This is a genomic window from Chroococcidiopsis sp. [FACHB-1243], from assembly GCF_014696895.1.
In the GTDB taxonomy this organism is placed as follows: domain Bacteria; phylum Cyanobacteriota; class Cyanobacteriia; order Cyanobacteriales; family Chroococcidiopsidaceae; genus Chroococcidiopsis.
The window spans coordinates 57,672-104,542 of the sequence record NZ_JACJQX010000026.1 but is presented as its reverse complement, the minus strand read 5'-3'; the positions used below and the strand labels follow the sequence as shown (position 1 = coordinate 104,542).

The following is a 46,871-nucleotide window of genomic DNA, read 5'->3' as shown; positions in this document are numbered from 1 at the left end:
CTCTCCTCAAACAACAAGGGGGAAAATGCTATCACTGTGGACTTCACTTTTTGCCAAGTGACTTGATTGAAACTCATCATCGCGATGGCAATCACTATAATCCCTCTTCTGTCACTCTAGGAAAATTTGACGAAATTACGTGGTTTCAGCCAACGAAAAATCAAGGTTTCAACCCAGTTTGACAGAAGAGGGATAATTCTGGTCGCCACAACTTGGCACTGTTGCATCGTCACTGCCACGACCAGGTACACGCAACAGGACACGAAACTGTAACTGGTACTCCTGACACGGAGCCGAGTTGGAGAGGAGCCGGATGACTTTAACGAGTCGCGTCCGGTTTTGAAGCCAAGTCAGGGAGGCGACTCCCTGGCTTAGGTTAACCAAACTCAGCCACGTCACTAGCCACTTACTCCACGCACCACACACCATTGCTTGCTGACAAGTGTTCAGTCCAGCTTACGTCCTGTGAGTTCGACGAAAATATCTTCGAGGTTGGAGGGTCGTGCCATAATTCCGGTTTTGTTTGGTTGTTGGTTAATGAAAGTGTTGGCATCCTCTAAGGTGGGGAAGAAAAGGTATTCCCAGCGCTCCCCGACTTGCTTCATCACTAACCCTTCACCATACTGCGATCGCAGTTGTGATAAAGTCCCCAAGGAAATCAGTTTGCCACCGTCCATAATTCCGATGCGGTTACACAAATATTCGACTTCCTCCATGTAGTGTGTGGTTAGCAGTATCGTCATTCCCTGCTTGTTGAGATCGAGAATAATTTCCCATAAGCGCCGCCTAGTTTGAGGGTCTAGTCCTACGGTTGGTTCATCTAAAAATAAAATCTGTGGTTGGTGTAACAAAGCTCTGGCAATCTGCAAGCGCCGCTTCATTCCTCCTGAGAGAGTTTTGACTAAACTATCGCGACGGTCTGCTAACTCTACATATTTCAGCCATTGACCGATCTGCTGCTGGCGCTGAGGATTGGGAATGTGATGCAATCGTCCGTGTAGTTCCATATTCTCCCAAACTGAGAGATCGTTATCGACGCTGATTTGCTGCAAGACTACGCCAATGTACTGCTTCACCAGTATGGATTGACGCACGAGATCGAATCCTGCTACTTCAACTTGACCCTGTGTTGGTTTGGTCAGCGTTGTTAACATCCGAATCGTAGTTGACTTACCAGCACCATTGGGTCCGAGTAAACCAAAAATCTCCCCTGGTTGGATAGTAAAAGAAAGGTCGTTGACAACTGAAATGTTGTTGTATGACTTGTAAACGTTTTGCAGCGAGACAGCAGCAGACATGAATTGTTGCAATAAGTTAAGTTAATCCTCTCCTAAGTTAACAGTTATCAGTGGAAAGGGAGCAGGGAGCGCACGAGCAGTGACCAGTGACCAGTGACCAATTACCCATTACCCATTACCACTCTTGTCTAGTTTTATGAACTTGAGTAAGATTTTGTTTACCTTATTTGATATAGATAAATACTAAAGATTCACAATTTACCATAATTGAAAAGCTATGGATACCATCAAGCTGTTTGGTATGCCTGCACAACGGGGTAGATGGCTGCTGATCCCTCTAGGAATTGTCGTACTGCTCTGCCTGGGTACGGTCTATTCTTGGAGTATTTTTAGAAAACCGTTAGAAAAGTTGCTCAATATTGGTGCAACAGAAAGTTTATTGCCATTTACGGTGCTTTTAGTTGTTTTTGCCTTGTTAATGCCGATCGCAGGCTTTCTAATCGATCGCTTTGGTTCTCGTGTTGTCACCGCTGTTGGTGGTGTAGTGATGGGAGTTGGTTATATTCTCACTAGCTTTGCTACCAACGAGCCAATGCTTGTCTTTGCCTACGGATTAGTGGCTGGTGCGGGAATTGGAATTGCCTATGGAGTCCCGTTAGCTGTCTCGGCTAAGTGGTTTCCCGATAAAAAAGGGATAGCTGTAGGCTTGACGGTGATTGGGTTTGGACTATCGCCGTTAATTACCGCACCTTTAGCTAAGAATTTAATCGATGCTTACGGGGTGCGGCAAACTTTTACGATTTTAGGCATTGCCTTTAGTGTTATTGTTGTGGCGATCGCCACGCAATTAAAAATGCCTCCTTCAGGATGGCAACCTACAGTAAGGAATGCAGCATCGGCAAGAGTCACTTCAATTAGAGTAACTACTGAGAAAATCTGGCAGACTCAAAGCTTTTACGGACTGTGGACTTGCTACACGATTGGAACATTTGTAGGACTATCGGCAATTGGTATTTCCAGTCCTGTAGCACAAGAAATGATCGAACTCGACTCTACAACCGCAGCCATGACTGTCTCGCTATTCGCCATCTTTAACGGACTAGGACGACCATTATTTGGCTGGGTAACAGATCGGTTCAATCCTAAAATAGCGGCGATCGCCTCTTACGTGTTAATTCTGATTGCTTCGATCTTGATGCTGAATGCCCGTACTGGCGCTACATTGACATACATAGCGGCTTTTGCTTTATTTTGGCTATCTTTAGGTGGATGGCTGGCGATCGCCCCAACCGCAACTTTAACTCTATTTCGAGCCGAAAACTACGCCAAAAACTATGGGATTGTCTTTACTGCTTACGGTGTTGGAGCATTTTTCGGTACGATCGTTGCTGGCAGAATTCGAGATATTTTCGGCAGCTATACTTATGCCTTTTATCCAATGGCAGGTTTAGCGATCGCGGGGACGATTGTTGCTGTATTTTTCTTGAAGCGTCTGCCTGCTATGTCTGAAATCTTAGAAGAACCTGTTGCTAGAAGCTAGTGCTATTCAAAGGGAGCAGGGAGTAGGGAGTAGGGAAAGAGAAGAGAGTAATGCATGGTGTGGGAAGTGTGGGAAGTGTGGGAAGTGTGGGAGGATACAAGGGAGAATTTGCTCCTCCCTCTCCCTTGTCCCCCTTGTCCCCCTTGTCCCTGCTCCCTGTTCGGTAACTTGTGAGTTTATTGAGGAAATATGGGCAAACTTTCTATATAGAAAGACTAGTGCGGCAACAGTACTTCAGCAGTTGCAAAAAGACTGCGATCTCATCTTGCAAGCATTATTCGCTTCTGCCTTCTGTCTTCTGCTTTTTTGCACTAGTTTCATATATGCTCGAAAATTCTTCACAACCAATGAATAAAGGGACAATTATTTGTGTTGATGACGAACGCAACATACTACTTAGCTTGCACGATAGCCTGAGTCAAATCGCTACCGGATATGCGATCGAGCTAGCAGAAAGCGGAGTAGCAGCCTTGAGCATAATTACTGAACTTAGCCAAAATAAAATTGAAGTCCCTCTGATTATCTACGATCGCGCTATGCCTGAAATGGATGGAGCGACTCTGCTAACCCAGCTGCATCAACAATTTCCTAAAACACCAAAAATTCTCATCGCTGAACTAGCTGAAATCAGTCATGCCATCCAAGCGAGCGATCGCATCCATCTTTACCGCTACATTACCAAACCTTGGGACGAGACAGACTTCAGTTTAACCGTGCGCGAAGCACTACGGAGTTACGAGCAAGCTAAACAAATAGCAGTACAAAACCAGACATTGAAACAAATGCATCTGGAACTCCAGCGTGAGATCGCCAATCGCCGCCGTGCTGAAGCCCTTTTAGTCTATGATGCCCTTCACGATACCTTGACAGGGTTACCTAACCGCACGCTATTGGTAGAACGGATCGAACAAGCAATTAGAACGGTACGATACGACTCAACATATCAATTCGCCGTATTGTTTATCGATCTCGATCGCTTCAAAATTATCAACGATAGTTTGGGACATACAATAGGCGATGAGCTGCTAGTTGCAATTTCAACTCGCTTTCGCCAATGCCTGCGCAACACTGATATCATCGCTCGGCTGGGAGGCGATGAGTTCGCTGTCTTACTCGAAGAAATTCAAGATACTAGCGACGCGATCCAAATAGCACAGCGCTTGTTAGAAAGCCTATGTACGCCATTCAATTTAAAAGGTCATACCGTTGCTGCCAGTGCCAGCATTGGCGTTGTTGTGGGTTCTAGTTCCACTGCCTATGACAGTGCTGCCGATTTGCTGCGAGATGCCGATCTAACCATGTACCATGCAAAGAAAACAGGCAGAGCTGGCTATGCCTTGTTCGATCGCCAACTACACGTTCAGACCCTCAAATTACTAAAAATTCAGAGCGACTTGCATCAAGCTTTAGAGCGGCAAGAATTTATTTTGTGTTATCAACCAATTGTTGCTCTAAGTACGGGCAAACTCATAGGTTTTGAAGCCTTAGTACGCTGGCATCATCCCCAACAAGGTTTGATCTCGCCTGGTGATTTTATTCCCGTTGCCGAAGAAACAGGATTCATTATCTTTCTGGGAGAGTGGGTATTGCGAGAAGCCTGTCGCCAGATGCACCAGTGGCAGTTACAATTTCCTCTGCATTCACCATTAACTATTAGCGTCAATATTTCTGGCAAACAGTTTTCTCAAGTCAATTTCGTGCAGCAGATCGAACAAATTCTTCTAGAAACTGGGTTTGATGCCCATTTGCTCAAACTAGAGATTACCGAAAGCGTACTCATGGAAAATGCCCAGTCTTCAACTAGTATGCTTAGCCAATTACAAGCTTTGGGTATTCGGTTATCTATTGATGATTTTGGTACGGGATACTCATCTTTAAGTTATTTACATCGCCTACGCCTCGATACCTTAAAAATCGATCGCTCCTTCGTGCGCGATGTCGATCGCAGTGTCGAACAAATTGAAATTATCCGTACCATCATTGCCCTAGCTTGGAACTTGGGTATGGATGTCGTTGCCGAAGGCATAGAGACAAAAAAACAACTTTTCCAACTGCGATCGCTCAAATGCGAATACGGACAAGGTTATCTATTTGCTAAACCTTTAGATCGAGCCGCGATCGAAACTCTACTCTCCCAAGATCTGCCACTGCAATACTTAAGTTAGCGAACAGTTATCAGTTATGAGTTATTAGTCTAGAGACGTTACATGTAACGTCTCTACAAGGTTGTTGGAACTCTTAGCTCTTAAATTTTGAATTTTGAATTTTGAATTTTGAATTTTCTCCTACCTCTCCAACGTTGTGCTTGTATTTTTGCAAAATAGAATTGCTGTATTTAGCAATAGAAGGATAGCGATGTAATTTGCCGTCTGTTCCTCTATACCACTGAACTACTTTAGATTTATATAAGTTAGGACTACCGCTATACCAGTGGCTTGCTACTCTTAATACTGCTATCTCTTCATCACCTTGACTTGCAACTAAAGCGTCGTGCCAATATTGCTCTAATTTGTAATGAATAATTTGCTTTTGAACTGTGGGATTGCTGAGAAATTCATCAACAGATATGCTATGACCGAGTGCTTCCTTACTCCAAGCACCAATATTTGCAGGCATAATTTGAGCTAGTCCCAAAGCTTGAGAATGGGGATTCAGCGATTGATGATTATTCGTACTTTCTTGATTAATAATGGCATGGCTGAGCGCATCTACTGGAGAAACCAAAATTGGTGCTGGTTGAGACCGAAAAGTACTTGCTTGAGAAAGCTGAGTTTGTAGCGATAGCAGCCATTTTGATAACAACAAACTGAGAACAACTGTAGGGATTAAAATAACTAACTTGTGCCAGCGATCGCGTCTTAGTCGTCGCTGGCGGCGGCGAGATGGATGTATCCGCGTCTGTTGGGTGGATGGTCGATCTACAAGCGTCTGCTTACGTCTAGTAGGTTTAGAATGTATTGTTCGCTGTCTTTCCGGCTCGATTTGCTGCTGAGTAGCTAGCTCTAAAATAATTTTTTGATGCCTCATTACGCGATCGAAGTCATATATCGTCACGAACAAGGAATTATAGAGGACAAAAATTTTTTTTCTTCGTTTTACAGGTTCTCTTTAGCTTTTGTGCAGCTATTTACAGGGGTAGTTGTCGGTAACTCGCGATCGCAGCGTCGTTCGATCGCAAAGATACTAATACGTCTCTATCCAATCGATCAATTTTGACTTGAGTGAAAAATATCGGTTTTTAAAATAGGAGCATCGGAGTTGAAAATTAGCCTCGTTTTATGATATTGTTTATTCATAATGGGGATATAATTAAAAATTTTATTTAAAGATAGATTTCTATTATTAAGTAAACCATTCGGTAACTAAATATTACCACGAGCGATCGCAACTTTTCTATTAAAAAATAGACAAAAAATAGGGTGGGCAATGCCCACCCTACAAAATTTAAACCATTTCTGACTGTGCCGTAACTGGCGGCTCAATTTGAGGTTGGAATTGGAATAGAGAGTAGACCACATTTCGGCGAATGTTGGTCATCATATCCAAGAACATTTCAAATCCTTCTGTCTTGTATTCGATCAGCGGGTCTTTTTGTCCGTAACCGCGCAAGCCTACAGATTCTCGCAGTCCATCCATTTGTTGCAGATGTTCTCGCCACAAGCTATCAATCTGCTGCAAGATAAAGAAGCGTTCGGCTTGACGCATCAATCCTGGGCGAATTTGCTCGATTTCGGCTTCTTTAATGTCGTAGGCGATTCTGACCTGCTCGTGAAGAAAGGTTTTAATGTCGCTGACCGTCAAATCTTCCATTTGCTCAGGTTCTAAGTCTGCCAGCAAGTAGACAAACTCCTTCACCTTGCTCACCAATTTTGGTATATCCCAATCTTCCGAAGGCAAGTCAGGATTGATGTAGTAATCGACAATTTCGTTCATTGTCTGCTCGCCGTACTTGAGTACCTGCTCTTTTAAGTCTTGACCTTCGAGAACGCGACGGCGTTCGGCGTAAATTGCCCGTCGCTGTTTATTCATCACCTCGTCATACTCAAATACCTGTTTGCGGATGTCGTAGTAGTAGGTTTCTACTTTGCGCTGCGCCCCTTCTAAGCTGCGTGTCAGCAATCCCGATTCAATCGGCATATCTTCTTCCACATTGAAGGCTTGCATCAACCCAGCAACGCGATCGCCACCAAAAATCCGCAATAAGTTATCCTCTAAACTGAGGAAGAACCGTGTCGAGCCAGGGTCGCCTTGCCGTCCGGCACGTCCCCGCAACTGGTTGTCAATCCGGCGCGATTCGTGGCGTTCCGTCCCAATGACGTGTAATCCACCTAACCCTACCACTTCATCGTGTTCTTTAGTGGTAAATTGTTCGTATTCGTGCTTGATCTGGTTGTAAACTTCCCGCAAGCGTTGAATTACCACATCATCTGTAGGGGCTTTTTCAGAAGCAACGGCGACTTTATCTTCGGCTTCGAGTTCCGATAGACTTCTTTCCCCATACTCTTGGGCGGCAACTTCTACTGCTGCTTTGAGCATTTGCTCGGTTTCTCGCAATAACTCGACGGGATAAATTTGGGGCGATGCTTTCCAGGTCTTGACCTTCTTCCCAGGGACAAAACCCTGACCGCTGCTACTACCTGTAGGTAAACCAGCCGCCCGTTGTACGGCAAATACGTCTTCATCCTCTGGCATCACGATCCGCGGCATGAAGTATTCCCGCAGTTTCAGGCGTGCCATATAATCGGCATTACCACCCAAGATGATATCCGTACCTCGTCCTGCCATGTTGGTAGCAATCGTAACAGCCCCTTTTCTACCTGCTTGGGCGATAATCTCCGATTCCCGTTCGACGTTTTCCGGTCTGGCGTTGAGCAGGTTATACGGGATTTCTAACTGGTTGAGCAGCCGACTGAGAACTTCAGAGTTTTCCACGCTAGTCGTACCGACTAGGACAGGGCGACCTTTTTCGTGCATCTCGGCACATTCTTGAGCGATCGCCCGCCACTTACCTGCTTCATTCTTGTAAACTACATCAGATAAGTCTCGGCGTTTTGTCGTTCTATTGGTAGGAATACTTGCAACTTCGAGTTTGTAAATCTTCTCAAACTCTGCCTGTTCTGTTTTTGCCGTCCCTGTCATTCCCGACAGTTTTGGATAGAGCAAAAATAGGTTTTGGTAGGTAATCGTGGCTAAAGTTTGAGTTTCCGGTTGAATTTCTACCCTTTCCTTGGCTTCAATGGCTTGGTGCAATCCGTCACTCCAGCGTCTGCCTGGTAGCACCCGTCCAGTAAACTCGTCTACGATGACGATCTCATCTTCACGAACGATGTAGTTTACGTCCCCGAGGAATAATTCTTTTGCTTTGAGGGCGTTAAAAACGAAATGCGCCCAAGGATCTTCGGGGTTAAATAAATCAGTAACTCCCAACAATTCTTCGGCAGCAGCAAAACCTTCATCTGTTAGCAGCACGTTCCGCGCTTTTTCATCAACTTCGTAATGCTCGTCTTTTTGCAAGGCAGCGGCAATTTGAGAGGCACGGATATATTTTTCTGTCGGTTTTTCTACTTGTCCAGAAATAATTAAGGGCGTGCGTGCTTCGTCAATTAGAATTGAGTCTACTTCGTCAATGACGCAGAAGTTGAAGAGACGCTGCACGACATCATCCATGTGGGTAGCCATGTTGTCGCGCAGGTAGTCAAAACCTACCTCGCTATTGGTGACATAGGTAATATCGCAGGCATAGTTGCGCTTGCGCTCGTCTGGGGTCATGCTTTGTTGAATCAGTCCGACACTCAACCCCAAGAAACGATGCACTTGACCCATCCATTCAGCGTCCCGCTTTGCCAGGTAATCGTTGACGGTGACTACGTGCGCTCCTTTACCAGTCAATGCATTGAGGTAAGATGGCAGGGTAGCTACTAAAGTCTTACCCTCACCCGTTTTCATCTCGGCAATTTGACCTTGGTGGAGGATAATACCACCTAGTAACTGCACGTCAAAGTGCCGCATTCCCAATACTCTGCGTCCCGCCTCGCGCACGACAGCAAATGCTTCTGGCAGAATGTCATCCAAGCTTTCACCTTTTTCGAGGCGCTGTTTAAACTCTGCTGTCTTACCAATTAGTTGCTCGTCAGGGAGAGCTTTAATGTCTTCTTCTAATAAATTAATTTCTGTGACGTAAGGCTGATATTTTTTGAGCTTACGAGCGTTGGGGTCGCCCAGCAAGGTTTTTAGCATGGTAGGTCAGGAGAACTTGAGGATTTCTAGGAAGTTTAATTTATGAGTTTTGATTTTGCCATCAGCTCATACTGGTGGGACGCTAGAACTCAAATACTAGCCTTTTGGATGGACAAAATTGGTCAATTGTACAGTGTTTCGGCTATCGGTCTTGAGATAAACTTTATAGATCGTATCATTTTACCCCAATTCTATAATGGTGCGGATAGGCGATCGCTTTTTGTCGGGAATCGGGAGTGGTAAATGGGGCGTGGGGTATAGGGTTTAATGAGGGTGAGTCAATAAATTCTGGCTCCTGATAACTGATAACTGTTCACTGAGAATTCTTCCATTCTGGCGTGAGGCTGCGGAAGTTGTAGTCTTTGGCACTGGGATGACAGGTGACGCAACTGCTGAGTTGAGTTGGTTTTGGTAATTTGACTTTGGGATGCAAAGCTTTGAAATAACGCGAGTTAGCAATGCGGTATGGTATTTCTTCGTCTTGGTTGAGGGGACGGGAAGCAAATCTCAGATAATTCCACACTAGAATGCGGGGTGGATCGACTAAGGGTTTGATTTGTACGCCGTAGTGTTGAGTATCTTGTAGCAACCGCTGCCAAGTTTGCACGGGTAGGACGGCTGGCGGAACGGCGATGTGGCAAGTAGCGCAGTTTTCTAAATAGAGTTCTTGTCCCAATTGATAGCGTTGGGGAACTGCATCAATGGTGTTAGCTGGTTGGGCGTGAGTCGCCATTGCTAAAATCCAAGCAGCAGCAATACTCCAAGCTAAGATTAACAGCAATAGGATCGGGGTCGATCGCTTGCTTTTTGGGCGATGTGGTTTCGATTTGAGGGCAGGTAACATAGTTGTCATTAGTCATTTGTCATTTGTAAGCAAGTTGGTGACTGATGGCAGTCAAATTTAGAAAATTTTACACTTTGGGTTATTAGTCATTAGTCATTTGTCATTTGTCAGCGAACAACTACCAACTACCAACTACCAACTACCAACTACCAACTACCAATTATCATGAATTATTCTCCTAGCAAATGCGATCGCATTCTACTCAAATTTAATGACAGCTTCAAAAAAAGTCGAACAGATCTTTCAGCAGTACTACTTTTTCCCAAACATCATTTGTGGGTTGGTTCGGATGAAACATCGACTATCGAACGTTTAACTTTTGTAGAACAGCAAAACTGCTTCGCCGAACATCACACATTTCACGTTCAAGATTTTATTGAGCTACCAAAACCGGAAGACGAGGAAATTGATATTGAAGGATTAGCTTACCACGATTATTATCTCTGGTTTATTGGTTCTCATAGTTGGAAGCGCAAAAAGCCAAAACCAGAACATACTGATGTGGAGAATATTGAACGATTAGCTAAGATAAAAACGGAAGAAAATCGTTATATTATTGGACGTATTCCCTTAGTTGATGGCAATTTGCGGCAGTCTTGTCCTCATCCTGAAGATCCAGATGTCACCTTGACTGCGGCAAAAGTTAAACTAACAGAGGGGGGTAATATGCTTACTGAAGCTTTAGCAACAGATCCCCACCTTGGCGATTTTGTCAAGACTAATATTCCCGGTAAAGATAATGGTTTTGATGTAGAAGGAATAGCAATCTATCAACAAAAAGTTTTTCTTGGTTTGCGGGGTCCAGTATTGCGGGGCTGGGCAGCGATCTTAGAGTTAGAGTTAGAAATAGACGATCGAGAAGACACTTTAAAGCTGAAACCAATTGGAGCAAAACAAAATCTTTATAAAAAGCATTTTGTTTATTTGAATGGCTTAGGTATTCGAGATCTACACGTAGATGAAAAAAAATTTTTAGTCCTAGCGGGACCGACGATGGATTTAGATGGTCCAGTCCGAGTTTATCGCTGGCACAATGGTGTAGATATAGCTGAAAATACGCTATCTTACCCAGAGGTTATCTTAGAAATCCCCTTCGGTATTGGAGACGACCACGCAGAAGGAATGATTACGTTTAATGAATATACTCAAACTCCGTCGCTTTTGGTGATTTACGACGCACCAGCCCCAGCAAGATTGGAGGGTGAGGGTGGCGTGTGGGCAGATGTATTCAGTTATCAGTAGAGAGTGACTAGTAGAGCGCGGCAAAAATAAACAGACCATAAACGTGAGAGAATAAATAGCAAGTTTAAAAGCGGTTGTGGCTAAATAGTAAGGAATCAGGTTGTGGCAAGATTCTCGTTGACTGACAAAACTCAAGAACCAAAACTGTAAGATTTGATGGTGAACTCACGCTTTAACTGTTGTTGCATCTGCTTTTTTGAGGCAGAGGCAGGATCGGGATCGACACATCCACGCAAGGAAAAAGTGCAAAACAGTTGCCATCCCTGATGCAAGACACCCTTGAGCCAGTTCCAGCCGATTCTCAGATAGCTGTTGCCACGTGAAGAGCGAACATCAACAAGAGCGACGTTTATCCGTTGCTACCACTTGCTGTCTTTGTACTGTTAGCAGAAGTGTCGCAACCGCCATGACAAAGCAGAGTCGGGAAAGAGCGCTCGTCAGAGCGAATTTCTGAGCGTTCCAGTTGAAAGGGAACTAGAATTGCTTCCTTGTCCCCCTTGTCCTCCTTGTCTCCCTTGTCCCCGACTCCCGACTCCACATCAAAGTTGCGGTTCTGCACCACGATTAGTAGCTGGTAAAGTCATGAGGATTTCTCGAATTGCCTTTTGCGCTACTGGTAAATTTGGTCTAATCGACAAGGCTTGTCGGTAGGCTGCAAGAGCGCCATTGAGATCGCTTTGCTGCTTGAGTAAATCACCAATCTGCAAGTATACTCTAGCGTCTTGAGGTTCAAGTTGAGCAATCTGTCTGAAAGTCATAAGCGCTGCTGGTGTATTGCCTTGAGCAATCCAGACCTTGGCAAGAGCTTGCAGCAGTTTTGGGTTATTAGGTGCTTGCGTTACTGCTTTTTGCAGTGCAGCGCCCGCTGCATCATATTCTCCTTGTTCTAGCAGTAGCAAACCCATTAACTCGTTCGCATAGGCATTATTAGAGTCACGGTTTAAAACTTGTTGATATGCTTCGGCTGCACCGTCGTAGTCTCGCAGACGAAAGGAAATCACACCTAATCCTAAATGGGCATTTAAGTTATTGCGATCGAGTTCGATCGTGCGACGGTAAGCAGATGCGGCTCCAGCATTATCCCGCAATTGCCCTAGACAATAGCCTAAAGCATAATGAAAATCGGCATGATTGGGAGCAACCGCGATCGCGCGACGATAGGAGACAACAGCAGCAGAATAGTTTTTTTGTAATGCTTGAATGTAACCCATAGTAGAGTAGATGCGAGCATTTTTGGGAGATACTTTAGCCGCTTGTTGATATTTAGCGATCGCGGCTGGTAGTTTGCCTGTATCCATCAATCTTTGCCCTTCTTGCAACAACTTCTCCAGCAGTTTGCGTTTTTTGACAGGGCTGCTGGGAAGGGCAGCTTTTGGGCTTTTTTGGGCGATCGTTGTTTTTGCCGTAGTCGGCGCTGGAGCAATGGCAGTCAATCCAGCTAGTAACAATAAATTAATTCCGAATAAAGTTAGTTTTGACACGATTAATCTACTAGGGTATTCAGTCAATTTTGCTAGGTTTGTCAGCTATCAGATTTTCAGCCAGCACATTGTAACAGCTAAAATAGCTGTTGCTTTTATGAGTAGACATTTTGACTTTTGTACGGGCAGGTTCTTTAGAGAGTTCTGTCTCCAAGGGAGATTTTGGGTAACCTTACCCCTACAGCTTTTGGCTTACTGAAATCTTTGCTGTTGCCAGCTATGAATTTTGCTCTATCTAATTAGCACACCTTTTTTGCAATATTGACAAATACTTTAAGCTTCGTTACAAAAGAGATGACCCACGCTAAGTCAAAAAGTATTGCTATATACATAGATCGGCTAGCATAACTCTCCAGTACATTGAGTCACTACTGCTAATTTCTCTATCAGCAGGCAAACTATTGGAGCTAAACGCTAAGATGTGTTTTCGTAGCGCTGGCGTTCCCTTCAATCCTTTCTTTGACGACAGCAGCTATAGAGAAATTAGCCAAGCACGTATCTAGAAAAACAGTATTAATTCTTCTTGCTTGTTAGCTCAGAAAATCCAGTAAAGCTAGCGACAGTTTCAACAATTATCAAAAGTTCTCTTTTCTCAAAGTTTATGACTTGTTTTTACTTCTAAAGACAGATACGTCAACTATTTCTACTGATAGATAGGTAATTTACTAATTTAATCTAAATTAAGCTCAGGGTGAATTAACTAAAAAAAATCTTACAAAAGTACAAAAAGAACAAAGGAGTTAATAGCTATGTCTTATGTCAATCGACCAGTAAATGAAGTCATGACCGAACCAGCGGTTACAGCTAGAGTCGCAGATTACCACGATCGCGTTCGCTGGGGTCCAATTCTATCAGGATTAGTTGTCACATTAGCAACTCAATTGATCTTAAGTGCATTATTTGGTGCAATTGGAGCAGACACGGTAGCTGGTTCGGGCGCGCCTAGAACTAATGCATCAAACGTTGCAGGAAATGTTGGTATCTGGTCGGCTATCGGTTTGTTAATTTCTCTGCTCACAGGCGGTTGGTTTACAGCCCGCGCTTGTGGACCGATGAATCGCTCTACAGCACTACTTAATGGTGCAATTCTCTGGGCAACAACTCTCGCACTTAGCTCTTGGTTGTTGGCAAGTGGAGTCACTGGTGCTTTTGGTCTTGCTACCAATGCGGCTGCAAATGCTGCTGGGACGATATCTAACCAAGTTCAACAAGGAGTCAACTTACCACAAGGTGGGAACCTAACTGCCGAACAAGCAAAAGAAGCTGCTAATGCAACGGCAAGAGGCTTGTGGTGGTTTGTGTTTGGTTCCTTGCTAGGTTTAATTGCATCCCTGATTGGTGCTGCGGCTGGTGCGCGTAAACCTCGTACTAACGGAAACTATACTTAATCAGAACTGCATAGTAGTTTTTGACATACCGAACTAGGTAAACAATTTGCATCAATAGCCTAGTTTACATTTATAAAAAGTACCTGAGAGCGGGTACTTTTTATTTTTGATTTTTGTTTGTCAATACTATGTACTTCCTAATTTAGGAACTATTGTTTCTCTCCCAAAATACCCCACACTCCTGCTTCTCCAGATGCGTTTGCCGGGTTGGGAACGATCGCTTTTCCTGTAGATAGAGTATAGGCGATTGGTAGCAGCCCTACCACAAAAGAACATAAAACCACCAGTAGCACTAGCCTAACTGGATGAGGATGGGGCAGTTCTACCATCCACTCTTGAGCTATAGCTATCCGATTCAGTCTTTCTTCCCGACTTAATCTACTTTTTGTATGCATTGCTAAATATTAGATTCATAAAAAAGTTTGGTTTCATTTAAATCTTACAGTTATTTTCTGTATCCAAAAATACAAAATTTGATTTATTTAGAAAAATTTACAAAATCGGCAGATTCTCCTCTGAGACTCTCAGTCTTCTCCTTTACCTCCTGTCTGCTTACATCGGATAGTTGCGATCGCTGGCTTTAAGCGTTCGAGCATATTGTGATGACCGTAGGTCAGAGTAGCTTTCTATTTAAATTCACCTATCAAAAGAGATATTGATAACTACGCAATCAGGAATAGATTCATATCTAAACAATAATTATTCAAAGCTTCTTGGTAGCTACATCTAAATTAAAATATGCCCAAATTGAATAATAAATAAGCTTGCCAAACTCCCAAAAACCTTGTTACAAAAAGACTTCAAGCATCAAAATCGGATAAATTTTCTGGATTGCTTACAATAAATGAACGTTTAAAAATTAAAAGTCATCAGCGGAACTTAAGTTTATATATCAAGAAATAATAACAATAAAAAATAAATAGTGTACCGATACAGCAGCAATTGTAAAAATCGAATAATTGCGTCAATAAATATTAATAAACCGTAGTATTTTATACTAATAACGTGTTAAAGCTTTTATAACTTAGAACAAGTCAACAACTTGAAAAAACTGAAAATAGTAATGATGTCAGACACAAACAACTAAATTCAAAACACAATCCCGCCTTAATAAGTAGCGATCGATTAGTTATTGGTTACTGATAACTGATGACTGATAACTGATAACTGATAACTAATAACTGTTGTTACGGGAGAATTTGAGATGGCTGGTATATGGTCATTCAACGGACGCTATCGCATTCTACATTTAACATGGCTGGCATTTTTTCTCACGTTTGTTGTCTGGTTTAACTTTGCCCCTTTCGCGCCAACAGTCAAAGCAGAACTCGGTTTAAGCGAAGCCCAATTGAGAACGATCGCCCTTTGTAACGTGGCTTTAACAGTACCAGCACGAATTATTGTAGGGATGATATTGGATCGATTTGGACCGCGAATCACCTATTCTTGTTTGTTAGTATATGCAGCAATTCCGTGTTTAGCATTTGCCTTTGCCCAAAATTTCAGCCAATTGGTTTACAGTCGCTTAGCTTTGAGTATTATCGGTTGTGGATTTGTCATTGGAATTCGCATGGTAGCTGAGTGGTTTCCTCCCAAAGAAATTGGCTTGGCAGAAGGAATTTATGGTGGCTGGGGGAACTTTGGTTCTGCGGGTGCTGCCTTCACTTTACCTTCCATTGCCGCAGCAACAGCTTTTCTTGCCGGAGGACAAATTAACTGGCGCTTAGCGATCGCTTCCACGGGAATTATTGCAGCAATCTTTGGCATCATCTATTTTTTTAACGTCCAAGATACACCACCAGGTAAAGTTTACGAACGTCCGGCTAGTAGTGCCGGAATGGAAGTCACTACTAAGAAAGACTTCTGGTTTTTATTACTAATGAACGTGCCTTTAGTTGGCATTTTGGGCGTACTTGCTTGGCGTTTAAATCAAGTTAAATTTTTCAACGCCACAACAATGTATATCATTTGGTTTCTGCTTCTGTGTCTGTATTTATTTCAGTCTTACAATATTTGGCAAGCAAATAAGCAGTTGATGCAGGGTGAAAAACGCTATCCCCCAGAAGATCGCTATCAATTTTCACAAGTTGCCAGTTTAGAGTTAGCTTACGTTGCCTGTTTCGGTTCGGAATTAGCAGTCGTTTCCATGCTACCGACATTTTTCCAACGCGGCTTTGGCTTAAATGCAACCATAGCAGGGGCAGTTGCCGGAATCTATGCGTTTATGAATCTGTTTGCCCGCCCCGGTGGAGGATTGATTTCTGACAAGGTGAACAGTCGTAAGTGGACGCTTGTTGTCACGCTGGCTGGGACGGGAATTGGCTATCTGATCTTTAGCAGTTTAGGGGGAAATATTCCGCTACCAGTAGTCGCAATCATGACAGCGCTTGCTTCGTTCTTTGTTATGGCAGCAGAAGGGGCAACTTACGCGATCGTACCTTTAATCAAGCGTCGCGTCACCGGACAAATTGCTGGCAACGTGGGAGCTTATGGTAACGTTGGTGCAGTTGCTTTTCTGACTATTTATAGTCTCTTGCCTAACGATCCAACAGGCGATCGCGTTTTCTTCCAGATGTTAGGAGTGGTGGGTTTAATCGTGACTAGTTTGTGTGCTTTCTGCCTCAAGGAACCAACTGGTTCTCATAGTACGGAAGATGTTCCTGAAGCGATTGCCACCAAAGTATCGGTAACAAAGTAGGTAGGCGATCGCCATGATACACGATATGTTCTCATAATGTGATTGTCAGGATGCATAGATATGTACCTGACAATTCTTCAATATGCTGACAAAAACGCAATCATTTTAAGATTTATTCTAATATTCTTAATATTTTTAATAATTACGCGATCGCCCACTCCTACACCTAAGTAAGATTGCGGTAGACCTAGAATTTTTCCATGAGAAAATTACCAAATATATCCGTATATTCTCGTCTATAGCAAGCTATTTCTTCATGCAAACAATATAAGTCGGCGAAACTACTGCAATTTTCTTGATTGGAGTAGATTGCAGCACGACTAAAAAACTGTAGTTTCACTCATGCCATATATATTCAATTTTCTGTACAACCAGTATTAGGGATAAAGTTATTATAAATTCGCTCCGAGTTTTATCGCTATTTTAAAAATTTTTATTAAATTCCGTTTCATAAATATATGAATCTTTAGTCTGTCTCTAGTCTACATATAACTGAAGTCAAGTCTTGCCCCAGAGAAATCTATTGAACACTGCTCTTTTTCGAGATAACTATTTAAGTAATTCTAGCCAGCACTGGCACACTATTTTTTTAAGAAATAGAAAAAATAGGAACCATATTGAGTTCTAACATCGCTCGTGCAAAGATTGAAAAAACATTAAGTATTATCATTATTCCACAAATGATTAAAGAGAGTGAATAGTAAGTAGATTTCACGTAACGCCCCACTCTCAGATCGATCGCAAATGACTAACGATTGACCATCACCACAGCAGAGCTGACAAACCATTGAGGGTTGCTACCACCATTATGCCTATAGGATATCTGATGTCGATTATGAGATTTCATCTCGAATGGCAAGCGAATTTAGATCGAAAGATAGTTCGCTGGGTGTGGTGGTTGCCAGTCTTTTGTCTAGTGGAAGCAGCCGTAACAATTTTTGGCGATCGGACTTGGAATTGGCAAAATGCGATCGTTGGTCTGCTATTTTTCCTAGTCATCTTAGCTGCGAATAAGGTAATAAATTACATTCCTTGGACATTTTTTCGTTCTCAATGGTGGATCGAGCGCTATCAGATAAAAAGCGATCGCCCATTGCGAGATTTTGCTTTACTTCAGTTCAGTATTTTAGTTTTATTAGTCTGTGGTGCTACGGCAGTTGGTTGGTGTTTTCGTCAACTCTTAAGTATTAAATATATTGCCAATAGCAGTGTAATTTTTCTACTTTTATTAGTATTGTTAGCTTTTGTCAGCGTGGCGATCGCCTGTTGGACGACATTACCGCAAGTTGCAGCAATTGACGCAGTGCGCCAACAAGCAGAAAACCTGTTTCTCAACGCCTCAGAGCGATACGATTTAGTCATGCAAGGGGCAAATGAAGGACTGTGGGACTGGAACCTCGAAAATCATGAAATTTACTTTTCTCAGCGCTGGAAAGCCACGCTAGGCTATGCAGATGACGAAATTGCTAACACTTTAGATGAGTGGCGCAATCGGATTCATCCCGATGACAAAGCACAATTTCAACTTGAGTTATCCCGGCATTTAGATGGTACGACTAGCCATTTTGAACGGGAACACCGGATTTTACATAAAGATGGAACATATCGCTGGGTTCTAAGTCGCGGTTTGGCAGTGAGGAACGAACAAGGACAAGCTTACCGCATGGCTGGTTCCCAAACTGATATTACCGATCGCCATCGTGCCGAAGCTCAGTTAAGTCATGATGCTTTACACGATCGACTCACGGGCTTATCCAACAGAATTTTATTTCAAGAGCGCTTAGAACACGTCTTGCAACTGGCGAAACGTCAGAACATTTTCTCTTTTGCGGTGCTATTCGTCGATCTCGATCGGTTTAAAACGATCAACGATAGCCTGGGACATTTGGTAGGCGATCGCCTATTGATTGGTATTGCCCAAAGACTCAAAGCATGTATCCGCAGCAGCGATACATTGGCACGTTTAGGCGGGGATGAGTTTACCATTCTAATTGAAGATGTGGACGACAAAGACGATATTATTCGCCTCGTCGAGCGGATACAGCAAGAATTTAAGTTACCCTTCCACCTCAGGGGACAAGAAGTCTATGCTAATGCAAGTATCGGCGTGTTAATCGATACTGCTAACTATGACTGTGCCGAAGACCTGTTACGAGATGCAGATATAGCCATGTATCGGGCAAAAGAACGGGGACGTGGGTGTTATGAGGTATTTGACATCACTATGCGCGATCGTGCTGTCGCCATGTTGCACTTGGAAACAGACTTGCGCAAGGCAATTATCAACCAAGAATTTCAACTCCACTACCAGCCGATTGTCGCATTACATAATAACCAAATTACCGGATTTGAAGCCTTAGTCCGCTGGCAGCATTCCGACAAAGGCTTGATTCCGCCCATAGAATTTATCGGTGTTGCGGAAGAAACAGGACTGATTTTGCCATTAGGCATATGGGTGTTACAAGAAGCCTGCACTCAAATGCGTGCTTGGCATGAAGAATTTCCTTCCCATCCACCGCTATCAGTCAGCGTCAATGTTTCTGGTAAGCAATTTGCCCAAGTCGATTTAGTGGATAAAATTCGCCAAATTTTAGCAGAAACTAGTTTTGACCCGCATTGTTTAAAGCTCGAAATTACCGAAAGCACGATTATCGAAGATTTAGTATCTGCTAAAGCCAAATTGAGCCAGTTGCAAGAATTGGGCATTCAAGTTTCCATCGATGACTTTGGCACTGGTTATTCTTCTTTATCGTATTTAAGTCGCTTTCCCATCAATTTTTTGAAAATCGATCGCTCCTTCATTCAAGATATAGATACCAGTTCCGAGCGATTAGAAATTATTCGGGCGATCGTTTCCCTAGCCGATAGTTTAAAAATTGATGTCGTCGCCGAAGGAGTAGAAACTGCATCTCAACTTGCTCAACTCTGTTCCCTCCAACCTACATCTGGGCAAGAACACTTTGCTCAAGGCTATTTATTCTCCAAACCACTCAATCGCGATGCTGCCAAAAGTCTGATCGCCTCCGGTCGCGATTGTTATATTTCTAAGTAGCAGGGAGCAGAGGGAGCAATTCACGCATTCACGCATTCACGCATTAATTCCGAATTCCGAATTCCGAATTCCGAATTCATTAAAACCATCCTTCCTGTTCCAAGGTCTCGATCAGTTGCAGTCCTCGCGGATCGCCGACACCGAGAATGGCGGCTCTAGCATCTTCTTTTACGCCTAAATCTTCATCTTCGGCAAAAGCTTGGATTAATGCATCGACTGCCGTAGCATAGACGACGTTAGAAGGGAGTTCGCGACATAATTGACCTACCGACCAAGCGCAATTGCTTCTGACTGCTGCTACGGGGTCTTGCACCAAAGCTTCAATCAGGGGTGGCATGGCTCCGACTACTGCTTCATAACCGATTTCTGCCATTTGTGCTAGAGCACTAGCAGCCCACAACCGCACGGCGGAGATGTCGGTTCTCAAAGCTTCTGCTAAAGGTTTGAGGGAACGGCGATCGCGGCAGTTGCCTAAAGCCCAGACAACTCCTTTACGTACGTAACCGTTCCAATCTCGATTTAATTGTTGAATCAGTGCCTCTACCGCTTCTGGGCTGGGGTTGCGTCCGATCGCATAGGCTGCACTGACTCTGACTAAAGGGCAAGCATCTGTCAATAAGCGAATTAAATGGGGTATTGCCCTCTCATCTTCAATTTCGCAAAAAGCCCGCGCTGCTAGCATCCTCTGCTGAGTTTGAGGATTTTCCAATAAGGCAAGCATTTCCTCTGGGTTAGGTTTGGCAATTTCAGCATCAGCAGTTAAAGCACCCAGATGATCTAGGGGACTATCTAGCTGTACTGCTTCATCTAATATGCTGAGGTCGTCTTCGTCATACATGAGCGATCCGTTCACCGCGTTCTTTTGCCATCAATTGATGTGGCTTGGCGATCCATATAGTTAGCTACAATGATTTTACTCTGCTCGACACCCTACGGCTAACTCCTTTATGTTTTTATCTGCGATTGCACTTGGGTTTGCCACCCAAAGATCGCAACAATGCACCCTATCATCTACCGCAATAAGTCAGAATTTTGATAGAAGATAATTAACGGTAGTTTAGGAATGGATATCAAAAACGGGTTTGTCGGTACTGTAGGCAATACACCCCTGATCCGGCTTAACCGCTTCAGTGAAGAAACTGGGTGCGAAATCCTTGGTAAGGCAGAGTTTCTCAATCCTGGGGGTTCGGTGAAAGACCGCGCTGCACTTTATATTATTAAGGATGCGGAAGAAAAAGGGATTCTTAAACCAGGGGGTACGGTTGTAGAAGGGACAGCGGGAAATACTGGCATCGGACTCGCCCATATTTGTAATGCTAAGGGCTACAAAAGCTTAATCGTGATTCCCGATACCCAATCGCAAGAAAAAATGGATGCGCTGAGGCTATTGGGTGCTGAGGTGCGTCCCGTTCCTGCCGTACCATACAAAGACCCGAATAATTATGTCAGGCTCTCCGGTAGAATTGCCGAGGAGATGGAAAACGCAATTTGGGCAAACCAGTTTGATAACTTAGCAAATAGAAGGGCGCATTACGAAACTACAGGTAAAGAAATCTGGGAACAAACAGACGGCAAAGTTGATGTGTGGGTAACGTCTACAGGTACGGGGGGTACGCTAGCAGGGGTAGCAATGTATCTGAAGGAAAAAAATCCTGCCATCAAGACAGTCTTAGCCGATCCGATGGGTAGTGCGCTTTACAGTTATATCAAAACAGGTGAAACCACAAGTGAAGGCAACTCCATTACAGAAGGTATTGGCAACAGCCGCGTGACTGCGAATATGGAAGGTGTACCGATTGACGATGCAATTCGCGTGACTGACGATGTAGCAGTAAAAATTGTTTACCGTCTGCTGCAAGAAGAGGGATTGTTTCTTGGCGGTTCTACAGGAATTAATGTTGGTGCGGCGATCGCACTAGCCAAGCAATTAGGTCCAGGTCATACAATTGTGACAATTTTATGCGATAGCGGTACGCGCTACCAATCGCGCTTATTTAATCGCACCTGGTTAGCAGAAAAAGGACTGTTGCCAGCTTAGATCTTTTCATTCAGCCGTGTCTCGGAAGATCCCCCCAACCCCCCTCAAAAAGGGGGGGCTATGAGGGATTGGCTCTGGGCAAAAATCTACAGATTGGTATGAGGTTAAAAGAGCGATCGCTAATTGGCACTAGCTTGACTTCTAATCAACTTTTGAACGCTCACTAAAGCACGGTTTAATTCATGATTTTTTTGTTCTGGATGGGCGAGATAGGCTTGCTGTTCTTCTTCAATCATTTGAACATCTTGCAATACTAATCCATCTAATAATTTCTGTGCCGAGCCGAATAAACTATTTTTAACAAATCTCCGAAAGGATATGGGTAATTTATGCAAGCGCCAGAAGGCATTGAGAGAAGTAAAATGAATTAAATAAGCGCGGGTTTTTAATTCGTTGATTGGACTAAATAAACAATAGATTTTAAAATCATTTCCTAATGTGGATACCCAATTAGGATAAATATAACTTACGTCTAATGGTTCGGGACGAAGCCGACGCAAGGTAGGAAAAAACAATTGTGAAATCGACCAAATTTTATCAATTTTGTAATAACTCTGTGCTTGATAATGCGCGTCAACTCGTCCTTTATCTTCATAAATATCTTGCAACACTGGATCTGCCCAAGCTTGCCAACTTTGATGTAAATGTCCATGATACATATCCATCAAATTTTCAATTAAGTAAGAATAGTGGGCGGCACATTCAATAATTGAAATAGTGGCAATATAGTTGAGATGATCCCACTCTGGTAAGCCTAGAGGTTGAAGTTGCGTAGCTAGATTGAGATCGCCAGGAAATAACCAAACAAAACCATCTTGTTCTCGAATTGGATAATGGCGAATTTTGCAATTGGGTAGTTTTTGATTTGCTGCTAAGTAAGGAACGTCAACGCATTCACCATTTTCAGCAATGCGCCAGCCGTGGTAAGCGCATTCTAAATTGTTATCAATAACTCGTCCGTGACTGAGTTTAACTTGACGGTGCGGACATCGATCTTCTAAAGCATAGACTTTCCCATCATTACCACGGTAAATGGCGATCGCTTGATGCCAAAGAGTGACGGCTATAGGGTTAGTTGTAACTTCACTACTACGGGCGACTGCATACCAATGATTCGGATTAATTCCGGTTTGCCGAATATCGCGTTGTTGTGAGGCTAGCGAGGGTGTTTGCATAGCTTTCTATATTTTTGAATCTAATAATTTTGGAATTTTTAGGGTACGTTATTTAACGCACCCTACTGTAATTAAATCTTCAACATTCCCTCTGGATTGACAGAAAAAAGCGATCGCCTTTGCAATCCTTCTCGGTGTAAAATCTCATTTGCTGCTAGCAATCCACTACTTACAGCCCTTTCCATTAACCCACAAGGAAATGGCATTTTGACCCAATCACCTGCAAATATTAAATTAGGAATCTCCGTACTTGTCTCCGGTCGATCGCTATAGCTATTTGGTGGATAGCCAGAGAAATTCTTTTGATTGACTAATTCCCGATGCAACATTTTTGCTTGCTGTAACTGCGGCACAATTTCATATAATTCTTGCTCGAATGTTGTCAATAAAGCTTGCTGGTGGGGAAACTCTTTTTCTTTGTAACAATAGGCGTGTAACTCCACGACGCTACCACCCGTTTTATTTGCCCAATCAATATATGGTTCCTGAATGCGGTGATAAAGCGTAATGCTATCAGTGAGTTGATAGCCAGATAAAGAGGTAAAATTGCTGTGTTGCCAATCAAAATCGCGATCGAACCAGAAGCGACAGACAGCGAAAGGATCGGCTATAGATAACTTTTCGACTTGCGATCGCGCTTGCTGGCTAACGTCTCCCGTAACTAAAGTAAATAATTGTTGTACTCCTGGTACGTCAGTGGCGAAGACGTAGTAATCGGCTTGGAGTCGGGAGTCGGGAGTCGGGAGTCGGGAGTCGGGAGTACTAGTAGCAATAAGTTGCAATCGATCTTCCTGGCGTTGCGTTATTTGAAAGCGGGGTAAATCTCTTTGTGCTGGTCCTTTTAAGACTTTCCCTTGGCGATCGTATACTGCACCATGACAGGGACAGTGAAACTTGCCGTCTTCTGCTAGCTGTACCGTACAGCCTTGATGGGTACAGGTAAGGGAGATTGCTTCTTTATTTTCAGGAGAAACAGCATACACGCGATCGGCTGCACCGTAATATGAAATTTCTCCCTTGTCTCCATCTTCTGTGGGGACAGGTTTACCAAAGGTATCTGTGAGGGATTTGAGATTTTGGGTGAACCCGTCCCTACGTGATTCTTGCACGGGCGCACTGCTGTGCGCCCCTACGATTCCCGTTACCCAAAACGGTGTACTCTCCCCTTCTCCCTGAGAATAGCTGAGGGATGAAATCCTGCCATTTTGAGCCTGAATTGCGGTGACGATTGCACCTGTGACAATCTTGCCACCATTTTGCGCGATCGCACTCGCAATTGGTTGGACTAAACTCGTACCCATGTCGTAGCGCGTACCGTTAAAAGCCAGTCCTTCGGGATTGCCAAAAAAGTAGAAGTGAAAAAATTGCATTAATTCCCCCACACTCATCAAATCTGGGGCATTCAAGCTTGATTTGGCGAAGGGTAAAAAGTATAAATCGTATAATCCGTGCGGAAAACTCCGTTCTACCCACTCGGCTACGGAAAGATGATCTAGGCGTTGAAAGGTTTTTTGGGTTTGAAATCCGGTAATTGCCCGAAACACCTGCCAGTGTTCCCATTTTGTCAGATTAATACCCCATTTGAGCCGATTGGGAGAGGCGATCGCTAAATCGACAATATTCCACGGGAAAGCTGAGTGACTGGGACGGAAGACTTCTGGCTGGTACTTCTCACCCCGATAAAGGACGGCGTAGGAATTTAAAGACCGAAAATTATCCTGAATTTTCAGTTCTGCCACGATACTCTTGAGGTTGTAGTACTGGGGAAAGAAACCATGGAAGCCATGTTCCATCATAAAAGTTTCCCCTGCTGCTTCGACCTGCCAGCTGGCAATCTTACCACCCAGTTGTGGCGATCGCTCTAATAGCTTCACGGCAAATCCGCGCTGACTCAGTTCGTAGGCGCAAGCTAATCCAGCTAATCCTCCACCGACAACAACTACGCTTTTCGATTGAGTTAGCGATCGCGGTAAATCTAATCTATCTGGTTGGTACACCGTAGGCTGTGGTTTTGAGAACCGAGTGTATCCCACAACTCCCCCGACAGCACCAATCCCACATAGCCTAAATAAAGTGCGTCGAGAAATTGGCTGTGAAAGCACGTCGTTTGATAATGGATTCAAGTTAACTCCTCACTCCCATCACGATGAAATATTGGCGAGAAACGCTGGCTGTAGCACAACGAATCTTAATTGAACTACTGCGTCGCCGTCGCAGCTTAATTTTTTGGAGTATTTTTCCTGTCTCTGTATTGTTACTTAACGGATTTATTTTGGCAGAACGAGCCAAGCTGTCAATAGACCAAGCTTTTAATATTGCTGCACCCTTAACGTTAGTAGGAGCAGCGTTGTTTTTCAGCTGTTTGGGTGGTACGGTTGCTACTATCGTTTCCGAACGAGAACAACAAACTCTCAAGCGTCTATTCATTTCTCCTCTAAGTGGCACTTCCTACTTTTTAGGAATTTTTCTCGCTCACAGTTGTATTGGCATAGGACAAGCTGTACTAATTTATACGATTTCTTCATTATTTTTTAATGCTAGTTTCAATGGCTCCTTGATTTTGGGCTGCTTAATTATTTTACTGAGTATAGCTGCATACGTAGGTTTAGGTTTTATTTTAGGCACGCAATTAGCTCGCCGCACGGAAGATGTAAATGCTTTAATTGCTGCTTTTGGCGTACCGTTGTTGATGTTAGGCGGTGCTTTTATCCCCGCTTTTTTGTTTCCAAAAAATTTACAGCAGATTGCCAAGTTTAACCCGATTTATCACATGAATACAGCTTTTTTAAAAGTTTCTGCTAACGGAAGTGAGATGGCTGAAATTACCGAGAATTTCTGGTTTTTAGTTGGCTTCACGGGATTGATGGTACTGGGAGGATGGTTATCTTATCGACGGATGTTGGTGGTAGAGAGAAGGTTGTGATCTAGTACTCTCGATCCCCCCTAACCCCCTTTTTAAGGAGGGAATAAAGCCCTCTTTTTATGCAGATTGGAGAATATTTAATGCCTGTTCACTCTGGATTGACGTTAAAAATTAAGAAAAAAAGAAAAATTGGTAGCCAATTCTGGCACTATCGGAGATAAATAGATGTGAACATACTCCTCGATAAATGACATTTACATATACTCGTACTATTCGCTTTCAGGATACTGACGCGGCTGGGGTTGTCTACTTTGCTAACGTTCTATCCATATGCCATGAAGCTTACGAAGAGTCTTTAGCGGCATCGGGAGTTAACATTCAAGCATTTTTCAGTAAATCGTCGGTTGCCATGCCAATCGTTCATGCCAGTGCAGATTTTTTCCGTCCGATGTTTTGTGGCGATAAGATTTTAATCGACCTCACGCCAAAATATATGGGCGACGATTATTTTGAGGTAACGTATAAAATGGTTGATGCAGGCGATCGCGAAGTTGCGAAAGTCTTGACAGAACACGTTTGTATCGATCCTAAAAGCAGAAAGAGACAACAACTACCTAGCGAGATCGTCCAGTGGTTTCAGCAATGGTTAAATTAGACAAATCTGGATCGCGATTTTCTTGAGTCAAAAGTGCGATCGCATGTAATTGTTCTCGGTTGAGTTTGCCTTGCGCGTTACGAGGTAACTTTTGAGCGCTAATCCAATATTTAGGTATTTTAAACTTAGATAAACTATTGGCGATCGCGGCTTTAATTTCTCTTGCAGAAACAGACGGGGATTTAGGAACGTAAATTGCCGTGACGACTTCTCCCCAAATGCGATCGCCAAGTCCAATTACAACAATATCATCGACTAACTGAGTTGCTCTAATCGCCGCCTCAACTTCACAAGGATATACGTTTTCGCCTCCTGTAATAATCTTATGACTGTTGCGACCGACAATATTTAAATAGCCGCGATCGTCTATATAACCTAGATCGTCTACCTGAATCTCTACTTGTTCTAACAAATCTGGATAGTAGCCTAAAGCTAAAGACTTAGCTTGAATGCAAATCGTGCCAATTTCATTGGGATTTAATATTTCATGTTTAGAATTAATAATTCTAATTCGCGCGTGAGGTAAAACTCGAACGCATCTGTTATGTCCTTGAAGAAAATCTTCTGGCTTGAGGGTAGCAATTTGTGATGCCGTTTCTGTCATCCCATAGGTAGGTGCTAATCTAATTTTATAATCTCTAGCTTGAGTTAAAAGTTCCTGCCAAGCAGACGCGCCACCTAATAATACTGTTTGAAATTGTGCCAACCAATCGACTAAATTTGGAACCTGTAATAGACGCTGAAGTTGAGTTGGAACCAAAGAAATAAAAAAATCTTCAGGATCGATATCGGGTATAACTCCAGATTCTATAGTTTTAAAAGGAAAAATCGCTAATTTACCACCAGAAGTTAGCGATCGCATAAATTGCATTAAGCCACTAACATGATATAGAGGTAAAACACAAAAAGAATTAATTTGCTGAATTTGAAAGTATGTTTGAAAGCCTCGAACGGAGGCATTTAATGTATCCCATGTATGAATGGCAAAACGAATTTTACCCGACGATCCACCCGTGGGAACCATAATTAGGGGAGAGTGCGTCGTGCGTCGTGCGTGAAACACTTCTGACTGGTGTAAGGGCGGGTTTTGACTGAGGTGTATTGCCCCATTTGCCAGCTTGTTTGCTAAACCCGCCTCTACAACTCCTGACTCCTCAATTTTGACTTCTCCCCAGACAATTTCTGGCTGTACGATGTCAAAAACTTGCTGCCATTCTCCTTCTTGCCAAAAGGGATTGCAGAGAAAGACAGAACAATCTGCACTACAGGCGGCAATAAATCCAGCTAGAAATCGAATTGGGTTGCTTTCAGCTAAAATAATTTTAGGTGATTTATGCTGAAAAGATTGTTTAACAATTGCTCGATAAAATTGCTCTGCTAGTTCGACAAGTTCGTCGCGATCGCCACCAATTAACCAATGGCGATCGCCAGATTTTTTTATAGCTTCTAACAAGCTTGCCATAATTGTTCTAGCCAAGTTTGTTCGTTTGCTTCTAACCAGAAGTTTACACCAAAACCAACTGCACGGTGATTTAGAGATAGTTCTGCTGCTAGTTTTAAAGCTGCTTGTCTACCGACAATAGTTTCAAATACGGAAGAGAATACCGCATCAATTTTGTGTTCTTGACAGAACTTTCGCAAACGACTTGGCGAACCAGCAATACTGGGTTTGATCGTAAAAATTCCTCGCCATCCCTGCTGATAGCAAGCCTCTAATTGAGTCAGATTAGCTACAGATTCATCGAGCGCGATCGCGGTAGCATAAAAGTAACTCAATTCCTGCATTTTAGTAAACTTTTCTACAGCAAGTGGCTGTTCGATATATTCAATTTCTACACCTATCCCCGCTGCCATAATATTATCGCAGTTATAAAGCCATAAATTTGCCTCTTCATAACTCAGTCCCCCATTGGCATCTAATCGCAGTTTTACTCCCTTTGGTAGCACTTCAGTTAAATGGTGAAAAATAGCCAATTCCTCAGCAATGGGATAAACTCCAATTTTCCATTTAAAGGTGCTGTAACCGTCTTTTGCTAAACTTTGCCAGGTTGATAAGGCTGCTTTGCCAGCAGGAAGTAAGGCACTGTAGGGAAGGGATGTTTTAGGAGCGATTTGTACGTTCCTACAACAATTAATATCTTCCCATGCTGACTCAAACCCAAACTGACAAGCGGGAAGGCGATCGGGAATCGAAAAAATAGTTTCCTCAGAAATTTCTTTTGGTAACTGGCGACAAAAATCTAACGCTTGTTCTACTGTTTCTGAACCAAACCAACTAATAGGCGCAATCTCACCATATCCCACATTAGAATCGCCAGTCAATCGAATAATAATCCCATCCCGCACGTCCCAAACACCATGATTTGTTTGTAGAGGTGGTTTAAATCGTCGTCGATAAGGACGAAAATCGAATTGAGTCATGGGAATCTTCTCTAGCCACCAGCCACTAGTCACCAGTCACTAATAACTGACACCTATAACATAAATCCCAATCCTAATAGTAATCCGCAGACAAAATGTAACCCTACGGCGATAAACTTACAATTGCTCACTTTTTCTGGTCGATCGTGATATTGTAGAACGTGCCGACACAACTTAATTGCGAAGGGTAAGCTTAACCAACTGAGTAAAGTCCAAACTGGAAATATATGCAAGATTGTCAATACACTAATTAAAGCGTAAATACTGCCACAAATCCAGGGTAATAAATTAGCAGATAAAGCCGTACCCAAACGGACAATAGGCGATCGCTTTCCGGCAGCGAGATCGTCCTTGATTTGGTGAAAGTGAGAACAGAACAAAATTAAGCTAGTGACAGTTCCGACAATAATTGAAGCGGCTAAGTTTGTTGTTGACCAAGATTGAGTTTGACTATAGTAAGCTGCTGAAACTGCAAGCGGACCATAAGCCACAAAGCAGAGAATTTCCCCTAAACCGTGATATCCTAAGCGAAAAGGTGGTCCCTGATAAGCGTAGCCGATCGCGCAGCACGCGAGGATAATTTCAATTATAGTTAAGTCTCGTTGCCACCAGGCGATCGCTAAAATACCCAATAAACCCAAAGTCAAAAACAGATTCCCAATCCAGAAAATTAGGCGTTTGTTTCCAGTTAAATTCACCAAAGAGTGAGCTTTATTTTTATCGATTCCAGTTTCAGAATCGAAAACATCATTGCTGATATTACTCCAAGCCACAATACAGATAGCAGCAGTGAGAAAAGCCGAAAATACACCTGCATTCAAACTTTTTGTTTGCGCAACTGCTACCGCAGTTCCTACCCAAATTGGAATAATGGCAACGCTGTACATTGGTGGTTTAATTGCTGCCATCCACAATTTCGATTTAGGTTGAGAATTAGAATATGTAATCAGCTTTGTTGTCATTTTAAAGGGTGATTGGTAATGGGTAATTGCGTGGTACGCGGTGCGTGATGAAGCAGGCGGTTGCGGAGGTGTCCTCCGCAATAAAGCCGCGTCGTGGTGCGTGGAAGAGATTGTACTTATATTCTTCTGACTCCTGTACGGGCGGGTTCACCCGAAATCTGAGTCGGACTCAGAGATATTTGGTGAACCCGCCCCTACGACTCCTGGCTTCTGATAACTGATTACTGATAACTGATTGCTGATTACTGTCCCCATTTCTTGTACTATAGGAATCGGTGCATTTGCGGCGTGAGAGTAGCTGTCATTCCCATGCTGTCTGCGTTCTAGCGGTTTTCTCTCGCCTCTCACTCCTCCCTCCTCGCTCCTCGTATGCAAACCGATCGCCTGTAGCCATCCCATCACGATTTAATAATCTTTAGGAACAGAAGTTAAAAAAAATTTACAGTTAAAAAAAATTTACTAAACTTGGATGCAAAAATAGTTTACTTTAACATTCATGCTCCTTTTACCGCGCCCTGCCAACTACCACTTAAACTGCCAGAAGCTATACCAGTTTCTTGTAGCTTCGCAAAAAAACTGCGATCGAAATTGTTCTCAAATCGTCAGCATTTCTCTGGAGATCGATTCGATCGATCCGCTGGCTTTACTAGAAAAACTAGCTCGACCCCATCAATTAAATTTCTATTTCGAGAATAAAAGTAAAGGAGAGGCGATCGCTGCTATTGATGCTGTAGCACAGTTACAATTGGCAGGTGCAAATCGTTTTCATCTGACTCAAAAGTTTATTCGCTCTTGTTTAAAAGAAACCGATATTTTTGATTCTTCTAACCATACTTTTGCTAAACCACATTTTTTTTGTAGCTTCAGTTTTTTCTCGGAGGCTACAGCAGATTATCCCTTTCCAGTTGCTACAGTATTTCTACCCCGCTGGCAAATTGCTAGACAAGGCGATCGCTGCGTATTAGTTGCTAACTTGCCAATTGAAGCAGATACAAATATAGACGTATTCATTCAACAGTTATGGCGCAAGATTCATGAAATTACCTCAATAGAACAGCCAGAAAACGAAGAAACTCATTTTCAACGAGAATTTAGTCAAGTCGATGTTAGTAGTATCGCTCGCTTTAAACAAGCAGTCATTGACTGTTCGGAATTAATTTACGAACAACAACTGAGTAAAGTTGTCCTAGCTCATGCAATTGACGTGCAGACAAGTACAAACTTTAACTTATTTAATTGTCTCAACCGCTTGCGACAGATGCATCCCGATTGTTACGTGTTTTCTACTCATAATGGGAAAGGGCAAAACTTTATCGGTGCAAGTCCAGAACGATTAATTAGCATTCGCGATCGCCAACTATTTACCGATGCTTTAGCAGGTTCGATTTCGCGAGGAAAAACAACGGCGGAAGATGCAATATTAGCCAATCAATTATTGCAGAGTGAAAAAGAAAGACACGAACATCGAGTCGTAATTGACTTTATTACGCAAAGTTTGCAAGAACTCGGTATTGCTCCACAATTATTATCGCCTCGGTTACGGCGACTAGCAAATATTCAACATTTATGGACACCAATTCAAGCTAAAGTTCCCATAAACGTTCATCCATTAGAAATTATTGCCGCTTTACATCCAACTCCAGCAGTAGGAGGAGTTAGCAGACAACTCGCTTGCAAGAAAATTCGCACCTACGAAAAGTGTGAAAGAGGTTTGTATGCCGCACCTTTAGGTTGGGTAAATCATCAAGGAGATAGCGAATTTATTGTGGGAATTCGTTCGGCTTTAATTGATGGCGATCGCGCTAGGTTATATGCTGGTGCTGGAATTGTTGCTGGCTCTAATCCCGATCGAGAAATTGCCGAAGTCAGGTTGAAATTACAGGCCTTACTGAAGGCTTTGATTTGAGACTAAGGTATCCATCTGGGACGAAAGCCAGGTAAAGGTAGCTGTTCGGGTTGTAGTTGCTGTGGCAGACTTGTATCTATAGTTTCAGGGAGTGGGAGTAGCCATAAATGACTGGTGGCGATCGCCTGTCCTTGCTCGGTACGGGGTAAAGTAGGAGATGGGTTAGCATTAGCTGCTGTCACAACTTGATCGAATAGCAAACCCAAGCCATCGGGAGCTAAACTCATCTGAATATCTCTCTGATTGGGTAGCACTACCAAAGGTGTTTGTTTGCCTGTTTTAAGATCGATCGCGCTTAAATACGGCTGTTCCTCATAAGTATTTCCCTGCATCAACTGCGTTAACAAGCAGTAGAGAATTCCAGCACGAGGATCGAACTGAGCGCTGAGAATAGAACCAGTCGTGCGTAATAATTCTCTTTGTACCCCTTGGTTTGTGACTAGAAATAGCGATCGCGTGTAATCGGAATTAAACCGCACCATTGCCCCTTGCGTACCATCGGGGGCAAAGTCCAGTACCATACCAAATTGAGGCAGAAATTCTAAGGGCTTTTTGGCATCAGCTTGTAAAGGTAAAATTGCGACTCCTTGTCCTTGGGCAACTGCCACTGTTTGACTATCAGGAGTAATTAGAAAGTCTCCCCCTGGTTCCGTTGCCATTTCTAGCGGTGGAGAATTGGGACGGACGATCCAAAAACCAAATCGATCGGATTGACGCTGGCTGACACGCTGCACCAAGATCGTGTTGCCATCGGGAGACAAGTCAAATTTGAGATTTTGATAGTCTTTGTTATCTAAAATTAGGTCAATTTTGCCTGGAGACGGGACTTGTTGCCGATTCAGGAAAGAAAACCAGTGAGTCCGATCTGGTTGAGGGGTAGAAATTCCGGTTGTGACAGTATAAATTTGGGCAGAAAGTAAACCTTGGGGATTTTGATTTTGCCGATTTTGGCGATCGCTAGCAGAAAAGAGAATTTTATCACCGTGTGGATAAAGCTGATAATCAACGACTGCCAAATTTTTTGGCGTGAGGATCGTTTTCTTTTGCTGGGTAAAATTGTAAAGGACGAGCCTGCCTTGTTCCTCTCCTTCTACACCGAGATAGACAAAAGCCCGATCGCGGGTACTAAAAGTTGCCTCAAAAGGTTGTAGCAGCCGCCTCAAATCTGTTTCAGGCGTAAACTTATCTCTGGCAAAGCGTAACTGCACGCGATACGTCGCGCCATAGGGTGCTGGTTCTAGGAGAGTATACGCTAACCGTCGTCCTGCCCAACTAACTTTACCTGGTAGTGGCGGATCGATTTGTAAGTTTGCCTCGACGCTGTTAGTATTCATCGGACGGCTAAACGTGAGGCTAAAAGAGCGATCGCTAGCACCAATCTGTCTAGCTTGCCAACTAAAATCTCTCACTTTGGGTGCAACTGTATCCCCGCGCCACACCAACAGTCCAATGAGCAGACTGAGAACGAAGATCAGGGCGATCGCCACGCGATCGATTGGTTGAAACCAAGACTTAGTAGCTGACATCTTGAATTGGTAGTTGGTAGTTGGTTATTGGTTGTTAGTCACTGATAACTGCTCCCTGCTCCCTGATTTTTTGTAGTCAATATAACAAATGACCAATGACGAATGACCAATGACGAATGACTCTTCAGGTAGAGGTTGGCGATCGGCTGGAGATTGCAAATAGAGAATAGGTACGGACGAAGCAGATGTACTAGTCAAATGCGATCGCCACACCTTTAACAATCGCTTAACAAACACCCGCGATCTGTCAGTCACTTGACGGCATGACTGAGGGTGTGAGGAATGCATGAGCATTACAAAACAAGGAAGTTTAATAGCAATGCAACGCAAAATTATCACTGCTGCTCTTGTGGCAGTCGGGTTGTTTGTCTCTTTAGAATACAAAACCTTAGCACAATCAAGTCAATCTCCAACTCAATCTTCTCCTGGGACAACGACGCAGCCTGTTCCTGATGCAACTCGCTCTAAACCTGGTGCAACTGAGTTGAATCCCAGCATCGACCAACCTAATCGCGATTCAACTCAGACTCAACCCAGCACAACAGGGCAAGATCAGCAACTCAGCACTCAAGATCGGCAGTTTATTACTGAAGCAGCCCAAGGGGGAATGGCGGAAGTCCAACTCGGAAAACTTGCCTTGCAACGTGCCTCTAGCCAAGAGGTAAAAGATTATGCTCAGCACATGATTGACGAGCATACTAAAGTTAATCAAGAGCTAATGGCTTTGGCACAACAAAAAGGTGTAACTCCACCAAAAACCATCGGTCAAAAAAATGAAGTTGTACGGGCAAAGCTATCGAAGCTTTCTAGCAGCGCTTTTGATAAGGCATACATGAACGAAGCAGGAGTTAAATCCCACGCCCATCAAGAAGCTTTATTCAGCCAGCAGGCGAAACAAGGTCAAGATCCAGATCTAAAAGCTTTTGCGGCTAAAGTCTTACCCACAGTGCAAGAGCATTTGCAACAGGCACAAAAACAAACGGGTAATAGTGCTACTAAAAAATAAGTGAGTCGTAGGGGCGGGTTTAGCAAGCAGATTCACGGCTGTAACCATAAATTTTTGGTCAAAACCCGCCCGTACAGATAGAGATGGGTTTAGCAAGCAGATTCACGGCTGTAACCATAAATTTTTGGTCAAAACCCGCCCGTACAGATAGAGACATTACATATAACGTCTCTACATTAATCGGTTCTTCTTATACTAGTTGCTCAGCATTTGGTCTGTATATTCAATATAACTTTCTGCGGTTTGGATTTGTGCTGTGGCTTCAGGTAGAAGAAAACTCAGTTCTTCTACCAATTTTTCTTTTTCTTCTAGAGATAGTTTTTGATCGATTTGAGCTTGGTTCAAATTATCTCTGTAATTATGGAGAAAAGTATCGAGATTTGCAAAAAATGCATCTACTCTTTGCTGAAAATCTTTATCTAGATATTTCTCGATCTCCAAATTAATAGTATCAATACTTCCTTCAATCGATTGATTAACTTTAGCAATTAGCGTATTTAAAGATACAGTATAGTAATCTTCAATCACTCGCGGTCGTCTGATCTGAACTTTGACTTCTACGGGAACTATCCACAACCAATACCACCACTGACGCTGATTTCTTAATACTTCCACATTACCGCGATCGACAAATCGACTTTGCCTTTTAACTGGAGGTCTGACAAATCCCATTGTCTCAAAAGACTCCCACTGCATTGTTGGCAGAGATAAATCTAAGTTGAAAGCTTCATTTAATCGCTGACAAGCTCCTTCAATAATTGGCTTTGTTTCTTGTTCTAGAAGATCTAATAGGCTTTGACGTGCCTGTTCAATTTCTTGAGTCGTGCGATCGCGAACGCTGCTTAATAAACTATCTGCCCTCTGTTTAACATAAGTGACTGCCTGATCGACAAACTCTTCTGCTACTTCGGGACTCTCAAATTCAAACAAACCAGAAGTTTTAAACTCGACTTGCGATTTGAGACGCGACGATACCCACTTAGGAAAAAGTTCAAAGTCACCAATATTAGTTAAGAAAAGTTCCCGCGCTCTAATGTCCATCTTTTTAATTAAGTCAGCCCGTTGGTACTCTTCTTTGGCAAAGAAAATTTCTAAATTCACAGTTGCTTCTTTTTTCAGCGCTTGCAAAAGTTCGTGAAGATTTTGATGCAGTTGAGATTTGATCGAATCGACATCCTTGAGGCGGCTGCGACACAATTCAAGGCGATGCAAATCGGCTTCTAGCGCATATAACTCTAGCTGCAATTTTTCAGCATCTTGACAAATAGCACTACTGCGGAGTTTGACTTCATCCCTTAGTTGTACCAAACGACTGCGACCGAGATTAAGGGCAGATTTCAAACACTTAGGTGCGGCGCGTTCCATCAATGCTTTTACAGCTTTTTCTAAGAATGGCTCAAATCCAGATTTGTTCCATAATTTTTGAGCTTTTTTCTGAATTTCTTCTGAGGTAACTTCTGCTAGTTCTTCTTCCCAATCAATCCCGAAGACTTCTTGAGCTAATACCCGTGCTGCGGGGATCTCACTCAGAGTAAGATCGGGGTGCTGCTCTAGTTCGTGGGTAAAGTGAGCGGCAGAAAATGCCCTTCTAGCTGAGACTTCAAATACTTGGTTTGTATCGTCATCGCCAATGCCGAATTCAGCTGCAATAAATTGGCGCAGCTGCTCTGAAGTCATGTCGCCTTCGCGCCGTTGATCGACTTTGTTTACTAAAATGTACAGGTTATCTTTACCCCGTAGATCGATAACTCTTTGTACGTCCCGTTTTACCTGTTCGGCGGCTTCTGTTTTCAACTGAGTGAAGTCTAGTACGATCAATACCATCGAACTTTGCTTGAGTTGTTCGGCGACTACTGTAGCAAGCTTGAGATTTTCTCCCGCTTCGTTGGGTCCAGGGGTATCGACAATAACCAAATTGCCTAGTAGATCTGGCTTATTATTAGCTGTATCTGCTGGAGATAGGCTGCGCGATCGCCCCATCGGAACCTGAATGCAGGGAACTTCTGTAAGCTTTCCCAAGGGGTCTGTAGATGGGTCAATGGTATTGCAAAGGCGAACGATATCGTTCAAACTCATCAATACCTGAATAATTTCCTCTCGTCCAGAGGTTATTTCTTGCAACTGTAGACTTGTGGGGTCTTGAATTTTGGGCAGTAAATCTTGTAAATGAGGATATTGCGCGATCTTGTCTTGGATGCGCTGCATTCCCAAAGTTTGAATCTTTGTTTGTAAAGCCTGAAGCGTCTGTTGATAAACAGAGATAATTTCGGGACTCAGGGTTAAGGTTGGCTGAGTCAAATCCGGGTTAAAAATAATTTGTGTTGGTAGAGTTGTCATTGCTGCATTGCGACTAGGAAGAATTTCCTGTCCGGCAATGGCGTTGATAATTGTGGACTTACCAGCCTTCATCGGCGCAACGATCGCCATCATCAACTCTAATTTTTCCACATTGTGAGATACACTTAAGACCTCTTGCTGAAAGTCTTTGTACTTATCGCTAGAACTATCAGTACTGAGGGCGCTAGCAGCGTTATCCATCAGGAAGCCAATTTCCTTGAATAAAGCGATCGCTTCTTGTTGCAAATTTTGTACGTTAGGCTGAGGCGCTGGAACAATCATTGCCTGTTATCTCGCAAAATGGTAAGTCCACTTGCGTTGATTTTGGCTTAACAATTTTATAATCACTTCAGTAAATATACGAATTGCGCGATCGCGCCTTTTTTGATACGCAAAATGTAAGCAGGGGCGCACAGCTGTGCGCCCCTGCTTATCTATGTTTTAATTATAGTTTTACTAACTACTCATTTCCCCTACAATTCTCATTGTCTCGACGCTGACAGTACAGACTCTTTGTAGTAATGCGATCGCTTGCTCTTTATAATTGGCAAAGCGATAAGTATGGAATCTGGCAGCTACAGTTGCATCTTTAGGTTTCTTCTCTTTATATTGCTCTAACACCCACTCTAAAGCTGAGTGGTTTCCTAACATATATTCCCAAGCAGATGTAGGAACGCCTTCTAAGGTTGTCACCGTATCTATAATAATTCTGCCTCGATCGCGATCTGCTTTCAGTTTCACCTTCATAGCGCTGCGTGTTGGGAGATCGATGCGCTGGAGAGGGTAGAGTGCTACAGTTTCATAATTAATATGTAATTCTAATAACTGTTGACCCCAATTCACCCACTGCCAAAAGTTATTGTAGAAAGGTAGGCGAGGAAAGTCTCTTTTTAAATTCTGCTGATATTTTACGCGGTAAGCCGGATAGTGTAGAACGGCATAGGTGTAATGAAAAATCTCTAATTTGGTAATTGTAGAGACGTTACATGTAACGTCTCTACGGTAATGATTTTGAAATTGCTCTAGTCCCCAATCTGTAATATTATCAATGCGATCGCCATTTTCATCGTAGCAATATAAAGGAAGGCATTGCGAATCACCGATAAGATGATAATCTGGAATGCGATCGCTAGCTAAAGTCATGAATGATTTAGTCGAACCAGGTGCAGTAAAACCGATCGACAAATTTTGGCGGTTGCTGTCAAATACTTGCCCTAGTTGATATTGCATTTCATTCACCTCTGGACTAAAATACAATTTTTTAGTCACAAATGGTCTATATAAACAGTCTCGAATATTGTTAGTTTTAAATTGATATCTTATTCCTCGATTTAGATACCTTTTTAATCTTCTCGTCCATTTGATAGTGCGATCCAGATTTTCCCGTGCGTTTCGGTTATCAACTGCTTGATTATAAATGTCAATCAAGTACCTAACTTTTGATTCTAGCACCGTTTCTGATTCGGCATAAACCCATTCATCTCTAGCAGTAATAACTCCAAGGGTAAACAATTTAAAAATTGCTCTTGCTTCTCGTCGATCTTGACTAAACTTAGTTTCGCGGTCGCCCAGAGGTATGAGAGTATAAAAATCATTGTCTATTTGATCGAGCCAATTATTATTTGCATCTGGTACGATCTGCTCGAATTGAATTTCTAAAAACTTGCGTTCGGCTAGATAAATATTTTTCTCTTTTGTAGTAGCATAGTCAGAGAGAGCGTGGTAATAAATTCGACAATTGCGATCGCCTTCTTTTCTAACTAGAAAATAGACGGCAATTCCCACACGAATTTTATCATTAAATATATTACCTCCTTCTCGATGCCTGCGATCGCCACTTGTTCGAGCGTTACCTTTAAGATTAATAATATAAATTTCGCTAAATTCTTCAGTAATAACTTTTCTTAAACCATCGTAAGTCCGAGCATCGATAAAAGAATTATTAGAAACAAAAGCGATAATACCATTTTTACCCAAGCGATCGGATGCCCATCGCAGAAATCTAGCGTATAGATCGTATGCTTTCGTTTTCCGCGCTTGGCTATTTCTAATATAAGTTTCTCTCACGCGGCGATCGATCGTAGGATAACTGATGTTGCGATCGCTATGATACGGAGGATTGCCAATAATTACAGAAATGGTGCGATTATTTTGGCGTTGAATACGTTCGTTGTTTTCTATATTTAAGCTAAATAAATCTTCTTGTCTACCTTCTTCAAAAAAGGCGTGTTCTAGAGTATCGACAAAACAAATATTTTTAAATTCTTCATATCTCCTCATTTTTTGCTGGTAAGTAAATTCAATATTCAGATTAGCTATGTAATAAGGTAGAATTGCAATCTCGTTGCAAAAAATTTCGTTTTTATATTTATATGTCAGTTTATTTTTCGGTAAGTATTCAATTAATTCAGTAATAAACGTTCCCGTACCAGTTGCAGGATCGAGAATTTCAATATTTTTTGAAGCTAATTTCTTGTGGAAATGCTGTTTTAGTAAATAATCCACGCTTTCGATGATAAAGCGAACCACTTCATTTGGTGTATAAACAATCCCCAAGCGATCTGCTGCTTGAGGATTGTATGCTTGATAAAAGTTTTCGTAAATGGCTTTTAAAAACTTTTGTTTTTCAGAATGGTTGTAGATATTAGTAGCATTTTTTCTAATCACACCATAGTAACGTTCGATAGTACTCAGTAAATTGTTTTTTGTACTGCTTGTAAAAAAAGTATTTAAAGCTTGTTGTAATTCGCGAGCAATATTATTTTCTCGACAATCTTGAGATTCACTAAATATACTGCTAAAAATATCTTCTGTTAAAATATGCTGAATCATCATTTCCCGAATATCTAATAAAGTAATGTCAGGATTAATTGATTCTTTGCAAATTTCCCAAATTTGATGTTTTGCCCTTTGAAATTCTGGATTTCTAGCGCTTTGTTGTTCCAACATGTCTCGTAGTGTATTGAGAATTGTTGGTAAGTCTTGCTTGAATGTCTCAATAGCAGCGCGAAAATCTCTGACTTCTGGAGGAATATAGTTGAGGAAACGATTGAGAATTTGCTCTAGTGCGTCTCCATCTTGCATGGAAACGCGCATAACTTCAGTTCCAGCTTGAATTAAAACTGCTGTTTGCGAGTCTTCAAATAAAATATTGCTATCTGGGTAACCTTGGGATAGTTTATTTTCAATTGCTCGATCTAAATTATTAGTTTCTCTATTCCAATAACCCCAATTTAGGCGCAGAGCATCTTTAACTGTACCGTCAGGGTAAATAACTTTACCAATTCTGGTTTGATAATCTAATTCTAGAATTAGTTGGAAATCTTTAGTTTTGCAGTATTCATGTAATAGTTTTTGAAAAGCAATCCGCAAAGAATCTGTCTGAAATGTTCTTTCAAAGCGGATAATTCTTGCTCTTTCTGCTTGATATTGACTAATCAGAACTTTTGACACAAAGCCAAAGACTTTAATAGAACTCGTTGAGTTCAAGTCTGGCTCAGGCAAAATCTAAGCGCTTCAGTGAAAATTAGGGTTTCTTATTTTCAGCGCTTATACAGATTTTTTATTGAGTTTTTACGAGGAATTATTGTGATTTTTATGATGGAATTTTGCTGAAATATCGGATTTGAGAAAATGTAGATTCGCTGTTGATAACTTTATAAAAGCAAGGTTAGATATATAAAAAATTTAAAAAGTATGATGTGGAAAGTGTGAAGCAAAGTTTTTAGTTCGTCCAAATTTTGAGGGTATTGGTAATATATGGTGGCATGAAATTGCGTACATGAAACTGGTAGGGGCGCACGGCTGTGCGCCCCTGCTAATTATGTATTTCACGCGATTGAAACCGGTTATGAGATCCCCCTAAATCCCCCTTCAAAAGGGGGACTTGGAGATCCCCCTAGACTCCCTTGAAAAAGGGGGACTTGGAGATTTCTTTTAACCACCAATTCCCAAGCGCCCTGCTAATGCGGGTGTGAGGGGTAGGAGGATAGCTATCATCAAGAATAGAGCGAGTAAACCTAAAGCTGCTCTTGCGTCATTTGGTTCTGTTAACTCATTCAGGCTAGGGCGTTCTAAATCTCGCTGCAAGAAAAGGATAACAACTGCCCAGTATAAAGCTAACGGATTAGCTAAAGATGCGATCGCCAAAACGATTACTGTGGCAAAAGTCGTGCGTCCGGCGGTTTTACGCCCGTAAATTGCTTGTACGACTCGCCCACCATCTAACTGTCCGGCTGGCATCAGATTCAGTGCTGTAATTACCAAACCTAACCAGCCGATAATTGTCAGCGGGTGAACGTCTACCAAAGCTTGGTTGACGGCAGAACCTAACACAACTTTAGATAAAGCTCCCACCAAAATTGAGCCTTGAAAAAATTGCGATGGAACCTGATACATGCTGCCGGGATGCGAGAGGATTAGACCCGCAAACAGCATGAGTAAGGAAACAACACCCCCAGCGACGGGACCAGCTATGGCAATGTCAAATAAGGCTGTACGGCTGGATAGTAGCGACTCAATCCGCGTAATTGCTCCAAATGCTCCAATTTGCAGCGTTGGCAGGAAGAAAGGAGGGCTGAGACGAACTTGGTAGCGCTGGGCTAATACCCGGTGTCCGATTTCGTGGGCGGCTAAAACAGCCAGAATTCCCAATGCAATTGGTAAAGCTTCAGGGAAACGAGCTGGAGTTGTAAAGAAGTCGAATCCTTGCAGAATACCAGCAGTTTCTAAACTTGTGGCAATGGTAGCGAGAAACAGGACTAGCGCGAAAATCTTTTGTCCTACGGTTGAAGGGCGAGGGTCGTTGCGGCTAGGAAGGACGATGACGACTGGTCTACCATCGACATTTTCGACTAAAAATAAGCGATAGCGAGGTTTTTCTGGAGCCGTTTCGCTGACTCCCATGCGTTCTTGTAAAGTTGTGTTGAGGCGATTGAAAACTGCTTCTGGTTCTCCGCGTAGGTTGCCTTTGAAAATTACGCCATCCTGATAAGGGATTGACTCTGTGGCAAAAAACGTGTCGATGCCAAAAATGCCGCGAATCGCGGTCAGGTCTTCATCTGGGATGGGCATTACCTCCGGCTTGTTCAGTATTTCTACTGCCTTAACCGAACCATCATCTGCTGCATTTGGTTCTGGGGTTGTCGAGTTACCTGCCAGCTTTTCTGTAGCTTTGGCGCGGAGAATGGCATCTTGTCCAGCGGCGCGGAGGCGATTGCCGAGAAAGACATATATAGCTGTCGAAGCGACGATTAACAGCAACACTCCTGCCAAATTGAGATAAATTCCGGTGGCGAATAAGCCAAAGAATAGCAGCCAGGGAGAAATCAGCACTACTGACTGTAACCAGGCGAGGATACCGAGTTTGCCAAATTTCCTCGCCCTGATAAAGCCCCAACTCAAGATACCGAGTGCAACCAAGACAACGGTGAGGATGATGGGGGTTTCTGATGCCGTAGTAAACATTGTGAATTGCGATCGCAGCTAGGGAGCATAAGTCTACTGTAGCGGAGTGCGTTACCCTTGGAAAATTGGGGAGTCGAGAGTCGGGAGTCGAGGGAATACTAGATGCGATTATTTTACGATTCGATTGCTATGAAGAGATAACAGCATGAGCGATCGCAACTTTACTTTTTACAACTCGCCACCGCAGCCCTAAGATTACCTTTATGTTCTATCAACAACCGATCGCCCTCTTCCTTCCCTAACCCCGTCCAATGTATTAATAAAGCTAATTTTACCGATTTGCCACTGCGATCGAGTAATATTTCAGCTGCATCGGCTTCTAAATCGGTGAGGTCGCGTAAAATGCGTAAAGCGCGATCGCGTAACTTACTATTTGTTACGGCAACATCTACCATGCGATTGCCGTAAACTTTGCCCAACTGCACCATTGTCCCCGTAGAAATAATATTTAATGCCAATTTGGTAGCAGTTCCGGCTTTGAGTCGCGTCGAGCCTGCTAAAATTTCCGCTCCTACTAACAGGCGAATATCCACATCCACATCAATTTGGACTTGTTCTTGAGGTACGCAGGCAATAAAAATTGTTGTAGCTCCTCTAGCTTTGGCTGCTTGTAACGCACCCTGAACGTAAGGCGTGGTTCCGCCTGCGGTAATGCCCACAACAACATCTAACTGAGTAATTTTATGTTGGGCGATCGCACCTGCGCCATCCTCCGCCCGATCCTCCAAGTCTTCCGAACTGCGGACTAAAGCCGCCGCACCCCCAGCAATAATTCCCTGTACCATTTCTGGCGGCGTGCAAAACGTAGGCGGACACTCCGAAGCATCCAAAACACCCAAACGTCCACTCGTTCCTGCCCCAATATAAAACAGCCGTCCTCCGTGACGCAACGATTTTGCTGTCAGGGCGATCGCCTCAGCTAATTCTTGCTTTGCCTCTGCCACCGCCGCTACTGCTTTCGCATCCTCGCAGTTAAATAACTCTACCAACTCCAAACAACTTAGTCGGTCTAAGTTTTGACTGTTAGGATTCACTTGTTCTGTTAGTAGATGACCGCGATCCATAATTGGTAATTGGTAATTGGTAATTGGTCATCGGTCATCGATCGTTAAATTATCAAATTTCTCTCCCTTGTCTCTTTTGTCCCATTTCCACCTTTCACAATAAGCCTTCCAACCGCCGCCTAATGCTGTCCAACTCATTATCGGACATATCTGAGTCAGACTTTTCTTCGACTAAGGGTTTATCTTCATCATCTAGATGCCAGTCGGTTTGCTCTATGTTGATTTCTGGTGGAAGTGCAAGCGCACCTTCTGGAACAACTTCCCAGTCATAGCCAGCACTGTCGCAAAAATCCTTGATTTCCTCTGCATCCATCGCTTCCACCGTAGGGGCGGGAAAATCTTGTGCTTCTAGCATTAAGGCAAAACGTGCTGCATCATCTTCTGACTCAAACATCAATACCTTATTGCGATCGCCTGTTTGAATAGTATGAATGCCCTCATTTTCCGTGCGGGCATTAAACAGTAACACAAATACACGCATGGGTGCAATCATAACTCCCTCCGTTCCAATTTACCTTCAGTCATCCCTTTGTTTCTTGTTAACCATAATCTTAATCAGTTATCAGTTATCGGTTATCAGTTGTCAGTGACCAGTGAAGAAAGGGTGTAGGGTTTTGTGAATTTCGTCTCCTAGTCTCCCCTACTCCCCTGCGCCTCTGCGCCTCTGCTCCCCCGCTTCCTCTGCTCCTCTGCTCCTCTGCTCCCTCAGCTCTCTTCTCCCTGCTCCCGACTCCCTCTTATATACCTTTATGTAGACGCAGTTTTTTTGATGAACGGGTAAGATTTTTGGTTATTTTGTGCAAATAGATGTTAACAATCCCGTAACGATAATTTCACATTTAAATTCTTGAATTATCCTTAAAGTTGGCGCTGCTCCCAGGTGTGGGTTTTTGCCACTAGCTCTAGCCGTCCAGATCAGCCGTGAGGGGTTATGTCTAATTTCACTGAGCCGGAAACTGAAGATTCTCAACAGTCTCCTCGACCCAACCGTCTCAAGAATATCTTATTTAGTCGAACCACTGTTGCTATTGGCGTACCAATATTGGTAGGGGTAGCAGCGGGTGCGTGGTGGATAAATCGATTCATTTACGAACAGCTATCGCCACTTGTCGAAAAAAATCTTTCCCAAACTCTGAAACGACCAATTAAAGTCGGGCGCGTCGAACGGTTTGGGTTGACAGGTTTGCGCTTGGGTGCTGCCTCTGTTCCGGCTACTGCTACCGACCCAGATACGGCATCAATCGAAGCAGTGGAGGTAAGCTACAACCCCTTATCAGTGCTTTTGACTCGCACTCTGCCCTTAGATGTCACCCTTGTCAATCCAAAAGCTTACGTACAGCAAGATACTCAAGGGCGCTGGGTCAATACTGATATTGCTACGGGTGGTGAGGCGGGAGGTCCAATTCAAATTGCCCTCAATCGGCTTGGCTGGCGGAATGCTCAAGCAGTGTTAGTGTCTAACGTTCAACAACTGACCCGTTCTACGCCACGTAACACTGTCACCTTAAATCAAGTTAACGGAGAAGCAACTTTTCGCGAGAACTATAATCTGATTAATTTTAATTTAGCTGGGAAACCGCAAACAGGAGGAGAGCTAAAGCTTGATGGAGATTTTCGCGCCGAGTCGGGACGAGCCAGTATCAATATTAATACGCAAGAATTTTTAGCATCCGATCTAACACGGCTGATTGAATTGCCATTAGTCATTCAAGGTGGTCGAGTCAATAGCGATTTTAAAGCTGAACTCACTCCTGTCAAACTGTTGGGTTTGTACGGTACTGCCGATTTAAGCAAGGTTACAGCTCAAGTTAACCAACTACCGCAAGCCTTCAACAATTCGCAAGGACAGTTGCAGTTCAAGGGGACAGAAATTTACTTAGATAACGTTGCCAGTAGCTATGGCAAAATTCCAGCTGTAGCTAAGGGTTCCCTTGACATCGAAAAAGGCTTTAATCTCTCAGCTTACGTCGATGCTGTCAGTGCAGCTGCCGCAATTTCCAGTTTAAATCTACAAGTCCCCGTACCCGTTGATGGTGTTTTTCGATCGCAAGTCAAACTAACAGGACCCGTAGAAGCGGCTGTTTTGACCGGAGATGTGGTAAACATCAAACCAGTCCGGTTAGATCGGTTGAACGTGAGTCGAGTTAGTACGAACTTTACCCTCGATACGGGTGCAGGAACGTTAAATTTTCCCAACTTGTCAGCTACACCCACTGCTGGAGGTAAGGTGACGGGTGGCGGAACGCTGAAATTAGCCCTGAAACCAGAACAGACAGCGGGACTGAATTTTAAATTTATTGCTAATAATATTCCAGGAGATGCGATCGCCAAAGCCTATGGCGTAACTAACCAAGCTGCGAAAGTGGGAATTGTCACCGCCCAAGCCCAAGTTACGGGTACGCCAGAGAAACCCCGTACGGTTGTCAATTGGCAAGCACCCCAGGCAACCTATCCAGGTAAAGGACAGCTTGTTATTTACAACGCCAACAACCTCTTCCTACGCGATACAATTTTCCGCGTGGCTGGGGGCGATGTCTCGGCGGCTGGGGAGTTAGTCAACCAACGCTGGAAAGCCGCAGTTAAAGCATCTGGGGTGAGATTGGGACAGTTAACCCAAGTCCCGCCCAGCTTGCAAAATCCGGTAAATGGTACGTTTAATCTAGCTGGTACGCTCGATCCAGCTAAACCACAACAACTCACTGCTACAGGTGCGGGTCAATTAACGGGGATTGGTGGGGGTACGATTAACGTTCCTAGTATCCGGGTAGCCGCCGGACGCTGGCAAACTCAAGTACAAGCCAACGATCTACAATTGCAACGTCTCGCCCCCGTACCGCCTCAGTATGCAGGAAGTCTGAACGGAAGGCTAAATCTATCGGGGAGTACCACTGCTTTTACTCCAGAAACTTTACGGGGTAGCGGCACGGGGAGGTTAAATGTTGCAGGTGGTACGGTTAACGCTAGGGATATTCAACTCAATAACGGTCGCTGGCAGGTAGCAGTCAATACGAATGGAATTCAGCTCAATCGATTTAATCCACAATTGCGGGGGTTATTGACAGGTGATGTCAACTTAGCCGGAACTGTCAGCGAATTCAGTCCGGCAGGAATTACAGCAGCGGGACGAGTTCGCTTGTCGGAGGAGTTAATCGGACAACCCCTAACTGCTTCCTTAAATTGGAATGGCAACACGTTAAATATTCCCCAACTCACGTCGAGAAATATTCAAGCGAACGGTAGAGTTAACGTTGACCCGCAAAATGTTGCCTCGATAACCGGGTTAAATTTTAACGTCAAAGTGCGGGACTACGATCTCAAAAACGCTCCCGTACAGTTGCCACCTAATAGTAGCGTGGCGGGTAGAGTCAGTTTTAACGGGCAAATTACAGGCAATCTCCCAGTACCGAATGTTGTAGGTAACGTGCGGTTGCAAAACTTTGCCGTCAACAACGTGGCTTTCGACCCTCTATTAGCGGGAGATTTGCGGCTGCAACCGGGCAGGGGATTAAATTTAGATTTGGTTGGGAATCAAAACGATCGCGTTGCTGTCAATCTCAAACCCAACTATCGCCCCAATGATTTTACGGTGAGATTGGATGAGGCGATCGCCACTGGTAGAAGTCAGGGCGAGAATTTATTAGTCAATGTCGAGAATTTTCCGTTACGGGTGCTGAATCTGTCTGCACCAGCTAACCCCTACCTCACGGGTCCAGTTAGTGGTATTTTATCAGC

The 46,871-nt window shown here is 43.3% G+C and carries 34 protein-coding genes and 1 pseudogene (1 of these 35 only partly in view); 13 read left to right on the top strand and 22 right to left on the bottom strand.

Annotated elements, in window-relative coordinates; genetic code table 11:
* Nucleotides 1–182: pseudogene (locus tag H6G17_RS33155) on the top strand (hypothetical protein); the annotation flags it as partial.
* On the opposite strand, the gene H6G17_RS19785 reads toward H6G17_RS33155, so the two are convergent.
* Together H6G17_RS19785 and H6G17_RS19780 are read right to left on the bottom strand one after the other, a co-directional pair.
* Nucleotides 169–429, bottom strand: coding sequence for a hypothetical protein (locus H6G17_RS19785; protein ID WP_192160029.1), 261 nt, complete (start codon nt 427–429; stop codon nt 169–171). The pseudogene H6G17_RS33155 and the gene H6G17_RS19785 sit on opposite strands and share 14 nt — an antisense overlap.
* Before the next feature lie 17 nt (nt 430–446).
* Nucleotides 447–1,298, bottom strand: a complete 852-nt coding sequence (locus tag H6G17_RS19780) for an ABC transporter ATP-binding protein (RefSeq protein ID WP_192160027.1) — start codon at nt 1,296–1,298, stop codon at nt 447–449.
* A gap of 217 nt (nt 1,299–1,515) precedes the next feature.
* Here H6G17_RS19780 and H6G17_RS19775 point away from each other — a divergent pair, with 217 nt between their 5' ends.
* On the top strand, nt 1,516–2,778 hold the full coding sequence (locus H6G17_RS19775; RefSeq protein WP_192160025.1) for an OFA family MFS transporter: 1,263 nt from the start codon (nt 1,516–1,518) through the stop codon (nt 2,776–2,778).
* A 347-nt stretch (nt 2,779–3,125) separates the two neighbouring features.
* Nucleotides 3,126–4,943, top strand: coding sequence for an EAL domain-containing protein (locus tag H6G17_RS19770; protein ID WP_242038496.1), 1,818 nt, complete (start codon nt 3,126–3,128; stop codon nt 4,941–4,943).
* A gap of 73 nt (nt 4,944–5,016) precedes the next feature.
* On the opposite strand, the gene H6G17_RS19765 is transcribed toward H6G17_RS19770, so the two are convergent.
* From H6G17_RS19765 to H6G17_RS19755, 3 genes are all read right to left on the bottom strand, one after another.
* The gene (locus H6G17_RS19765; protein ID WP_192160022.1) at nt 5,017–5,832 is read right to left on the bottom strand and encodes a lytic transglycosylase domain-containing protein; all 816 of its coding nucleotides are present in this window, start codon (nt 5,830–5,832) and stop codon (nt 5,017–5,019) included.
* 390 nt (nt 5,833–6,222) lie between these two features.
* Nucleotides 6,223–9,015 carry a preprotein translocase subunit SecA gene (gene secA, locus H6G17_RS19760; RefSeq protein WP_192160021.1) on the bottom strand — a complete coding sequence of 931 codons (2,793 nt, stop codon included), beginning with the start codon at nt 9,013–9,015 and terminating at the stop codon, nt 6,223–6,225.
* Between the two features lie 313 nt (nt 9,016–9,328).
* A complete protein-coding gene (locus H6G17_RS19755; protein ID WP_192160051.1) occupies nt 9,329–9,859 on the bottom strand; it encodes a diheme cytochrome C in 531 nt (176 codons plus the stop codon).
* 165 nt (nt 9,860–10,024) lie between these two features.
* Between H6G17_RS19755 and H6G17_RS19750 the strand changes: the two genes are divergently transcribed.
* Nucleotides 10,025–11,101 (top strand): DUF3616 domain-containing protein, encoded by a 1,077-nt coding sequence (locus tag H6G17_RS19750; protein WP_192160020.1) that lies wholly within the window; start codon nt 10,025–10,027, stop codon nt 11,099–11,101.
* 349 nt (nt 11,102–11,450) lie between these two features.
* Here H6G17_RS19750 and H6G17_RS19745 read toward each other — a convergent pair whose 3' ends face one another.
* Nucleotides 11,451–11,663, bottom strand: coding sequence for a hypothetical protein (locus tag H6G17_RS19745; RefSeq protein ID WP_192160018.1), 213 nt, complete (start codon nt 11,661–11,663; stop codon nt 11,451–11,453).
* Nucleotides 11,641–12,582: a tetratricopeptide repeat protein gene (locus H6G17_RS19740; RefSeq protein ID WP_192160016.1), complete on the bottom strand. Its 942-nt coding sequence runs from the start codon at nt 12,580–12,582 to the stop codon at nt 11,641–11,643. The genes H6G17_RS19745 and H6G17_RS19740 overlap by 23 nt, the downstream gene beginning before the upstream one ends.
* A 749-nt stretch (nt 12,583–13,331) precedes the next feature.
* Here H6G17_RS19740 and H6G17_RS19735 point away from each other — a divergent pair.
* On the top strand, nt 13,332–13,970 hold the full coding sequence (locus H6G17_RS19735) for a hypothetical protein (RefSeq protein ID WP_192160015.1): 639 nt from the start codon (nt 13,332–13,334) through the stop codon (nt 13,968–13,970).
* Between the two features lie 149 nt (nt 13,971–14,119).
* On the opposite strand, the gene H6G17_RS19730 is transcribed toward H6G17_RS19735, so the two are convergent.
* Nucleotides 14,120–14,365 carry a hypothetical protein gene (locus tag H6G17_RS19730; protein ID WP_192160014.1) on the bottom strand — a complete coding sequence of 82 codons (246 nt, stop codon included), beginning with the start codon at nt 14,363–14,365 and terminating at the stop codon, nt 14,120–14,122.
* A gap of 809 nt (nt 14,366–15,174) precedes the next feature.
* On the opposite strand from H6G17_RS19730, the gene H6G17_RS19725 reads away from it, so the two are divergent.
* Both H6G17_RS19725 and H6G17_RS19720 read left to right on the top strand, forming a co-directional pair.
* Complete coding sequence (locus H6G17_RS19725) at nt 15,175–16,668, top strand: NarK family nitrate/nitrite MFS transporter (protein WP_192160013.1); 1,494 nt, start codon at nt 15,175–15,177, stop codon at nt 16,666–16,668.
* A gap of 835 nt (nt 16,669–17,503) precedes the next feature.
* Nucleotides 17,504–19,720: a GGDEF domain-containing phosphodiesterase gene (locus H6G17_RS19720; protein WP_242038495.1), complete on the top strand. Its 2,217-nt coding sequence runs from the start codon at nt 17,504–17,506 to the stop codon at nt 19,718–19,720.
* A 79-nt stretch (nt 19,721–19,799) separates the two neighbouring features.
* On the opposite strand, the gene H6G17_RS19715 is transcribed toward H6G17_RS19720, so the two are convergent.
* Nucleotides 19,800–20,558, bottom strand: a complete 759-nt coding sequence (locus H6G17_RS19715; protein ID WP_192160049.1) for a HEAT repeat domain-containing protein — start codon at nt 20,556–20,558, stop codon at nt 19,800–19,802.
* Nucleotides 20,559–20,783: 225 nt separating this feature from the next.
* Between H6G17_RS19715 and H6G17_RS19710 the strand changes: the two genes are divergently transcribed.
* Nucleotides 20,784–21,758: a cysteine synthase A gene (locus H6G17_RS19710; protein WP_192160009.1), complete on the top strand. Its 975-nt coding sequence runs from the start codon at nt 20,784–20,786 to the stop codon at nt 21,756–21,758.
* A gap of 119 nt (nt 21,759–21,877) precedes the next feature.
* Here H6G17_RS19710 and H6G17_RS19705 read toward each other — a convergent pair whose 3' ends face one another.
* Together H6G17_RS19705 and H6G17_RS19700 are read right to left on the bottom strand one after the other, a co-directional pair.
* Nucleotides 21,878–22,933 (bottom strand): aromatic ring-hydroxylating dioxygenase subunit alpha, encoded by a 1,056-nt coding sequence (locus H6G17_RS19705; RefSeq protein WP_192160007.1) that lies wholly within the window; start codon nt 22,931–22,933, stop codon nt 21,878–21,880.
* A 71-nt stretch (nt 22,934–23,004) separates the two neighbouring features.
* The gene (locus tag H6G17_RS19700) at nt 23,005–25,056 is read right to left on the bottom strand and encodes an FAD-dependent oxidoreductase (RefSeq protein ID WP_192160005.1); all 2,052 of its coding nucleotides are present in this window, start codon (nt 25,054–25,056) and stop codon (nt 23,005–23,007) included.
* 23 nt (nt 25,057–25,079) lie between these two features.
* On the opposite strand from H6G17_RS19700, the gene H6G17_RS19695 reads away from it, so the two are divergent.
* Nucleotides 25,080–25,856 (top strand): ABC transporter permease, encoded by a 777-nt coding sequence (locus H6G17_RS19695; RefSeq protein WP_192160003.1) that lies wholly within the window; start codon nt 25,080–25,082, stop codon nt 25,854–25,856.
* A 187-nt stretch (nt 25,857–26,043) separates the two neighbouring features.
* Nucleotides 26,044–26,451 (top strand): thioesterase family protein, encoded by a 408-nt coding sequence (locus H6G17_RS19690; protein WP_192160002.1) that lies wholly within the window; start codon nt 26,044–26,046, stop codon nt 26,449–26,451.
* Here the strand turns inward: H6G17_RS19690 and H6G17_RS19685 are convergent.
* The 4 genes from H6G17_RS19685 to H6G17_RS19665 all read right to left on the bottom strand — a co-directional run bounded on the left by H6G17_RS19685 (nt 26,411) and on the right by H6G17_RS19665 (nt 30,233).
* Nucleotides 26,411–27,913 (bottom strand): 2-succinylbenzoate--CoA ligase, encoded by a 1,503-nt coding sequence (locus H6G17_RS19685; protein ID WP_192160000.1) that lies wholly within the window; start codon nt 27,911–27,913, stop codon nt 26,411–26,413. The two genes, H6G17_RS19690 and H6G17_RS19685, sit on opposite strands and share 41 nt — an antisense overlap.
* Nucleotides 27,898–28,872: an o-succinylbenzoate synthase gene (locus H6G17_RS19680; protein ID WP_192160047.1), complete on the bottom strand. Its 975-nt coding sequence runs from the start codon at nt 28,870–28,872 to the stop codon at nt 27,898–27,900. Before H6G17_RS19680 ends, H6G17_RS19685 begins: the two co-directional genes overlap by 16 nt.
* A gap of 53 nt (nt 28,873–28,925) precedes the next feature.
* Entirely contained in the window at nt 28,926–29,834 is a 909-nt protein-coding gene (gene menA, locus H6G17_RS19675) for a 2-carboxy-1,4-naphthoquinone phytyltransferase (RefSeq protein WP_192159998.1), read from the bottom strand.
* Nucleotides 29,835–29,981: 147 nt separating this feature from the next.
* Nucleotides 29,982–30,233, bottom strand: a complete 252-nt coding sequence (locus tag H6G17_RS19665) for a hypothetical protein (protein ID WP_192159994.1) — start codon at nt 30,231–30,233, stop codon at nt 29,982–29,984.
* 97 nt (nt 30,234–30,330) lie between these two features.
* On the opposite strand from H6G17_RS19665, the gene H6G17_RS19660 reads away from it, so the two are divergent.
* Nucleotides 30,331–31,740: an isochorismate synthase gene (locus H6G17_RS19660; RefSeq protein WP_192159992.1), complete on the top strand. Its 1,410-nt coding sequence runs from the start codon at nt 30,331–30,333 to the stop codon at nt 31,738–31,740.
* A gap of 2 nt (nt 31,741–31,742) precedes the next feature.
* Here H6G17_RS19660 and H6G17_RS19655 read toward each other — a convergent pair whose 3' ends face one another.
* Nucleotides 31,743–33,266, bottom strand: coding sequence for an Ig-like domain-containing protein (locus H6G17_RS19655; protein WP_192159990.1), 1,524 nt, complete (start codon nt 33,264–33,266; stop codon nt 31,743–31,745).
* A 24-nt stretch (nt 33,267–33,290) separates the two neighbouring features.
* Entirely contained in the window at nt 33,291–33,554 is a 264-nt protein-coding gene (locus H6G17_RS19650) for a hypothetical protein (RefSeq protein WP_192159988.1), read from the bottom strand.
* On the opposite strand from H6G17_RS19650, the gene H6G17_RS19645 reads away from it, so the two are divergent.
* Complete coding sequence (locus H6G17_RS19645) at nt 33,553–34,272, top strand: DUF4142 domain-containing protein (RefSeq protein ID WP_242038493.1); 720 nt, start codon at nt 33,553–33,555, stop codon at nt 34,270–34,272. The two genes, H6G17_RS19650 and H6G17_RS19645, sit on opposite strands and share 2 nt — an antisense overlap.
* Before the next feature lie 195 nt (nt 34,273–34,467).
* Here H6G17_RS19645 and H6G17_RS19640 read toward each other — a convergent pair whose 3' ends face one another.
* The 5 genes from H6G17_RS19640 to H6G17_RS19620 all read right to left on the bottom strand — a co-directional run bounded on the left by H6G17_RS19640 (nt 34,468) and on the right by H6G17_RS19620 (nt 43,632).
* Entirely contained in the window at nt 34,468–36,891 is a 2,424-nt protein-coding gene (locus tag H6G17_RS19640; RefSeq protein WP_192159986.1) for a dynamin family protein, read from the bottom strand.
* A 174-nt stretch (nt 36,892–37,065) separates the two neighbouring features.
* Nucleotides 37,066–40,062: a type ISP restriction/modification enzyme gene (locus H6G17_RS19635; protein ID WP_192159984.1), complete on the bottom strand. Its 2,997-nt coding sequence runs from the start codon at nt 40,060–40,062 to the stop codon at nt 37,066–37,068.
* Nucleotides 40,063–40,545: 483 nt separating this feature from the next.
* Complete coding sequence (locus H6G17_RS19630) at nt 40,546–42,075, bottom strand: site-2 protease family protein (RefSeq protein WP_192159982.1); 1,530 nt, start codon at nt 42,073–42,075, stop codon at nt 40,546–40,548.
* A 161-nt stretch (nt 42,076–42,236) separates the two neighbouring features.
* Nucleotides 42,237–43,139 carry an N-acetylmuramic acid 6-phosphate etherase gene (gene murQ, locus H6G17_RS19625; protein ID WP_192159980.1) on the bottom strand — a complete coding sequence of 301 codons (903 nt, stop codon included), beginning with the start codon at nt 43,137–43,139 and terminating at the stop codon, nt 42,237–42,239.
* A 94-nt stretch (nt 43,140–43,233) separates the two neighbouring features.
* Complete coding sequence (locus H6G17_RS19620) at nt 43,234–43,632, bottom strand: DUF3110 domain-containing protein (protein ID WP_192159978.1); 399 nt, start codon at nt 43,630–43,632, stop codon at nt 43,234–43,236.
* A gap of 438 nt (nt 43,633–44,070) precedes the next feature.
* Between H6G17_RS19620 and H6G17_RS19615 the strand changes: the two genes are divergently transcribed.
* On the top strand, nt 44,071–46,871 hold the 5' portion of the coding sequence (locus H6G17_RS19615) for a translocation/assembly module TamB (protein ID WP_192159976.1). The gene runs 2,449 nt beyond the window's last position; only the first 2,801 of its 5,250 coding nucleotides appear in the window; it begins with the start codon at nt 44,071–44,073; its stop codon lies off the right edge, out of view.

Bases quoted from the DNA above. Each gene is read 5' to 3' on its own strand.
- H6G17_RS19785 (WP_192160029.1), bottom strand. From the start codon at position 429: ATGGTGTGTGGTGCGTGGAGTAAGTGGCTAGTGACGTGGCTGAGTTTG.
- H6G17_RS19780 (WP_192160027.1), bottom strand. From the start codon at position 1,298: ATGTCTGCTGCTGTCTCGCTGCAAAACGTTTACAAGTCATACAACAAC.
- H6G17_RS19775 (WP_192160025.1), top strand. From the start codon at position 1,516: ATGGATACCATCAAGCTGTTTGGTATGCCTGCACAACGGGGTAGATGG.
- H6G17_RS19770 (WP_242038496.1), top strand. From the start codon at position 3,126: ATGAATAAAGGGACAATTATTTGTGTTGATGACGAACGCAACATACTA.
- secA (WP_192160021.1), bottom strand. From the start codon at position 9,015: ATGCTAAAAACCTTGCTGGGCGACCCCAACGCTCGTAAGCTCAAAAAA.
- H6G17_RS19755 (WP_192160051.1), bottom strand. From the start codon at position 9,859: ATGTTACCTGCCCTCAAATCGAAACCACATCGCCCAAAAAGCAAGCGA.
- H6G17_RS19750 (WP_192160020.1), top strand. From the start codon at position 10,025: ATGAATTATTCTCCTAGCAAATGCGATCGCATTCTACTCAAATTTAAT.
- H6G17_RS19735 (WP_192160015.1), top strand. From the start codon at position 13,332: ATGTCTTATGTCAATCGACCAGTAAATGAAGTCATGACCGAACCAGCG.
- H6G17_RS19730 (WP_192160014.1), bottom strand. From the start codon at position 14,365: ATGCATACAAAAAGTAGATTAAGTCGGGAAGAAAGACTGAATCGGATA.
- H6G17_RS19725 (WP_192160013.1), top strand. From the start codon at position 15,175: ATGGCTGGTATATGGTCATTCAACGGACGCTATCGCATTCTACATTTA.
- H6G17_RS19720 (WP_242038495.1), top strand. From the start codon at position 17,504: ATGAGATTTCATCTCGAATGGCAAGCGAATTTAGATCGAAAGATAGTT.
- H6G17_RS19715 (WP_192160049.1), bottom strand. From the start codon at position 20,558: ATGTATGACGAAGACGACCTCAGCATATTAGATGAAGCAGTACAGCTA.
- H6G17_RS19710 (WP_192160009.1), top strand. From the start codon at position 20,784: ATGGATATCAAAAACGGGTTTGTCGGTACTGTAGGCAATACACCCCTG.
- H6G17_RS19705 (WP_192160007.1), bottom strand. From the start codon at position 22,933: ATGCAAACACCCTCGCTAGCCTCACAACAACGCGATATTCGGCAAACC.
- H6G17_RS19695 (WP_192160003.1), top strand. From the start codon at position 25,080: ATGAAATATTGGCGAGAAACGCTGGCTGTAGCACAACGAATCTTAATT.
- H6G17_RS19690 (WP_192160002.1), top strand. From the start codon at position 26,044: ATGACATTTACATATACTCGTACTATTCGCTTTCAGGATACTGACGCG.
- H6G17_RS19685 (WP_192160000.1), bottom strand. From the start codon at position 27,913: ATGGCAAGCTTGTTAGAAGCTATAAAAAAATCTGGCGATCGCCATTGG.
- H6G17_RS19680 (WP_192160047.1), bottom strand. From the start codon at position 28,872: ATGACTCAATTCGATTTTCGTCCTTATCGACGACGATTTAAACCACCT.
- menA (WP_192159998.1), bottom strand. From the start codon at position 29,834: ATGACAACAAAGCTGATTACATATTCTAATTCTCAACCTAAATCGAAA.
- H6G17_RS19665 (WP_192159994.1), bottom strand. From the start codon at position 30,233: ATGGGATGGCTACAGGCGATCGGTTTGCATACGAGGAGCGAGGAGGGA.
- H6G17_RS19660 (WP_192159992.1), top strand. From the start codon at position 30,331: ATGCTCCTTTTACCGCGCCCTGCCAACTACCACTTAAACTGCCAGAAG.
- H6G17_RS19655 (WP_192159990.1), bottom strand. From the start codon at position 33,266: ATGTCAGCTACTAAGTCTTGGTTTCAACCAATCGATCGCGTGGCGATC.
- H6G17_RS19645 (WP_242038493.1), top strand. From the start codon at position 33,553: ATGAGCATTACAAAACAAGGAAGTTTAATAGCAATGCAACGCAAAATT.
- H6G17_RS19650 (WP_192159988.1), bottom strand. From the start codon at position 33,554: ATGCATTCCTCACACCCTCAGTCATGCCGTCAAGTGACTGACAGATCG.
- H6G17_RS19640 (WP_192159986.1), bottom strand. From the start codon at position 36,891: ATGATTGTTCCAGCGCCTCAGCCTAACGTACAAAATTTGCAACAAGAA.
- H6G17_RS19630 (WP_192159982.1), bottom strand. From the start codon at position 42,075: ATGTTTACTACGGCATCAGAAACCCCCATCATCCTCACCGTTGTCTTG.
- murQ (WP_192159980.1), bottom strand. From the start codon at position 43,139: ATGGATCGCGGTCATCTACTAACAGAACAAGTGAATCCTAACAGTCAA.
- H6G17_RS19620 (WP_192159978.1), bottom strand. From the start codon at position 43,632: ATGATTGCACCCATGCGTGTATTTGTGTTACTGTTTAATGCCCGCACG.